The 55636-nt window shown below is 58.5% G+C and carries 59 protein-coding genes (1 of these 59 cut by a window edge); 32 read left to right on the top strand and 27 right to left on the bottom strand.

Features of this window, described 5'->3' with window-relative positions:
• The 17 genes from rplE to bfr all read left to right on the top strand — a co-directional run.
• A protein-coding gene (gene rplE, locus QMX84_RS05335; protein ID WP_003186044.1) for a 50S ribosomal protein L5 crosses the window boundary here: on the top strand, nucleotides 1-514 show its 3' portion. Its footprint begins 26 nt before the window's first position; only the last 514 of its 540 coding nucleotides appear in the window; its start codon lies beyond the left edge, outside the window; its stop codon occupies nucleotides 512-514.
• Between the two features lie 13 nt (nucleotides 515-527).
• Entirely contained in the window at nucleotides 528-833 is a 306-nt protein-coding gene (gene rpsN, locus QMX84_RS05330; protein ID WP_048373839.1) for a 30S ribosomal protein S14, read from the top strand.
• A 212-nt stretch (nucleotides 834-1045) separates the two neighbouring features.
• On the top strand, nucleotides 1046-1438 hold the full coding sequence (gene rpsH / locus QMX84_RS05325; RefSeq protein ID WP_048373837.1) for a 30S ribosomal protein S8: 393 nt from the start codon (nucleotides 1046-1048) through the stop codon (nucleotides 1436-1438).
• Between the two features lie 12 nt (nucleotides 1439-1450).
• Nucleotides 1451-1984 (top strand): 50S ribosomal protein L6, encoded by a 534-nt coding sequence (gene rplF / locus QMX84_RS05320; RefSeq protein ID WP_003176412.1) that lies wholly within the window; start codon nucleotides 1451-1453, stop codon nucleotides 1982-1984.
• A 10-nt stretch (nucleotides 1985-1994) separates the two neighbouring features.
• Nucleotides 1995-2345 (top strand): 50S ribosomal protein L18, encoded by a 351-nt coding sequence (rplR, locus tag QMX84_RS05315; RefSeq protein WP_003444364.1) that lies wholly within the window; start codon nucleotides 1995-1997, stop codon nucleotides 2343-2345.
• A 3-nt stretch (nucleotides 2346-2348) separates the two neighbouring features.
• Entirely contained in the window at nucleotides 2349-2849 is a 501-nt protein-coding gene (gene rpsE, locus QMX84_RS05310) for a 30S ribosomal protein S5 (RefSeq protein ID WP_003186035.1), read from the top strand.
• Between the two features lie 2 nt (nucleotides 2850-2851).
• Entirely contained in the window at nucleotides 2852-3028 is a 177-nt protein-coding gene (gene rpmD / locus QMX84_RS05305; protein ID WP_003186033.1) for a 50S ribosomal protein L30, read from the top strand.
• 3 nt (nucleotides 3029-3031) lie between these two features.
• Entirely contained in the window at nucleotides 3032-3469 is a 438-nt protein-coding gene (gene rplO, locus QMX84_RS05300; RefSeq protein WP_048373834.1) for a 50S ribosomal protein L15, read from the top strand.
• Nucleotides 3470-4798, top strand: coding sequence for a preprotein translocase subunit SecY (gene secY, locus QMX84_RS05295; protein WP_003444361.1), 1329 nt, complete (start codon nucleotides 3470-3472; stop codon nucleotides 4796-4798).
• A 28-nt stretch (nucleotides 4799-4826) separates the two neighbouring features.
• A complete protein-coding gene (rpmJ, locus tag QMX84_RS05290) occupies nucleotides 4827-4943 on the top strand; it encodes a 50S ribosomal protein L36 (RefSeq protein WP_002555468.1) in 117 nt (38 codons plus the stop codon).
• Between the two features lie 129 nt (nucleotides 4944-5072).
• Nucleotides 5073-5429: a 30S ribosomal protein S13 gene (gene rpsM / locus QMX84_RS05285; protein WP_048373831.1), complete on the top strand. Its 357-nt coding sequence runs from the start codon at nucleotides 5073-5075 to the stop codon at nucleotides 5427-5429.
• Between the two features lie 30 nt (nucleotides 5430-5459).
• Entirely contained in the window at nucleotides 5460-5849 is a 390-nt protein-coding gene (gene rpsK, locus QMX84_RS05280) for a 30S ribosomal protein S11 (protein ID WP_002555466.1), read from the top strand.
• Between the two features lie 18 nt (nucleotides 5850-5867).
• Entirely contained in the window at nucleotides 5868-6488 is a 621-nt protein-coding gene (gene rpsD, locus QMX84_RS05275) for a 30S ribosomal protein S4 (protein WP_003444359.1), read from the top strand.
• A gap of 22 nt (nucleotides 6489-6510) precedes the next feature.
• A complete protein-coding gene (rpoA, locus tag QMX84_RS05270; protein WP_003176403.1) occupies nucleotides 6511-7512 on the top strand; it encodes a DNA-directed RNA polymerase subunit alpha in 1002 nt (333 codons plus the stop codon).
• Between the two features lie 42 nt (nucleotides 7513-7554).
• Nucleotides 7555-7941 (top strand): 50S ribosomal protein L17, encoded by a 387-nt coding sequence (gene rplQ, locus QMX84_RS05265; RefSeq protein ID WP_016779185.1) that lies wholly within the window; start codon nucleotides 7555-7557, stop codon nucleotides 7939-7941.
• A gap of 173 nt (nucleotides 7942-8114) precedes the next feature.
• A complete protein-coding gene (locus tag QMX84_RS05260; protein WP_282363364.1) occupies nucleotides 8115-9563 on the top strand; it encodes a catalase in 1449 nt (482 codons plus the stop codon).
• Nucleotides 9564-9718: 155 nt separating this feature from the next.
• Complete coding sequence (bfr, locus tag QMX84_RS05255) at nucleotides 9719-10183, top strand: bacterioferritin (protein WP_048373825.1); 465 nt, start codon at nucleotides 9719-9721, stop codon at nucleotides 10181-10183.
• Between the two features lie 70 nt (nucleotides 10184-10253).
• On the opposite strand, the gene uvrA is transcribed toward bfr, so the two are convergent.
• Nucleotides 10254-13088 (bottom strand): excinuclease ABC subunit UvrA, encoded by a 2835-nt coding sequence (uvrA, locus tag QMX84_RS05250; RefSeq protein ID WP_282363363.1) that lies wholly within the window; start codon nucleotides 13086-13088, stop codon nucleotides 10254-10256.
• Between the two features lie 227 nt (nucleotides 13089-13315).
• Between uvrA and QMX84_RS05245 the strand changes: the two genes are divergently transcribed.
• Nucleotides 13316-14707, top strand: coding sequence for an MFS transporter (locus tag QMX84_RS05245; RefSeq protein ID WP_048373821.1), 1392 nt, complete (start codon nucleotides 13316-13318; stop codon nucleotides 14705-14707).
• A 9-nt stretch (nucleotides 14708-14716) separates the two neighbouring features.
• Entirely contained in the window at nucleotides 14717-15238 is a 522-nt protein-coding gene (locus tag QMX84_RS05240) for a single-stranded DNA-binding protein (protein WP_048373818.1), read from the top strand.
• 275 nt (nucleotides 15239-15513) lie between these two features.
• Here QMX84_RS05240 and QMX84_RS05235 read toward each other — a convergent pair whose 3' ends face one another.
• From QMX84_RS05235 to QMX84_RS05150, 18 genes are all read right to left on the bottom strand, one after another.
• Nucleotides 15514-17091 (bottom strand): aldehyde dehydrogenase (NADP(+)), encoded by a 1578-nt coding sequence (locus QMX84_RS05235; RefSeq protein WP_282363362.1) that lies wholly within the window; start codon nucleotides 17089-17091, stop codon nucleotides 15514-15516.
• A gap of 71 nt (nucleotides 17092-17162) precedes the next feature.
• The gene (locus QMX84_RS05230) at nucleotides 17163-18587 is read right to left on the bottom strand and encodes an FAD-binding oxidoreductase (RefSeq protein ID WP_282363361.1); all 1425 of its coding nucleotides are present in this window, start codon (nucleotides 18585-18587) and stop codon (nucleotides 17163-17165) included.
• Nucleotides 18584-19126 carry a permease gene (locus QMX84_RS05225; RefSeq protein ID WP_153328512.1) on the bottom strand — a complete coding sequence of 181 codons (543 nt, stop codon included), beginning with the start codon at nucleotides 19124-19126 and terminating at the stop codon, nucleotides 18584-18586. Before QMX84_RS05225 ends, QMX84_RS05230 begins: the two co-directional genes overlap by 4 nt.
• Nucleotides 19127-19172: 46 nt before the next feature.
• A complete protein-coding gene (locus QMX84_RS05220) occupies nucleotides 19173-20264 on the bottom strand; it encodes an ABC transporter permease (protein ID WP_282363360.1) in 1092 nt (363 codons plus the stop codon).
• Complete coding sequence (locus tag QMX84_RS05215; protein WP_282363359.1) at nucleotides 20257-21252, bottom strand: ABC transporter ATP-binding protein; 996 nt, start codon at nucleotides 21250-21252, stop codon at nucleotides 20257-20259. The genes QMX84_RS05220 and QMX84_RS05215 overlap by 8 nt, the downstream gene beginning before the upstream one ends.
• A gap of 2 nt (nucleotides 21253-21254) precedes the next feature.
• On the bottom strand, nucleotides 21255-22316 hold the full coding sequence (locus QMX84_RS05210; RefSeq protein ID WP_282363358.1) for a TauD/TfdA family dioxygenase: 1062 nt from the start codon (nucleotides 22314-22316) through the stop codon (nucleotides 21255-21257).
• A 25-nt stretch (nucleotides 22317-22341) separates the two neighbouring features.
• A complete protein-coding gene (locus QMX84_RS05205) occupies nucleotides 22342-23004 on the bottom strand; it encodes a methyltransferase domain-containing protein (protein WP_153335211.1) in 663 nt (220 codons plus the stop codon).
• Nucleotides 23005-23081: 77 nt separating this feature from the next.
• Nucleotides 23082-26084: a citrate/2-methylcitrate synthase gene (locus QMX84_RS05200; RefSeq protein ID WP_282363357.1), complete on the bottom strand. Its 3003-nt coding sequence runs from the start codon at nucleotides 26082-26084 to the stop codon at nucleotides 23082-23084.
• Nucleotides 26085-26119: 35 nt separating this feature from the next.
• Entirely contained in the window at nucleotides 26120-27115 is a 996-nt protein-coding gene (locus tag QMX84_RS05195) for a hypothetical protein (RefSeq protein WP_262123459.1), read from the bottom strand.
• Nucleotides 27116-27119: 4 nt separating this feature from the next.
• Nucleotides 27120-28694 (bottom strand): acyl-CoA ligase (AMP-forming), exosortase A system-associated, encoded by a 1575-nt coding sequence (locus QMX84_RS05190; RefSeq protein ID WP_153375787.1) that lies wholly within the window; start codon nucleotides 28692-28694, stop codon nucleotides 27120-27122.
• 10 nt (nucleotides 28695-28704) lie between these two features.
• Nucleotides 28705-29883 (bottom strand): alanine racemase, encoded by a 1179-nt coding sequence (locus tag QMX84_RS05185; RefSeq protein WP_282363356.1) that lies wholly within the window; start codon nucleotides 29881-29883, stop codon nucleotides 28705-28707.
• A gap of 1 nt (nucleotide 29884) precedes the next feature.
• Nucleotides 29885-30862 carry a hypothetical protein gene (locus QMX84_RS05180; protein WP_282363355.1) on the bottom strand — a complete coding sequence of 326 codons (978 nt, stop codon included), beginning with the start codon at nucleotides 30860-30862 and terminating at the stop codon, nucleotides 29885-29887.
• A 14-nt stretch (nucleotides 30863-30876) separates the two neighbouring features.
• On the bottom strand, nucleotides 30877-31866 hold the full coding sequence (locus QMX84_RS05175) for a ferritin-like domain-containing protein (RefSeq protein ID WP_048388963.1): 990 nt from the start codon (nucleotides 31864-31866) through the stop codon (nucleotides 30877-30879).
• Between the two features lie 2 nt (nucleotides 31867-31868).
• Nucleotides 31869-32441 (bottom strand): hypothetical protein, encoded by a 573-nt coding sequence (locus QMX84_RS05170; protein ID WP_262123463.1) that lies wholly within the window; start codon nucleotides 32439-32441, stop codon nucleotides 31869-31871.
• Nucleotides 32438-33316, bottom strand: coding sequence for a hypothetical protein (locus QMX84_RS05165; protein ID WP_282363354.1), 879 nt, complete (start codon nucleotides 33314-33316; stop codon nucleotides 32438-32440). Before QMX84_RS05165 ends, QMX84_RS05170 begins: the two co-directional genes overlap by 4 nt.
• A 31-nt stretch (nucleotides 33317-33347) precedes the next feature.
• The gene (locus QMX84_RS05160) at nucleotides 33348-33599 is read right to left on the bottom strand and encodes an acyl carrier protein (protein ID WP_282363353.1); all 252 of its coding nucleotides are present in this window, start codon (nucleotides 33597-33599) and stop codon (nucleotides 33348-33350) included.
• Between the two features lie 27 nt (nucleotides 33600-33626).
• Nucleotides 33627-34718 carry a hypothetical protein gene (locus QMX84_RS05155; RefSeq protein ID WP_282363352.1) on the bottom strand — a complete coding sequence of 364 codons (1092 nt, stop codon included), beginning with the start codon at nucleotides 34716-34718 and terminating at the stop codon, nucleotides 33627-33629.
• Nucleotides 34719-34785: 67 nt separating this feature from the next.
• Nucleotides 34786-36513 (bottom strand): AMP-binding protein, encoded by a 1728-nt coding sequence (locus QMX84_RS05150; protein WP_282363368.1) that lies wholly within the window; start codon nucleotides 36511-36513, stop codon nucleotides 34786-34788.
• 668 nt (nucleotides 36514-37181) lie between these two features.
• Here QMX84_RS05150 and QMX84_RS05145 point away from each other — a divergent pair.
• The 3 genes from QMX84_RS05145 to QMX84_RS05135 all read left to right on the top strand — a co-directional run bounded on the left by QMX84_RS05145 (nucleotide 37182) and on the right by QMX84_RS05135 (nucleotide 41248).
• Entirely contained in the window at nucleotides 37182-39296 is a 2115-nt protein-coding gene (locus QMX84_RS05145; RefSeq protein WP_282363351.1) for a mechanosensitive ion channel family protein, read from the top strand.
• 145 nt (nucleotides 39297-39441) lie between these two features.
• The gene (locus QMX84_RS05140; protein ID WP_123751644.1) at nucleotides 39442-40326 is read left to right on the top strand and encodes a sugar nucleotide-binding protein; all 885 of its coding nucleotides are present in this window, start codon (nucleotides 39442-39444) and stop codon (nucleotides 40324-40326) included.
• Nucleotides 40319-41248: an NAD-dependent epimerase/dehydratase family protein gene (locus tag QMX84_RS05135; protein WP_282363350.1), complete on the top strand. Its 930-nt coding sequence runs from the start codon at nucleotides 40319-40321 to the stop codon at nucleotides 41246-41248. The genes QMX84_RS05140 and QMX84_RS05135 overlap by 8 nt, the downstream gene beginning before the upstream one ends.
• A gap of 188 nt (nucleotides 41249-41436) precedes the next feature.
• Here the strand turns inward: QMX84_RS05135 and QMX84_RS05130 are convergent, their stop codons facing one another.
• The 5 genes from QMX84_RS05130 to QMX84_RS05110 all read right to left on the bottom strand — a co-directional run bounded on the left by QMX84_RS05130 (nucleotide 41437) and on the right by QMX84_RS05110 (nucleotide 45470).
• Nucleotides 41437-42135, bottom strand: coding sequence for an OmpW family outer membrane protein (locus tag QMX84_RS05130; RefSeq protein ID WP_262123469.1), 699 nt, complete (start codon nucleotides 42133-42135; stop codon nucleotides 41437-41439).
• Between the two features lie 120 nt (nucleotides 42136-42255).
• Nucleotides 42256-42765 (bottom strand): DUF3299 domain-containing protein, encoded by a 510-nt coding sequence (locus QMX84_RS05125; RefSeq protein ID WP_153336438.1) that lies wholly within the window; start codon nucleotides 42763-42765, stop codon nucleotides 42256-42258.
• A gap of 25 nt (nucleotides 42766-42790) precedes the next feature.
• Nucleotides 42791-44056: an ABC transporter permease gene (locus tag QMX84_RS05120; protein WP_262123470.1), complete on the bottom strand. Its 1266-nt coding sequence runs from the start codon at nucleotides 44054-44056 to the stop codon at nucleotides 42791-42793.
• Between the two features lies 1 nt (nucleotide 44057).
• Nucleotides 44058-44768, bottom strand: coding sequence for an ABC transporter ATP-binding protein (locus QMX84_RS05115; RefSeq protein ID WP_048373878.1), 711 nt, complete (start codon nucleotides 44766-44768; stop codon nucleotides 44058-44060).
• Nucleotides 44769-44909: 141 nt separating this feature from the next.
• Nucleotides 44910-45470: a DUF2796 domain-containing protein gene (locus tag QMX84_RS05110; RefSeq protein ID WP_282363349.1), complete on the bottom strand. Its 561-nt coding sequence runs from the start codon at nucleotides 45468-45470 to the stop codon at nucleotides 44910-44912.
• 131 nt (nucleotides 45471-45601) lie between these two features.
• Between QMX84_RS05110 and QMX84_RS05105 the strand changes: the two genes are divergently transcribed.
• Nucleotides 45602-45949 carry a hypothetical protein gene (locus tag QMX84_RS05105; protein WP_282363348.1) on the top strand — a complete coding sequence of 116 codons (348 nt, stop codon included), beginning with the start codon at nucleotides 45602-45604 and terminating at the stop codon, nucleotides 45947-45949.
• Between the two features lie 104 nt (nucleotides 45950-46053).
• On the opposite strand, the gene QMX84_RS05100 is transcribed toward QMX84_RS05105, so the two are convergent.
• Genes QMX84_RS05100 through QMX84_RS05090 form a run of 3 tightly spaced genes read right to left on the bottom strand, consistent with a single transcriptional unit; the run spans nucleotide 46054 to nucleotide 48096 of the window.
• Nucleotides 46054-46929: a co-chaperone YbbN gene (locus tag QMX84_RS05100; protein WP_153336433.1), complete on the bottom strand. Its 876-nt coding sequence runs from the start codon at nucleotides 46927-46929 to the stop codon at nucleotides 46054-46056.
• Between the two features lie 31 nt (nucleotides 46930-46960).
• Nucleotides 46961-47650 (bottom strand): 50S ribosomal protein L11 methyltransferase, encoded by a 690-nt coding sequence (locus QMX84_RS05095; protein WP_282363347.1) that lies wholly within the window; start codon nucleotides 47648-47650, stop codon nucleotides 46961-46963.
• Nucleotides 47647-48096, bottom strand: a complete 450-nt coding sequence (locus tag QMX84_RS05090; RefSeq protein ID WP_048367771.1) for a YbaY family lipoprotein — start codon at nucleotides 48094-48096, stop codon at nucleotides 47647-47649. Before QMX84_RS05090 ends, QMX84_RS05095 begins: the two co-directional genes overlap by 4 nt.
• A gap of 406 nt (nucleotides 48097-48502) precedes the next feature.
• Here QMX84_RS05090 and nrdR point away from each other — a divergent pair, with 406 nt between their 5' ends.
• The 9 genes from nrdR (at nucleotide 48503) to QMX84_RS05045 (ending at nucleotide 55574) form a co-directional block, all read left to right on the top strand.
• Nucleotides 48503-48967: a transcriptional regulator NrdR gene (gene nrdR, locus QMX84_RS05085; RefSeq protein ID WP_048367842.1), complete on the top strand. Its 465-nt coding sequence runs from the start codon at nucleotides 48503-48505 to the stop codon at nucleotides 48965-48967.
• Complete coding sequence (gene ribD, locus QMX84_RS05080; protein ID WP_173430600.1) at nucleotides 48964-50097, top strand: bifunctional diaminohydroxyphosphoribosylaminopyrimidine deaminase/5-amino-6-(5-phosphoribosylamino)uracil reductase RibD; 1134 nt, start codon at nucleotides 48964-48966, stop codon at nucleotides 50095-50097. Before nrdR ends, ribD begins: the two co-directional genes overlap by 4 nt.
• A 47-nt stretch (nucleotides 50098-50144) precedes the next feature.
• Complete coding sequence (locus tag QMX84_RS05075; protein WP_282363346.1) at nucleotides 50145-50807, top strand: riboflavin synthase; 663 nt, start codon at nucleotides 50145-50147, stop codon at nucleotides 50805-50807.
• Nucleotides 50808-50823: 16 nt separating this feature from the next.
• Nucleotides 50824-51915 (top strand): bifunctional 3,4-dihydroxy-2-butanone-4-phosphate synthase/GTP cyclohydrolase II, encoded by a 1092-nt coding sequence (ribBA, locus tag QMX84_RS05070; RefSeq protein WP_048367768.1) that lies wholly within the window; start codon nucleotides 50824-50826, stop codon nucleotides 51913-51915.
• Nucleotides 51916-52006: 91 nt separating this feature from the next.
• Nucleotides 52007-52483, top strand: a complete 477-nt coding sequence (gene ribE, locus QMX84_RS05065; protein ID WP_282363345.1) for a 6,7-dimethyl-8-ribityllumazine synthase — start codon at nucleotides 52007-52009, stop codon at nucleotides 52481-52483.
• Entirely contained in the window at nucleotides 52480-52980 is a 501-nt protein-coding gene (nusB, locus tag QMX84_RS05060) for a transcription antitermination factor NusB (RefSeq protein ID WP_262123476.1), read from the top strand. Before ribE ends, nusB begins: the two co-directional genes overlap by 4 nt.
• A gap of 15 nt (nucleotides 52981-52995) precedes the next feature.
• Nucleotides 52996-53961, top strand: a complete 966-nt coding sequence (thiL, locus tag QMX84_RS05055) for a thiamine-phosphate kinase (protein ID WP_282363344.1) — start codon at nucleotides 52996-52998, stop codon at nucleotides 53959-53961.
• A gap of 204 nt (nucleotides 53962-54165) precedes the next feature.
• On the top strand, nucleotides 54166-54783 hold the full coding sequence (ribA, locus tag QMX84_RS05050; RefSeq protein ID WP_048367839.1) for a GTP cyclohydrolase II: 618 nt from the start codon (nucleotides 54166-54168) through the stop codon (nucleotides 54781-54783).
• A complete protein-coding gene (locus QMX84_RS05045; RefSeq protein ID WP_282363342.1) occupies nucleotides 54783-55574 on the top strand; it encodes a cobalamin-binding protein in 792 nt (263 codons plus the stop codon). Before ribA ends, QMX84_RS05045 begins: the two co-directional genes overlap by 1 nt.
• Nucleotides 55575-55636: the final 62 nt, after the last annotated feature.

Here is a 55636-nt window from a genome sequence, read left to right as displayed (position 1 = left end):
GAAGGAAATCGCTCCGAAACTTAAGGAAGAACTTAAGCTTTCGAACGTGATGGAAGTTCCGCGCGTTACCAAAATCACCCTGAACATGGGCTTGGGCGAAGCGATCGGCGACAAAAAAGTCATCGAGCACGCAGTAGCTGATTTGGAAAAAATCACCGGTCAAAAAGTTGTTGTGACCTACGCTCGCAAATCCATCGCTGGCTTTAAAGTCCGTGAAGGTTGGCCGATCGGCGTCAAAGTAACTCTGCGCCGTGAGCGTATGTACGAATTCCTGGATCGTCTGCTGTCGATCTCCCTGCCTCGGGTTCGCGACTTCCGCGGCCTGAATGCCAAGTCCTTCGATGGTCGTGGCAACTACAGCATGGGCGTTAAAGAGCAGATCATTTTCCCGGAAATCGACTACGACAAAATCGATGCTCTTCGCGGTCTGGACATCACCCTGACCACTACTGCTCGGACGGATGACGAAGGTCGCGCATTGCTGCGTGCTTTCAAATTCCCGTTCCGCAACTGATTGGAGTAGGACCATGGCCAAGATGAGCATGAAAAACCGCGAGCTGAAGCGTCAGCTCACGGTTGCCAAGTTCGCCAAGAAGCGTGCTGAGCTGAAAGCTATCATCGTTGATCTGAACGCAAGTCCAGAAGCACGTTGGGAAGCTCAAATCGCTCTGCAGAAGCAGCCGCGTGACGCAAGCGCTTCGCGCATGCGTAACCGCTGCCGCCTGACTGGTCGTCCGCACGGTGTTTACCGCAAGTTCGGCCTGGGCCGTAACAAATTGCGTGAAGCAGCAATGCGCGGTGACGTACCAGGTCTGGTTAAAGCTAGCTGGTAAGGCGTACCGACAAAGTTATCGCTGTCGGGGTTGCAAGATCCTGACAGCCGGTGACCTTGTACATGAATCAAGCCCCTATTGGGGCTTGATTCATTTCTGGCGTATGTCTAGAATGACCGGCTCGCCAGAGCCTGTGTTTTTTGAGCACAGAGTCACTCGGTGACAGTTGTAGCCGCAAGGCTAATTCTTTTTGTATCAGGAGCGTCTAGCCCATGAGTATGCAGGACCCGTTAGCGGACATGCTAACTCGAATCCGTAATGCCCAGATGGCTGAAAAGTCTGTCGTAAGCATGCCATCTTCCACGTTGAAGGTAGCTGTAGCCAAAGTTCTGAAGGACGAAGGTTACATCGCGGATTTTCAGATCAGCAGCGAAATCAAACCACTGCTGTCTATCGAGCTGAAGTACTTCGAAGGCCGTCCGGTTATCGAAGAAGTTAAGCGCGTTAGCCGTCCAGGTCTGCGTCAGTACAAGTCCTCCGATGATCTGCCAAAAGTTCGTGGCGGTCTCGGTGTGTCTATCGTCTCCACCAACAAAGGTGTGATGACGGATCGTGCTGCGCGCGCTGCCGGTGTCGGCGGCGAAGTTCTTTGCACTGTGTTCTAAGGGGGGATAAGCATGTCACGCGTCGCTAAGAACCCCGTTAAGCTGCCAGCTGGTGTCGAAGTTAAATTCGCCGGCCAACAGCTTTCGGTGAAGGGTGCTAAAGGCACTCTAGAACTGAACATCCATTCGTCGGTTGAAATCGTTGAAGAAGCTGGTGAGCTGCGTTTCGCTGCTCGCAATGGCGATCAACAAACTCGCGCAATGGCTGGTACCACTCGTGCGTTGGTAAACAACATGGTCCAAGGCGTAAGCCAAGGCTTCGAGCGCAAGCTCCAGCTGGTCGGTGTTGGTTACAAAGCGCAAGCAAAAGGCACAGTGCTGAACCTGGCTCTTGGCTTCTCGCACCCAGTGGATTACGAACTGCCGGAAGGCATCACCGCTGAGACTCCTAGCCAGACCGATATCCTGATCAAGGGCATCGACAAGCAGCTGGTAGGTCAAGTGGCCGCTGAGATCCGCGACTTCCGTCCACCAGAGCCTTACAAAGGTAAAGGTGTGCGTTACGCGGACGAAGTCGTCCGCCGTAAAGAAGCCAAGAAGAAGTAGGGCCTAGCAAATGACCGACAAAAAAGTTACTCGACTGCGTCGCGCTCGCAAAGCACGTCTGAAAATGCACGAATTAGAAGTCGTGCGTCTCTGCGTGTTCCGCTCTTCGCAGCACATCTATGCCCAGGTCATCTCGGCCGACGGCAGCAAAGTCCTGGCAAGCGCCTCGACTTTGGACAAAGAACTGCGTGATGCTGCCACTGGCAACATCGACGCGGCCACAAAGGTTGGCCAGCTGGTCGCTACGCGTGCAAAAGCCGCTGGCGTCTCGCAGGTGGCTTTCGACCGCTCTGGCTTCAAGTACCACGGCCGCGTGAAAGCGCTGGCTGAGGCTGCTCGTGAAGCTGGGCTGGAGTTCTAAGTTATGTCAAATAACGACCAAAAGCGCGACGAAGGCTACATTGAGAAGCTGGTTCAAGTTAACCGCGTAGCCAAAACCGTCAAAGGCGGCCGTATCTTCACTTTCACCGCGTTGACCGTGGTTGGTGATGGTAAAGGGCGCGTTGGCTTCGGCCGTGGCAAGTCACGTGAAGTGCCTGCTGCGATCCAGAAGGCAATGGAAGCTGCTCGCCGCAACATGATTCAAGTTGACCTGAACGGCACAACTCTGCAGTACGCAATGAAGTCCGCTCACGGCGCTTCGAAGGTGTACATGCAGCCTGCTTCTGAAGGTACCGGTATCATCGCTGGCGGCGCTATGCGTGCTGTCCTCGAAGTTGCTGGCGTTCAGAACGTTCTGGCTAAGTGCTACGGCTCGACTAACCCGGTAAACGTGGTTCACGCCACTTTCAAAGGTTTGAAAGCTATGCAATCTCCTGAGTCCATCGCTGCTAAGCGTGGCAAAAGCGTCAAGGAGATCTTCTGATCATGGCTACCGTAAAAGTAACGCTGATCAAAAGCATGACCGGCCGTATCCCTAACCACAAACTGTGCGTTAAGGGTTTGGGTCTGCGTCGCATCGGTCACACTGTAGAAGTACTTGATACTCCCGAGAATCGCGGGATGATCAACAAGGCTTACTACATGCTGCGTGTCGAGGGTTAATCGATGAAACTCAATGATCTGAGTCCAGCGCCGGGTTCCCGTCGCGAAAAGCATCGTCCGGGCCGTGGTATCGGTAGTGGTTTGGGTAAGACTGGTGGCCGTGGTCACAAAGGTCAAACTTCCCGCTCCGGTGGCACAATTGCTCCAGGCTTTGAAGGCGGTCAACAGCCGCTGCATCGTCGTCTGCCTAAGTTCGGTTTCGTTTCCCTGAAAGCTATGGATCGCGCAGAAGTGCGTCTGTCCGAGCTGGCTAAAGTGGAAGGCGACATTGTTACTCTGCAGACCCTGAAAGATGCCAACGTGATCAACGTCAACGTACTGCGTGTGAAAATCATGCTGTCCGGTGAAGTTACTCGCGCTGTCACAATCGGCAAGGGAATCGGCGCCACCAAAGGTGCGCGTTCGGCTATCGAAGCAGCTGGCGGCAAGTTCGAGGAATAAATGGCTAAGCAAGGTGCTCTCTCAGCGCTCAGCAAAGGCGGGTTATCCGAGCTCTGGGCTCGTCTGCGTTTTCTATTCCTGGCGATTATCGTCTACCGGATAGGCGCACACATTCCAGTTCCAGGCATTAACCCCGACCGTCTGGCGGACCTGTTTCGACAGAATGAGGGGACCATACTTAGCTTGTTCAACATGTTTTCCGGCGGTGCGCTGGAGCGGATGAGTATTTTTGCGCTGGGGATCATGCCGTACATTTCGGCATCGATCATCATGCAGCTTATGTCCGCTGTCAGCCCGCAACTGGAGCAGTTGAAGAAGGAAGGTGAAGCTGGTCGTCGCAAGATAAGCCAGTACACCCGCTACCTCACTGTCGCTCTTGCTCTCGTCCAGGCCATTGGCATGTCCATTGGTCTGGCGGGGCAGGGCGTAGCGTTCACTGGTGACCTAGGCTTCCATTTCGTTGCAGTAACCACGTTTGTGGCGGGTGCAATGTTCATGATGTGGCTGGGTGAGCAGATTACTGAGCGTGGTGTTGGCAACGGTATCTCGATGTTGATTTTTTCGGGTATCGTCGCCGGTCTTCCGAGAGCAATTGGGCAGTCTTTTGAGTCTGCGCGTCAGGGCGATATCAACATCTTCGCCTTGGTTGCTATCGGTTTGCTGGCAGTAGCGATTATCGGTTTCGTGGTGTTCATTGAGCGTGGTCAGCGTCGTATTGCTGTTCACTACGCCAAGCGTCAGCAAGGCCGCAAGGTGTTTGCTGCGCAGACTAGCCACCTACCGCTGAAAGTGAATATGGCCGGTGTTATTCCGGCTATTTTTGCGAGCAGCATTTTGCTGTTCCCGGCTTCGCTGGGTGCCTGGTTCGGTCAGTCTGAAGGTATGGGCTGGTTGCAGGACATCTCGCAGTCGATCGCTCCTGGTCAGCCGTTGAATATTCTGCTGTTTAGTGCAGGGATTATTTTCTTCTGCTTCTTCTATACGGCGTTGATGTTCAATCCGAAAGACGTAGCGGAAAACCTGAAGAAGTCCGGTGCCTTTATTCCGGGTATCCGTCCAGGTGAGCAGTCGGCACGCTATATTGATGGCGTTTTGACTCGTTTGACTCTGTTCGGTGCTCTTTATATGACGGCCGTATGTCTGCTGCCCCAGTTCCTGGTGGTTGCGGCAAACGTTCCGTTCTACCTTGGCGGGACCTCGTTGCTGATCGTGGTCGTGGTTGTTATGGACTTTATGTCGCAAGTACAATCGCACCTCGTTTCGCACCAGTACGAATCCCTGATGAAGAAAGCCAACCTGAAGGGCTACGGCAGCGGCATGCTGCGCTGAAGTTCCCATAAGGTTAGAGGAGTTGGTGATGAAAGTTCGTGCATCGGTGAAAAAGCTGTGCCGTAACTGCAAGATTATTCGCCGCGAAGGTGTTGTTCGGGTAATTTGCAGCGCGGAACCACGTCACAAACAGCGCCAAGGCTGAGTGTGATCTGTTTGAAGCCCAGCAGCTAGTGCGCTGCTGGGTTGATTATTTGTTATTACAGCGATATTATCTCGCGCCCTATTTCTTGGCTTCCGGGGCGTAGGTAGCTGTCAATTGGAGTCCCACTGAATGGCCCGTATTGCAGGCGTTAACATTCCAGATAACAAGCACACTGTTATCTCGCTGACCTACATCTTTGGTGTTGGTCGCACTACTGCACAGAAAATCTGTGTGGATGCTGGTGTAAACCCAGCCGCTAAGATCAAGGATCTGAGCGACGAGCAGATTGAGTTGCTGCGTGGCGAAGTGGCAAAGTTCACCACTGAAGGTGACCTGCGTCGTGAAGTCAACATGAAAATCAAACGCTTGATGGACTTGGGCTGCTACCGCGGTCTGCGCCATCGTCGTGGTCTTCCAGTGCGCGGTCAGCGTACCAAGACCAACGCGCGTACTCGCAAAGGTCCGCGTAAGCCGATCCGCAAGTAATCGCACCAGCGAATCGACAGGAATTTAGTCATGGCAAAACCTGCTGCTCGTCCTCGTAAAAAAGTAAAAAAGACAGTGGTTGATGGCATCGCCCACATCCACGCGTCTTTCAACAACACAATCGTGACCATCACCGACCGTCAGGGTAACGCGCTTTCTTGGGCTACCTCCGGTGGTTCGGGTTTCCGCGGTTCTCGCAAGTCCACCCCGTTCGCTGCTCAAGTAGCTGCTGAACGTGCTGGTCAAGCTGCGCTGGAATATGGCCTGAAAAACCTTGACGTTAACGTTAAGGGCCCAGGTCCAGGTCGTGAGTCCGCTGTCCGTGCTTTGAACGGCTGTGGCTATAAGATCGCCAGCATCACCGACGTGACGCCAATCCCGCACAACGGGTGCCGTCCGCCGAAGAAGCGCCGCGTGTAATCCAGGAGACTGTAAAGAATGGCTCGTTACATTGGTCCAAAATGCAAACTGGCACGTCGTGAAGGCACTGATCTCTTCCTGAAGAGTGGTGTGCGCGCTATCGAATCGAAGTGCAATATTGAAGCTGCTCCAGGCATCCACGGCCAACGCCGCGGTCGCCAATCCGACTACGGCACCCAACTGCGTGAAAAGCAGAAGGTCCGTCGTATCTACGGCGTTCTCGAGCGTCAATTCAGCGGCTACTACAAACAAGCTGCTGGCAAGAAAGGCGCAACTGGCGAAAACCTGTTGCAACTGCTCGAATGCCGTCTGGATAACGTCGTATACCGTATGGGCTTTGGTTCTACTCGTGCCGAATCCCGTCAGTTGGTATCGCACAAGTCGATCAGCGTAAACGGTCAAACCGTTAACGTTCCGTCCTACCAGGTTCGTGCTGGTGACGTGGTCGCTATCCGCGAGAAAGCAAAGAACCAGCTTCGCATTGTCCAAGCTCTCGATCTGTGTGCCCAACGTGGCCGCGTAGAATGGGTAGAAGTAGACACTGAGAAGAAGTCGGGCGTTTTCAAGAACGTTCCAGCTCGCAGTGATCTGTCCGCCGACATCAACGAAAGCCTGATTGTCGAGCTCTACTCCAAGTAAGGGCTAGAAAATAGGTGCATCCATGCAGATTTCGGTAAATGAGTTCCTGACACCCCGCCACATTGATGTGCAGGTTGTCAGTCCAACCCGCGCTAAAATCACTCTCGAGCCTCTCGAGCGTGGTTTTGGCCACACCCTGGGCAACGCGCTGCGCCGCATCCTGTTGTCCTCAATGCCAGGCTGTGCAGTAGTCGAGGCCGAGATTGATGGTGTGCTCCACGAGTACAGCGCCATCGAAGGTGTACAGGAAGACGTAATTGAAATCCTGTTGAACCTTAAAGGTCTGGCTATCAAGCTGCACGGCCGTGACGAAGTTACGCTGACCTTGTCGAAGAAGGGTTCGGGGGTGGTTACCGCTGCCGATATTCAGCTGGATCATGATGTCGAGATCGTTAATCCCGATCACGTAATCGCCAACCTGGCGTCTAACGGCGCCTTGAACATGAAGCTCACCGTAGCTCGTGGTCGTGGTTATGAACCAGCCGACTCGCGTCAGAGCGATGAAGACGAAAGCCGCAGCATCGGTCGCTTGCAGCTCGACTCTTCGTTCAGCCCGGTTCGCCGTATCGCATACGTGGTGGAAAACGCCCGTGTCGAGCAGCGTACTAACCTGGACAAGTTGGTAATTGATCTGGAGACCAACGGTACACTGGATCCTGAAGAGGCTATCCGTCGTGCTGCAACCATCCTGCAACAGCAGTTGGCTGCATTCGTCGACCTCAAAGGTGACAGCGAGCCAGTGGTTATCGAACAGGAAGACGAGATCGATCCGATCCTGCTTCGTCCGGTTGACGATCTGGAACTGACCGTGCGTTCGGCCAACTGCCTTAAGGCGGAGAACATTTACTACATTGGTGACCTGATTCAGCGCACCGAAGTAGAACTGTTGAAGACTCCGAACCTGGGCAAGAAATCCTTGACTGAAATCAAGGACGTTCTGGCCTCCCGTGGTCTGTCCCTCGGCATGCGCCTCGACAACTGGCCGCCTGCAAGTCTTAAGAAGGACGACAAGGCGACTGCCTGATCGTCGTAATCACCGAACGTTGTGTTTGGTAAGGAATGAACCATGCGTCATCGTAAAAGTGGTCGTCACCTGAGCCGCACTAGCTCGCACCGCAAGGCTATGTTTCAAAACATGGCAGTGTCGCTGTTCGAGCACGAGCTGATCAAAACGACTCTGCCGAAAGCCAAAGAACTGCGTCGCGTTGCTGAGCCGCTGATTACTCTGGCCAAGATTGATTCTGTTGCTAACCGCCGTCTGGCTTTCGACCGTACTCGTTCGAAAGCTATGGTTGGTAAGCTGTTCAACGATCTGGGCAAGCGTTATGCAACTCGTGAGGGTGGCTACCTGCGCATCCTCAAGTGCGGTTTCCGCGCTGGCGACAACGCGCCTATGGCGTACGTCGAGTTGGTTGATCGTCCAGTTGGCGGTGAAGCTGTATCCGCTGAGTAAGACGTCAGTCTCTACAAAGAACCGGGCCTAGTGCCCGGTTTTTTGTGTCCGTTCGATAATAAAAAGCTATTGAGTTCGACAATTTAATGCATTTGCCCACACAGGTATCGTGGTCAATACTCTTCCTCAGCCGATTAGCCGGCAGCATCAAGACTGACTGAGGAAGGATTAGCATGAGCCAGACCAAAACCCTGACGACCGCCAGCGGCGCCCCTGTTGCTGACAACCAGAACTCTCGTTCGGCTGGGCCTCGAGGCCCGTTGTTGCTCGATGACTTTCACCTGATCGAAAAGCTCGCGCACTTCAACCGCGAAAATATTCCAGAGCGTCGTGTGCACGCCAAAGGTTCGGCTGCCCATGGCACGTTCACACTGACCCGTGACATCAGCCAATACAGCAGCGCCAAGCTGTTTGACACCGTTGGCAAGCAAACCCCGACCTTTTTGCGCTTCTCAACCGTGGGCGGTGAGCGTGGCTCTGCGGACACCGAGCGCGACCCGCGTGGTTTCGCCCTCAAGTTCTACACCGAAGAAGGCAACTGGGACATCGTGGGTAACAACACCCCGGTTTTCTTTATTCGTGATCCGCTGAAATTCCCTGACTTTATCCACACCCAAAAACGCTTGCCGCAAAGCAACCTGAAAAGTGCACATATGAAGTGGGACTTCTGGTCGCATTCACCAGAATCGCTGCACCAGGTCACCATCCTGTTCTCGGATCGCGGCATTCCTGATGGCTATCGCCATATGCACGGTTTCGGTAGTCACACCTACAGCCTGATCAATGCGGCTGGTGAACGTCATTGGGTCAAGTGGCATTACAAAACCAAGCAAGGCATCAAGAACTTGCCGCCAGAAGAAGCCGCACGTCTGGCAGGTACTGACCCGGACTACGCCCAGCGCGACCTGTTCGAAGCCATCGAGCGCGGTGACTATCCGAAATGGCGTGTGTGCATCCAGATCATGACCGAGGCCCAGGCTGCGACGCATCGCGACAACCCGTTCGACGTCACCAAAACCTGGTCGCAAAAAGAGTTCCCGCTGATCGAGATCGGCGAACTTGAGCTCAACCGCAACCCGCTCAACTACTTTGCAGAAGTTGAACAGGCTGCGTTTGGCCCAAGCAACATGATCCCGGGTGTCGGTCTGTCCCCTGATCGCATGCTCCAAGGCCGTGTATTCGCTTACGCGGATGCGCACCGTTATCGTGTCGGCACCAACCACCAGCACCTGCCCATCAACGCCCCGCGTGTGCCTGCGCACAACTATCAGCGCGACGGTTCGATGGCCTATGGCAACAACGGTGGGGCTGCGCCTAACTACGAACCCAACAGCTACGCTGACGCGCCCAAGCAGGCCCCGCAGTACGCTGAGCCACCCCTGGCGCTCAGTGGCGCAGCAGACCGCTACGACCACCGTGAGGACACCGACTACTACAGCTACGCCGGTGCTCTGTTCCGCTTGATGAATGATGACCAGAAAACCCTGCTCATCAACAACATCGCCGGTGCGATGGAAGGTGTGACTGACGACGTTGTTCAGCGTCAGTTGCAGCACTTCCTCAAAGCAGACCCGGCCTACGGTCAAGGCGTTGCCAAGGCCTTGGGTGTAACGGTGAAGTAAGTCTAAGTGAGAAGCAGAACCGCCCTCAAATGGGCGGTTTTTGCGTTATTTAGGCGTATTTTCTGTGCAAATTAGCGTATTTATTGCGATTGAGCCGTGACCTCTCAGTCAGCTTGGTTCAAACTACAGCCTTTCAAGCAGGGAGATGTGGGGCGATGCTAGGGCACCCGGACGTAATCGATTACCTCAACACGTTGTTAACCGGCGAGCTGGCTGCACGTGACCAATATTTTGTCCATTCCCGTATGTACGAGGACTGGGGCTTCACCAAGTTGTACGAGCGTATCAACCACGAAATGGAAGAAGAGGCACAACACGCTGATGCGTTGATGCGCCGGATTCTCATGCTCGAGGGTACGCCACGCATGCGCCCGGATGATCTGGACGTCGGCACCACCGTGCCAGAGATGCTCGCCGCCGATTTGCGCCTGGAGTACAAAGTGCGTGCGGCACTGTGCAAAGGCATCGAGTTGTGTGAACTGCACAAAGACTACGTGAGCCGCGACATCCTGCGCATCCAATTGGCAGACACCGAAGAAGACCACACCTACTGGCTGGAAAAACAGCTGGGCCTGATCAAGTCCATCGGTTTACAGAACTACCTGCAATCGCAGTTCTGATCGGCAGTCTTCACGCCCAACAAAAAGCCCCTGTCATTTCGCAATGACAGGGGCTTTTTAATACCGCGATTTAAGCGCGGTCGCGGATCAGCAATGGCTTCAGGTAGAAACCGGTGTGAGACTGGGTCATCTCAGCCACTGCTTCCGGCGTGCCGGTCGCAATGATCTGTCCACCTTTCGAGCCGCCTTCCGGGCCGAGGTCCACCAGCCAGTCTGCGGTTTTGATCACATCCAGGTTGTGCTCAATCACTACCACCGTGTTGCCGTGGTCGCGCAGCCTGTGCAGCACTTCCAGCAATTGTTTAATGTCCGCAAAGTGCAGGCCGGTAGTTGGCTCATCGAGGATGTACAGCGTTTTGCCGGTGTCGCGCTTGGACAGCTCGCGAGACAACTTGACCCGCTGCGCCTCACCGCCTGATAGCGTCGTGGCGGACTGCCCGAGCTTGATGTACGACAAACCTACGTCCATCAGCGTTTGCAGCTTACGCGCCAGTGCAGGGACTGCATCGAAGAACTCACGCGCTTCTTCGATCGTCATCTCCAGCACTTCATGGATGCTCTTGCCCTTGTACTTGATCTCAAGGGTTTCGCGGTTATAACGCTTGCTCTTGCACACGTCGCACGGCACATAGATATCCGGCAGAAAGTGCATTTCTACCTTGATCAGGCCATCGCCCTGACACGCCTCGCAGCGCCCACCCTTCACGTTGAACGAGAAACGCCCTGGGCCATAACCCCGCGAACGGGACTCAGGCACGCCCGAAAACAGTTCGCGGATCGGCGTAAACAACCCGGTATAGGTTGCCGGGTTGGAACGCGGCGTCCGGCCAATCGGGCTTTGATCAATGTCGACGACTTTATCCAGGTGCTCCAGCCCCTTGATGCTGTCATGGGCGGCAGCTTCCAGGGTGGTTGCGCCATTGAGTGCGGTGGCACTCAGCGGATACAGCGTGTTGTTGATCAGTGTCGATTTGCCCGAACCCGAAACACCGGTCACGCAGGTCAGAAGACCAATCGGGATCTCAAGGTCGACGTTGCGCAAGTTGTTGCCGCGGGCGCCCTTGAGCGACAGTGTCAGCTTTTTGTTGCGCGGTGTGCGTTTGGCAGGGACTTCTATTTTCACCCGGCCAGACAAGTACTTGCCGGTGAGCGAGTCAGGGTGCGCCATCACTTCGGCAGGCGTCCCCTCAGCCACGATATGCCCGCCATGCACCCCGGCACCCGGCCCGATGTCCACCACGTAATCCGCCAGACGAATCGCGTCTTCGTCGTGCTCCACTACAATCACCGTGTTGCCGATATCGCGCAGGTGCTTGAGCGTGCCCAGCAAACGGTCGTTATCGCGCTGGTGCAAACCAATCGAGGGTTCGTCGAGGATGTACAGAACGCCCACCAAACCGGCGCCAATCTGGCTGGCCAGACGAATCCGCTGCGCCTCGCCGCCCGACAGCGTGTCGGCACTGCGGTCCAGCGACAGGTAGTCGAGGCCCACATTCACCAAAAACTGCAGGCGCTCGCGGATTTCTTTAAGGATCTTGTTCGCGATTTCACCACGCCGCCCGGTCAGACTCAGGCTAGTGAAATACTCAGTCGCATCACCAATCGGCATATTGGTCACGGCCGGCAGGTTTTTCTCACCCACCCATACATGACGGGCCTCGCGGCGCAGGCGGGTGCCACGGCAATCCGGGCAAGACTGCGTGCTGAGGAACTTGGCCAGCTCTTCACGCACCGTAGCGGACTCGGTTTCCCGATAGCGACGCTCAAGGTTCGGCACAATCCCTTCAAACGGGTGCGAGCGCTTCACGATGTCGCCGCGATCATTCAGATAGCGGAAATCCACGTTCTGAGAGCCACTGCCGTACAGAATGACTTTCTGCTTGTCGGCAGGCAGTTCATTGAACGGCACTTCAAGGCTGAAATCGTAATGCTTGGCCAGCGCCCCGAGCATCTGGAAGTAATAGACGTTACGCCGGTCCCAGCCGCGGATGGCACCCTCGGCCAGGGTCAACTCACCGTTCACCAGGCGCTTGATATCAAAGAACTGCTTCACCCCCAGGCCGTCGCAGGTCGGGCACGCGCCAGCCGGGTTGTTAAAGGAAAACAGCTTGGGTTCAAGCTCGCTGATGGCGTGGCCACAAATCGGGCAGGCGAAGCGCGCAGAGAAGATGATCTCTTCACCCGGCTCATCGTCCATCGGCGCGACCAGCGCAATACCGTCGGCCAGCTTCAGGGCCGTTTCAAACGACTCCGCCAAGCGCTGCTGCAGGTCAGCACGCACTTTAAAGCGGTCAACCACCACATCAATGGTGTGCTTCTTCTGCTTGTCGAGTTTAGGCAGTTCATCCAGCTCACAGAGCTTGCCGTCCACACGGGCCCGCACAAAGCCCTGCGCACGCAACTCCTCAAATACCGACAGGTGCTCACCCTTGCGCTCGCGGATCACCGGCGCCAGCAGCATCAACTTGCTGCCTTCGGGCTGAGCCAACACCAGGTCAACCATCTGGCTGACCGTCTGAGCTTCCAGAGGGATATCGTGATCCGGGCAACGCGGGATACCGACGCGGGCGTACAGCAGGCGCAGGTAATCGTAAATCTCGGTGATCGTACCGACCGTAGAACGCGGGTTGTGCGAGGTCGACTTCTGCTCGATCGAAATCGCCGGTGACAACCCTTCGATGGTATCGACGTCGGGCTTTTCCATCATCGACAAGAACTGGCGGGCATAAGCCGACAAAGATTCGACGTAACGTCGTTGGCCTTCGGCATACAACGTGTCAAACGCCAGGGATGATTTGCCGGAGCCAGACAGTCCGGTGATGACGATCAGTTTGTCCCTTGGCAGGGTCAGGTCGATGTTCTTCAGGTTGTGGGTTCGTGCCCCACGTATCAGGATCTTGTCCACTGCGGCCTCGCTTGGCGGGCATAACGTAAACGACTGAGTATACGTATCTGCGGGAAAACTGTGCAGGTCCTTGATGGCTGCATGTCATCAGCGGCTGCTGACGTTGGGTGTGTGTTCTGTCAGGCGTTTCTTAACTTTTACGTGACAAAGCGTCGCGGCCCGCTCCTGTGTGTGCTGTTACTCGATGGGACTGATAGAATCGCCGCCGGTTCACATGAGGTTTTTCCATGCACGATCCCCAAAGCGAACGCATGAGTGGCAGCGAGACCCGCGCAGCCAGCGGTCTGGCACTTGTGTTTGCGTTCCGTATGCTTGGCATGTTTATGGTGTTGCCGGTTCTGGCGACCTATGGCATGGACCTGGCAGGCGCTACACCTGCACTGATTGGATTGGCGATAGGCGCTTACGGCCTGACTCAGGCTCTCTTTCAGATCCCTTTCGGGATTATTTCTGACCGCATTGGCCGACGCCCGGTCATCTACCTCGGGTTGATCGTGTTTGCCCTGGGCAGTGTACTGGCGGCTCAATCGGACTCCATTTGGGGCGTGATTGCAGGGCGCGTCCTGCAAGGCGCTGGCGCCATTTCGGCGGCCGTGATGGCGCTGCTCTCCGACCTCACCCGCGAACAGCACCGCACCAAGGCCATGGCCATGATCGGCATGACCATCGGCTTGTCCTTTGCCGTGGCCATGGTCGTCGGGCCGCTGCTGACCCGCGCCTTCGGCCTGTCCGGGTTGTTCCTGGCCACGGGGGCGATGGCGCTGCTGGGCATCGTGATCATCCGGTTTATGGTGCCGCGTTCTACCGACACCTTGCAGCACCGCGAATCCGGTGTGGCCAAGCAGGCCTTGTTGCCCACCTTGCGCCATCCCGACCTGCTGCGCCTGGATTTGGGCATCTTTGTGTTACACGCCATGTTGATGTCCAGCTTCATTGCCTTGCCGCTGGCGCTGGTCGAAAAAGCCGGCCTGCCCAAGGAGCAGCACTGGTGGGTGTACCTTACCGCGCTGCTGATTTCTTTCTTCGCCATGATCCCGTTCATCATCTACGGCGAAAAGAAACGCAAAATGAAACGAGTTTTGCTCGGCGCCGTCAGTACGTTGATGCTGACTGAGCTATTCTTCTGGCAGTTCGGTGACAGTTTACGAACGTTGGTGATCGGCACGGTGGTGTTTTTCACTGCGTTTAACCTGCTGGAGGCGTCATTGCCTTCATTGATCAGCAAGGTGTCACCGGCGGGCGGGAAAGGGACGGCGATGGGGGTGTATTCCACCAGCCAATTCCTCGGTTCGGCACTGGGCGGCATACTCGGCGGCTGGTTTTTCCAGCATGGCGGTTTGTCGGCTGTGTTCCTGGGATGCGCAGCTCTGGCTGCACTCTGGCTAGTCTTTGCTGTTACCATGCGCGAACCACCCTACGTAACAAGCCTGCGCTTGCCGTTGTCACCTCAAGCGTTGCGCGAAGCAGGTCTGGCAGAGCGTTTAAAGGCCGTTAAGGGCGTTACAGATGCAGTGGTCGTGACTGAAGAGTCTGCGATTTATATCAAATTGGACACCGAACTATTGGATCGCGCGACACTTGAGCAGCTGGTTAACCCGGCGCCGGTGCGCGAAGCCTAGGAGAACGTTATGGCCCGTGGGGTTAACAAAGTTATATTGGTCGGCACATGCGGCCAGGATCCCGAAGTTCGCTACTTGCCTAACGGTAATGCCGTGACCAACCTGAGTCTGGCAACCAGCGAACAATGGACCGACAAACAAACCGGTCAGAAAGTTGAAAAGACTGAATGGCACCGTGTATCGATGTTCGGCAAAGTGGCCGAAATCGCTGGCGAATACCTGCGTAAGGGTTCGCAGGTGTACATCGAAGGCAAGCTGCAAACCCGCGAGTGGGAAAAAGACGGTATCAAGCGTTACACCACCGAAATCGTGGTCGACATGCAAGGCACCATGCAGCTGTTGGGTGGCCGTCCACAGGGCGACCAGCAAAACCAGGGCGGCGGTAACAACTACCAGCAATCCGCTCCGCGTCAGCAGGCACAACGCCCTGCGCCGCAGCAACAGCAACAACAGTCGCGTCCAGCGCCGCAACAGCAGGCTCCACAGCCAGCCGCTGACTTCGACAGCTTCGACGACGATATTCCGTTCTAAGAATTACCTGAAACCTAAATCTAAGGTTTCTTTCTGAAAGCCCCTGTACAGGGCAATGCTGTTCACATAAGCGAAAGCGAACCCTGTAGGAGCGAGCTTGTCTCGCGATCTTTTGATCTTTTAAAAGCTCGCGAGACAAGCTCGCTCCTACAGTTACTCGTACGCATCTCATAAGTGAACAGCATTACCTGTATAGGGGCTTTTTTTATGGTTTTGCGACGTGAAGCTTTTAACCTTGAAGTGCTTTGCCATCAGGAAAATGCTCCGACGTTGACTCAGGCAAGCACACATTCACCATTAACCGTCCGCCAGAGTTCTAGCGGATTGCCATCCTGTAGCGCTGCGGGCATCAAGGCCGCAGGCAGGTCCTGATAACACACCGGTCGCAGGAACCTGTCGATGGCGCTGGCGCCGACCGCGCTGGTGCGACTGTCCGAACTGGCCGGGAACGGGCCGCCGTGCACCATGGCGTGAGAGACCTCGACGTTGTTCGGATAACCATTCGCCAAAATCCGCCCCGCTTTGCGCTCAAGGATGGGCAACAGTTTTCGTGCCAGCGCATGATCAGCGTCATCCAGTTGCAAGGTCGCAGTCAGTTGGCCTGACAGGTGCTCGGCGACCGCCAACATTTCTTCTTCATTCTTGCAGGCGACGATCAGTGAGCTGGGGCCGAATGTTTCGTCGCCCAGTCGTCCGGTCGTCACAAAGGTGGCTGCATCCGTGACGAACAATGCGGCTTGCGCTGCACATGGCTTTTGCGCGGGACCACCTTGGCCCAGCGTCGTAACACCGTTGATAGTGGCCGTTTCCTCGACACCGGCGAGGTAAGCCTGATGAATGCCCGGCGTCAGCAGGGTTGCCGCCGCCTTTGTGCGCAGGGTGTCCAGGGCTGTGTCGCAAAACTGGGTCAGAGACGGGCCTTCCAGGGCAATCACCAAGCCAGGGTTGGTGCACAGTTGCCCCGCACTCATTGTCAGTGCCTCGACGAATCCACGGCCGATTTCGCTGGCGCGCATCGACAGCGCATGCGGCAACAGGAACACGGGATTGATGCAGCTCATTTCGGCGTACACCGGAATCGGTTCGCTGCGTTGCGCCGCTGTACGCATCAGCGCCAAGCCGCCTTGTCGCGAACCTGTAAAGGCGACGGCCTTGATCGCGGGATGGCTCACCAGCGCTTGGCCGAACAGATGACCGTCGCCTATGAGCAGGGAAAACACGCCCTCTGGCAAGTGGTGGGCAGCGGCTGCCTGCTGAATCACCTGTCCAACCAGTTCAGACGTACCCAGATGAGCTTCGTGCGCCTTGACCACGATCGGGCAGCCAGCGGCCAGGGCGGCGGCGCTGTCGCCGCCGGCAACCGAAAACGCCAAGGGGAAATTGCTCGCACCAAATACAGCCACCGGCCCGAGGGCGATCTTGTGCAACCTCAGGTCGGGGCGAGAAGGGAGGCGCGTCGGCAGCGCGCTGTCCAGGGTGGCACCGAGGTAGTGGCCGTCGCGAACAACCTTGGCAAACAGCCGCAACTGGCTGACGGTGCGGCCCCGCTCGATGATCAGGCGCGCGGCAGGCAATCCCGACTCCAGAGACGCGCGCTCGATCAGCGCAGCCCCCAATGCCAAAATGCCCGTGGCAATCGCTTCCAGAAATTGAGCGCGCTGCTCTGCCGTGGTCGCGCGGTAGCGATCGAAGGCTTGCTGCGCCAGCGTGCAGGCCTGATCAATCTCAGTTATACCGCCGACGCCGAAGTCGGGGCTCAGCGTTTCATGGGTGGCAGGGTTGATTGCACACAGCGATCCGTTGTCGCCACGCACGGCCGACTGGCCGATGAGCATTTTGCCGGTAATCATCATGTTTCCTATCGCTTGCTGTGCCATCGTCAGGCCTGATTTTTCGTTGAAATGAACTGCGCAGGCGGTTCGCTCTAGGTATAGCGGTAGCGGCCCAGCACAGCTTGCGGGTCCATCAACTGCTGCATGGCCCTGCTGAGGTGCTGCACCTCAGGCGTCGTGTACTTGTTGTAATAAGCGGCATTCATTGGCCCGACACCATGCTCTGCACTGAAGCAGCCGCCGTTTTCGGACACCCGCTTATAGATGCCGCTACGCACAGCGACGATCTTGGCGATGCCGTACTGGGCGATATGCGCATGCGGGACAAGCACAATCAAATGGCAGCCGCCGTCGGCAAAATGGCCGAAATCGTAAAGCTGCAGCAGCGGATGTTCCTGCGCTAGCCACTGCGCAGCCTGATCTCTGAAAGCCACTAATTGTGAACGCGAAAACGCCACGTCGAACGAGAGCGGGATGCCTTCCTTGGCGATGGCCAACGGCAGGTTGTCTCGCAGTGGCCAAAAGCTGCTGGTGTTACCCAGGACAGCGTCGAGAACCCGGCCGCTTTCATACAGCGCTTCCAGCACCTGTTCGGTTCGTTGCGCAAAAAACGTGTGCAAGCCCGGCATGCTGCTGGCGATTTCAATCAGGGCATAACAGCTTGCCGACGATTGGCTGAACGGGTGGCGCAGGGTGGGGAAGTTGCGCAACGTAATGGCGAGCGCCGCCTCGGATATCACTTCGAACGCGCACAGCAGGTCGCCAAACTGAAGTTCGAAGGCCTGCAGCACCTCAAGCGCTGTCCCATGGTCAGGCAAGGCAACAAACATGCTCTGTGTCGACTGGTCGATGCGTTTGAGCTCAAGTGTGGCCGCCGTAATGATCCCGAAGGCGCCGCCGGTGCCGACAAACATCTGCTTGAGGTCGAGCCCGGTGTTGTTCTTGCGCAACGGCGCGAGCAGTTGCACCACGGTGCCGTCGCCGTCGGCCAGCACCACTTCAATGCCGAGCAGGTTATGGCGCACGTCGCCATGCTTGAGTAAGCGGCTGCCGCCGGCATTGGCGCCGATCAGTCCGCCTATCGCCGGGTCGCTGCCGACATCGATAGGGAAGCACAGCGAATGGGGCTCCAGTTGGCGATTCAACTCAGACAAGAGCACGCCAGCGTCGACAATGACCGTGCGGTTCAAAGGGTCAACCTCGCGCACTTGGCGTAAGCGCGAAAGGGACACGATCACTTGCGTGCCGGAGTTGTCGGTGACGGCGCCGCCCACCAACCCGCTGCGGTTACCTTGGGCGACCAGCCGTATACGGTGGCGCACCGCGATGCGCATCAGCGCGCTGACCGCATGGGTATCACGCGGGAGGACGACCGCCGCCGCCTTGCCCCGGCACTGCGCGACGTCGATTTCATAAGGTGCACAGGCCGCCCCGGTCAGCAGCGACGCCTGCCCCAGCACGTCAGCGACTTCGACCAGGAACGCGTGGAGTCCCGATGCAGGTTCCAGATCGCTCATGGCGTCGCAACCACGCGTTTGAGCAGTTGGCTGCGTGTGAGCACCAGCGCGACGATGGGCAATACGCCTCCCAGCAGCGTGTTATGGCGAAAAGCCAATGACACTGCGACGGCGATGGCAGCGGCCACCAACAGCATCACCGAGAGTTTTCTAATCAACCCATGATCGCTGCTGGCTTCGCCGATGAAACCCAGTGGCGAAAGCCGGGTAGCGCCCAAGCCAATCACCAAGACGCACGCCAGCACGGGGGCAGCCCCCAGCTCCTGCCCCCACACTTGCAGAGCAGCGGTAGAGACCCACGCCAGCAGGGCGCCAATCATCAGGTACAGGTCGACGCCCAGCGCGATCCAGTGACCTGGGCGGTACTTGAACAGCCAGAACACATGCGCAATGCTCAGAATGCCGCTGACGACATACGCGGTATCCCAGCGCACGCCTGCCTCACCTGGGCCAAAACGGCCATACAAAAGGAACACAATGACCGGAATGAATGCGCTGGCATTCGACAAATAGGCACGGCCTAGCTTGCTGATAGACATGCTGGTTTCCTTGAATAGAGATGCAATGAAATGCCCGGGGCGGGGCTTAACTTTTGTGCCAGCGGAACATGAAGGTCGCGGCAGAGAGGAACAAAGCGGTCCAGCCTGCCAGGGTCAACAAGGGCAGCCACAGCGAAGGCAGAGACGCGCCGTCGAGCATCACTTGGCGCAGTACCGAGACAAACTGGTTGATTGGAATCACCGAGAGCATGTTTTTGATCCAGGCGGGCGCATCGTTCAACGGGATGGTCAGGTTGCCGAAGAACAGGGCCGGGTAATGGATCAGATGGCACAGCAATTCGGTTTCTTTTATCGAGGCGGTACGACTGGCCAGCAGGGTGCCGAGGCACAGCAACATGACGCCGCCCAGCACAATCACCGGCAACGCGTGCAAGGTCTGCACACTCCACAACGAGAGGTCGATGCCGTATCCAAAGCGCGCCACCAGCAGCAAGGAGCCCACCGAAATCAGCATCATGACCACCCGCGACACGAGGATAGAGGCCAGAAAAACCAGCTTCGGCACGGGAAAGCAGGCGTAGATCTTGAGCGCGTTGTGTTCACGCAAGCTGGCAATCGATAAGGCGGTGGACATGATGCCGAGTGACATCAAACAGATGACCAAAATGCCGGTGGTAAAAAACTGGCCGTAGTCGAAAGGCTTGGCGCCAGAGGCCGTGTCTTCGAAATGCACCAGGTCTGCCGACACAATGCCGCGCTGGGCCGCCGAACACCTGACCGCAGCAATCTCGATCACGCGTGCGGCGGCGCGTACCGCGAGCTGGCCGTTGAAGTCGTATTGCACCTGCAACGGGCCATCGCCTGCCGGGAATACAATGCGCACCGTGTCTGCTGCGATGGCGGCAGTGTTGCTGACGGTTGCGAAGTCAGCCTTTACAGGATCACCGCCCGCAAACGCCTGCTGGATCGCAAACTGGCAACTGGTGTTTGAGCTGGCCTGGACGCCTGCCTCCACAAACTCGACCTTGACCGTACCGAGTGAGCCTCGATGACCGAAAGCCATCAGCATTACGGTCAGCAGCAGGATGGGAAAGGCCAGGGCCCAGAACAGCGCCGACTTGCTGCGAAAAAAACCCAGCAGTTCGTTGCGCGTCAATATCGCCAGTACGCTAAGCATCCAGTTCTCCTTGGGCGCAGAGGTGCAACATATCGCGGTAGTGGGTGGGGCCGAACTCACAGTGCTGGAACGCAACGTTGCCGATCAGGCGGCGTATCAACGGCTCCAGTTCCTGCGTGCCGTACACGCTGATTTCATTGGGTGATGGCCTTGACAACCGCAGCGTCGCGCTTTCACGCTCCAGCTGGTGATAGATGGCGTTGACTTGATCAACATCGTCCAACTGCAAACAGGCATGAAAGGCGCCGACGAGGCGGTTCTTCAGTGATTCTTTATCGCCTCGATACTCAACCCCGCCGTTGCACACCCACACCACGTCACTGGCGGCATCCAATTCTTCTACCGAGTGGCAAATCATGATGATCGTCAGGCCGGCCAGGTCGTAGCGCAGCAGGTGTGCGACGCGCTCGATATACGCGCGGTCAAGCCCGGTAAACGGCTCGTCAAGGACTGCAAGTTCCGGGTGGTGGGCCAGCGCCACGAACAAATCGAGCCGCTGTTTCTGGCCGCGTGACAGTGCCCGATAAGGCAGCTTGCGCAGCGCTTCGATATCCAGAGCCTGCGCTACCTGCGGGTCTTGCTTGCCGTAAAGGGCCAAATGCAAGTCGAGGATCTCCCGCACATTCGACGAGTCTTCATACTCGACCCGCTGCAATTGCACCCCCAGTCGCTGGCGGTGGCGGGTGCTTTGCAGAAAACGTGTCGCCGCCACCCCCAGAATCTGCGCCTCTTCCAGATGCGCCTGACGGAACCCGAGCAAGGCTTCGATCAGGGTGGTCTTGCCGGCGCCATTGGGGCCGATGATGGCGGTATGCCGACCGCGTCGAAAATGCAGATCGCGGACCTCGAAGCGGAAACTGCCAGCGCTGACCCGGATCAGTTTGGCTTCCATCGCATAAGTGGGCGTGGGTGCCAACTGCACTTCAGGATGCGCGGCAGGTTTGGACAGCCTGTGTTTGTCGTCTGTCAGCAGGATTGGACTGTTCATGGTCAATCGAACAACGCGACTTGGACATCGCGTTGGCCTTTGAAAGGATTGCGGCCATGGGCGACGGCAATGTTATCGATCAACAGCATGTCACCACTGCGCCAGGGAAAAGCGATCTCCTGCGCCTCCAGCGCGTCGTAGATCGGCGCGATGTCAGCCTCCGGGATCGGCGTACCGTCGCCCAGCCGCACATCGTAAGGGCGGGCCGGTTTGCCCTGATAAGCGTGCTGGATGTAGGCGTAACCCGGCTTGCCGAGGGAGCGGGCATTGTTGTGCTGGGTCGACAGTTGGTTGAACCAGATGGATTCGCCCGTCAGCGGATGTTTCAAGACCGCGTCACCGGTATGCGACACCGAGATGCTGCCATCTTCGAGCCACTGGTAATCGAGGTGAGTTTCGCGGCACAGCTGTTCCACCCGCTGCGGATCATCGGTCAGAAACGCCTCATCCCAAGGCCGGTGGTATTCGCGCATATGGGTGTTGCGCGGTTCATTCTCGGGCGTGCTGGGGGCACGGAAGTTGCGCACATACTGAATGCGCGCGGCGCTGAGGCGTTCGACCAATGGCGCTGGCAAGCGGCGGGTAACGGCACGCATGTCACACAGAATGGTTTCGCCGCCTTCTAGCGAGGGCTGTTTGCAAAAGAAGGCGAGTTTCAGTGGGTAGTGCGCCATGTAGGCCTTTTCCTGATGCAGGCCGATTTTCAGGGTGGGCGGGATACGGGTCGATTCGTAGACTCTGCCCTCGATATTTTTGCGTGGCGTGGCGCCGCCGATATAACCGAACGCGTGCTCAGGATAGTTTTGCGCAATCCCCAGGAAGTCCGCGTTTTCGCGCAAGGCAAAACCACGGAACAACAAGCAGCCGAATTCCAGCAGCAGGCTGTCAAAGACCGCCCGGTGCTGGCGATACCACGTCGCAAACGCCTCGCTGTCATCGCTTAGCGTGTTGTCCACAGGCGTTATGACCAGCGGCATCGGCCCGTGTGACAGGAACCCACACTGCACCTGCGAGCTGCCCAGCATTGCCTGAAAGTGCTCAACCCGATCTGTACGTTGATCCATAGCCTTGTCCCCGGCGAGTTGCGTATCAAACCAACAAAGGCTTTTTAATGAGGATTTCAAAACCCAATGCGCCCATCCCTGAACGGGGGCTGGTCACCACCGTGCAATGCTCCAGGCCCGCCTCGATAACCAGCTCGCGCGCTTCTTGCAGGGTGACTTTTTCTTCGACATGGGTCGGTGGATAACCCACCGACGCGCGCATTTGAGTGAATTTTTCCAGCAACTCCGGGGCGACATCGCGGCGCATGTCGTGCACCAGACCGACGCCGCCGGGCTGCAGTACGCGGTACATCTCGGTCAGGCTTTTCACCTTGTCCGGCAAGTGATGCAAGGTGGCGCGGCTGACCGCCATGGTCAGGCTGTTGTCCGCGAAGGGCAGGTCCAGGGCGTCGCCCACTTTGAGTTCGATGGTGTCGCTCAGGCCGAGCGCTTCGATGCGCGGACGGCCACCTTCGAGCATGGTTTCGTCCAGATCCAGGCCGATGAAATGCCAGCCTTTTAATACCGGGTCGGCCGCCAGCCGTACCGGCACCACGACGGTGGCCGTGCCGATATCGACCAGGGCGCCGGGCGGCAGGTCGCGGGCAATCTGGCGGATGCGCGTGACGAACATCACGTCCCAGGGTTCCAGGGCTTGCGAGGCAAAGCGGTCGTATTCGTCGGCAGGTCGCAGGTTTTTCAATAACATTTTTAAGCTCCAGCAGTAGAGGGCGTTAACAGAGGTTTCGGCGTAGGCATAGCAAGGGCAGTGTGCGTCTGGCTGTCTTACAGCCACCCCACGGGAACGGTGGCCAATAACGTGCGGGCGGCTTTGCTGCCGACCCCGAAAGCAGGGCGATCACGCCGTTCGATGGCATGCGCGACCATGGCCGTCACCCGGCCACAAAGCCCCAGGCCGACACCCCAGCGGGCTTGCGTCACGCCCAGATCGAGCAGGGCCGCGGCGGTGATGAAATCAATATTCGGACGCAGGCCTTTACGCTCCAGGACGTGGGCACAGACGACGTCGAAAACCTCCAGGTAGCGCCCCCCAAATCCCCATTCTGCAAACAGGGCTCTGAGGTGCGGTGGCCGTGGGTCCTGCACGAATAGCGGATGGCCGAAACCAAACAACAGGTTGCCGGGCTGGTCCAGCGCGTGATCGACCGCCTGGCGTATGTCCGCAGGGCTGGCTTGCGCACTGATGGTTTTGAGCCAGGTCATCGCTTCTTCGGCTGCGCCGACATGGTTAGGTCCGCTGGCCATAAACCCGGCCGCCACGGCTTGGGCAATGCTGACTCCGGTGCCGATGGCGGTACGGGGTACCAGCACCGTTGGCGTGATGTAGCCGAACCCGGCGTGCCAGGCCACCAGCAGGGCATCGATGACACGAATGGACGGGGCGTCGATGCGGGTCGCGCCCATGGCAGTCAGCACGGCCTCGGCGTGTTGGGTCGGTGCGGCGCCGTGGGCGGCATAACCGAGCGCCGCGTGGAGAAAGTGCGGCGTCGAGGCAATGCTGACCAGGCCCTGGATAAAGTCCGCATGCGTGGGCAAACCGCGCGCGCTCGCTTCAATCAGGGCGATGTTTTCCAGCGTTGCCAAATCGCCGAGCAGGCCACAGGCAGCTGCCTGAACGATGCCGGCACCGCTGGCGGCCACGGCTTCGATGCCACGCCGGTAGGCGGGCTCCTGCGACAGGTGGCTGGCAATGCGGACCAATACGGCGTCAATGGCCTGGCTCTGCGTCGTGGACGGCAGGTTGCCAAACCATGCCAGCCATAGCGCCGTGGGGAAGTCGACACTGCCGATCAGGTCATTGAGGTTGCGACCTCTAACCCACAGGCCTTCATTGGGCTCCAGTGTGGCGCCGTCGATATTGGTGCCGCGATACAAGGTGCGCGGTCCGCCAAACAGGCTCTGCGCCGGTGCGGGTGCGGGCGTGTCGGCCTGGACCAATTCATCCAGCGTAATGCTGCCGTGAGCGACCAGCAGGTTTTCTATGGCGTCGGCGTGCTGCGTCACAGTCGGCAGGATGTTGGCGAAAAAATACTGGGCGGTCTTGACCTTGCCACGGTAAAAAGCCGCTTCTTCGGCGCTCTGTGGCTGGCGCAACTGACGCTCTGCCAGGCAGGCCGACTCCAGCAAGACCCAGGCGCTGGCGGTGAGGCCGAGCATTTCCAGGAAGCGGGTATAAAACTGGCTGGTTTCGTGTGTGCGACCGGCACGCACGTGCTCATTGATCCATGCAAGCGCCTGCTCAACCGCGACCATGGCGTTTTCCAGCAGCGGGAATTGGCCTTGCAGCTCAGTACCGGCACCCAGTGTGCTGTTCAAGAAGGCATCCAGCTCTTCGCGCAGAAACTTGATCAAGCGTGAGTTCCTGCCAAAACCCAGCTTGTCGCGCACCAGGTCCTGGGACTGGATGTAGTTGGTACCTTCCCAGATCGACAGGATTTTCACGTCGCGGGCATTTTGTTCCACAGGGTAAGCATCGGTGTAGCCGATGCCGCCATGCACCTGGATCGCCAGCTCGCAGATTTTCCAGGCTTGGTCCGAGACGAAAGCCTTGCAGATCGGCGTGAACAGCAGCACCAGTTTGCGGAATTTTTCGACTTGGGCTTCGTCCAGTACCGGCTCGGCTTCCAGGGCAAACGCTTGGGTCGATGCGCCGGTCAATTTGCCGAGCAGCCCACGGCAGCCCTCTACCCGAGCCTTCATTTCCAGCAGCATGCGCTGTACGTCGGCGTGTTCGATGATGGGCACAGCAGGGGCGCTGGCATCGGACGTGCGACTGATGGCGCGCCCTTGCAGCCGTTTACCGGCGAAATCGGCTGAGTGCAGATAAGCGCTGGAAGCCAGGCCCAGGCCGATAATCGCCGTGCTCATACGCGCCTGGTTCATCAAGGGCACCAGTTGCAGCAACCCGGCATTTTTGCGATCGCCCAGCAGGACAGCGCGGGTGGTGCCGCTTCGACCAAACACCAACTGGGTGTTGGCGCAGCCCTTCAAGCCCATTTTGCGCAGCAGGGACGTGCACTCGACATGGTTGTCTTCCAGCTCTCCGGTTTCTGGGTTAGGCCAGAAACGCGGCACTAGCAGGCAGGACAGCGAGTACGAAGTCGAGGTGGTGGTATTAATGCGGCCCAAAACAAAATAAACGGTGTTTTCGGTCAGCGTATGCATGCCCGCCGAGATGTAGACCTTTTCGCCACTGACGGCGTATTCGCCGTTTTCAAGGGGTTTTGCGACGGTGGTGACAGCCGTCAGGTCGCTGCCCGCCTGCTGCTCGGTGGCGCAGAAGCACGCGTCCCAGTCGTAGTGCTGAAGCTTGCGCAGGTACGTTGCCTTTTGCGCTGCGGTACCGTGCAGCTTCAACAGTTTGATAGCCGGAAAATTGAAGCCGCCATAGGTCATGAACGCCGGATTGGCGCCCATGAACATTTCCTGGATGGCTTGCCGAATCAGCGGTGGCAACGCCGGTTGCTGCGATTCGCTGTCGTTGCCCAGTACCTGAATCCACTCATCCTTATAGCGTTGCCAAAGCCCGTGGAACTCTTTGGGGATTTCGACTGTGCCGTTTTCCAGCAAGCGGCACTCCTGCCGGTCAGACGCTTGATAGGCTTTGCCCAGCTCATAAGCGAACGCTCTGGCGCGCTCCAGCAAGGCATCGTAGTAGGCACGGTTCTTGTCGTTGAACGGCGCCCGAGCGAGAAAAGTCTGGTCGGTTTTATGCAGTTCCCACAAAAAAAAGCGAAGCTCACGCAGGCTGACTTTATAAGCAGACATAGGTTTTCCTGATTAATAAGCGGTGTGATCTGGGGTCAGGCGCCAGCCTGGATCTCGGCCACAATGGCCCCGGCGGTGCCGCACAAGGCTGCATCCCACAGCAAGACGGTGGCTGTTTTACCGGGGGGGAGGCTGGCACGCAGGCGCATGAGCGACAGCAAGGGCGCCGCGCTCGAGTGATGAGGCCGGGCACCGAATTCAAAATGCCGGTCTTGCGCAATGCCAAGTTCGCGGCTGACGCCCAGGGTGAAGCTGTCGCTGAACCCGGCCGGCAGCACCCAGTCGATGTCGCTGGCATTCAGGCCAGCCCGCTCGATCGCCGTTTGCGCGGCGCTCACCGCCAGCGGATGTAGGCGTTCGGCAAGGGCGGCGGGTGTCAGCCCCCAAGGGTTGTCGATGGCTGCGCCATAGTGCATCGCCGAGGCGCGGATCGCCCCCCAGCCTGGCCCGGCCTCACCGTCGCCATCGAGCAAGATGGCCGCTGCGCTGTCGCCATACACCACCAGATCACCCCAGGCGCGAAAGAAGGGGTAAAGCCACTTATCGGACGCCACCAACAGCACTTTGCCGCCCAGGCTGACCAGCGCCTCGATCATGCTCAGAGCGTTGAATACCCCCGCCGTCCCCGCTTGGCCGATGGCGAAAGGCAAGGCTTTGGGCAAACCCAGTGCATGCTGGATACGGCCTGCGACCGATTCATTGATGCGTTGGTTAAGGGCGGCATTGGTCACCACAATGTGGGTCACTTGTGCCAGCGTGTCTGCCGGAATCTGTTCACGCAACAGCGCGACCGCTTCCAGCGCCAGGTCGGCGCCGCTTTGCGCTGGGGGCGCTACCGGCAGTTCGATGCTCGCCGTAGGAAGCAGCCGAAGCGTTTCTTCGGCGTCGATCCTGCCCTTGCCGCGCGGCATGGAAAAGACCGCTGACTTGTACAACAGATGGCCATAGCCGATGTTTTTTTCCCGGGCCTGTACCGCCTGGAACGGGGCCGTGTCGGGAACGTGAGAAGCGATAGCGCGAATTCGAAGCATGGTGCTATTCCGTGACCGTAAGTGAGGTAGAGAAAAACTCGGAAAACTGCTGCTTCAACTGCTTTCGGTCGATCTTGCCGTTCGGGTTGCGCGGTAAAGGCGAGTCATGGAAGGACACATGCAGCGGGACCATGTAAGTGGGCAGTTTTTCCCTGCACAGCTTGATCAATGCCTGGGCGGTGGTCTGAATGTGCGGGTGGGCGAACAGGCTGATGATGATGGCTTCGCCCTGTTGCGGGTGCGGCACACCAAACGCTGCTGCCTCGGCTACGTCATCCACGGCAAAGAGGACTTCTTCGACTTCGGTGGGGCTGACGCGATAGCCGGAGGTCTTGATCATGTCGTCGCTACGCGCAACGAAATACAGAAAGCCGTCGCTGTCGCGGTAGACGATATCGCCCGACCAGACCGCTGTTTCGGTGCGTGAAATCTGCGAGTCCGGGCGTGGCCAAGGACGAAAGCGCTGAGCGGTTAGCTCGGGGTCATTCCAGTACCCGAGCGTGACAAATGCCCCGCGGTGCACCAATTCGCCATGTTCACCCGCCGCACATTCGGTGCCGTCCGGGCGCATCACACGGATATCAGCGTTGGGCACCGCCTTGCCGATGGAGTCGGGCCGCGTGGCGGCTGCTTCCGGTGCCAGGTAGGTCGAGCGGAAAGCCTCGGTCAAGCCGTACATCAGGTAGGGCAGCGCATGGGGGAATGCGCTTTTGAGTTTTTCCAGCAAAGGCGGTGGCATATGCCCGCCGGTATTGGCAAAGCAGCGAAGGCGTGCGCCGGTAGGCTGCGGCCACTGCACTGAGGCCAGTTGCATCCAGAGGGGCGGCACGCCGGTAATCACCGTGACGCCATGGGCTTCGCAGAACGTCGGCACTTCGCTCGCTTGCAGGAAGTCCAGCGGCGCGTAGCACGCTGCGCTGGCCAGCGCCGTGGTCAGTTGGCTGAGCCCGGCATCGAAGCTCAGCGGCAATATGCCCAGGATCACGTCATCGGCCCGCAAGCCCAGATAGTGAGCGACGCTATGGGCGCCAGACACCAGGTTACGCTGCGACAGCACCACACCTTTTGGCCGTCCGGTTGAGCCGGAGGTATACAAAATGGCCGCAGGGTCACTGTCAGTGACGGCGCTGTGTGCGTCAGCAAGCGCGGCATCGGTCGGCGTGTCCGGGTGATCGGGTTGCAGTCTTTCCAGCGGCCAGGCATCGATTTCGATGTCCTTGACCATCGCCTCGATGCGTCTGAGGCGTGGGCCCGTGCTGACGAGCAAGCGCGCACCGCTGTCCAGCAGGATATGGCGCACCTGTTGCTCTTTGAGCTGCGGATTGATGGGCACCAGGATCGCCCCCCGGGCATTGATCGCCAGGAACATGACCACGGTTTCGTACTGCTTGCCCGCATACACCGCGACGCGTTCGCCCGCTTGCACGCCGCTATCGGCCAGCCTCTTTGTCGTCAGGCGCACGTCTTGCAGCAGTTCGGAATAAGTCGCCATCTTTGCGCCCTGCGCGAACGCACGGCGGTCGCCATGGTGGTGGGCGCTGTCTTTCAACAGGTCGTACAAACTGATGTGGGCGGTCATGGTGACGTCCCTAGGATTGGTGGATATAGGTGTGTGCAGGGCTCTGCGAGAGAAATGCGCTGACGCTGTACGTCTGGTTGTAGGCGCCGCAGTTCTCGAAGATCACCAGATCGCCCACGCTTGGCGGCGCCGAAGCGTCATGGCTCCAGCCGATCACGTCGGCGCGGCTGCAGGTGCTGCCCACGAACTGAATCGGCAACGGGGGCGCATCTACCGGCGCCGGCTGGCGCCGCAGCAGACGCGGCTGCGCGTAGTGCTTCAACATGGATTCAGTTTTGGCCAGCAAGAAGTTATGGCTCAGTCCACCGTCGCAGACGGCAACGTAGCGATCACCCAACGCTTTGACTGAGCGCACGCGGGTCACGAAAGTGCCTGCGCCGGCGAAGACGCCGCGCCCGGACTCATGGACGACCTTGAAGTCTTTTTGCAGCGGCGCAATACGCTGGCGATACGCGTCAAACGTCTGCGCCTGGCTAGGGAAGTGCTCGGAGAAACCACCACCGACGTTAAGAAACTCAACCGGCATGCCGGTCAGGCGTGCGACCTGCGGCGCAAAGGTCGCGAGTGCGTGGGCCAGGGCGGCAGCATCGGCACCCTTGTCATCGATGTGAAAACTGTTGGAGCCCGCAAACGTATGGAGGCCGATGACGGGCACGTTGGCCTGGGTCAATGCAGCCGTCGTCAGCAAGGCGTCGTGGCGGCTCATGCCGAAATGGTCCGCCGGGTGTTTGCCCGAACTCACCAGTTGGCCCGCGTTCAAGCGTAATACCGTGTGCGGCGCGGCCTGTTTACCGATGACGTTAATCAATCGCTGCGCCTGCTCCAGGCTGTCGATAATGAACGTGCAGCGTGAAGCCAGGGCCGCGCGCATGAAATCTTCATCCATGGACGGGTTATTCACGTATTTGGGGGCGTTGATGCGGCCCGCCACAATATCGAGTTCGCCCAGGCTGGCCAGCTCCACACCGTCGATGAACGCGTGGCCGCAACGGATCAACAGATCCAGGTTGGGGTTGGCCTTGAGCGACACAATCAACCGCGTACCCAGCCGCTCGCGTAAATCCGCGTAACGGGCCATGACGACAGTAGGGTCCAGCACATAGCACGGCGTTTTAAGATTCAGCAGCCATTGATCGGTCGCTGCTGCTGCGTCGTCCCGGACCGGCGGGGAGGCGTGAGTTGTTGTCATGTCAATTCACCGGATGAAGGGTCAAGGCCGAAAATGAACCGTTGTCCGATTCCGTGATGTTCATCAGGTGTGCCCCGGCATCGACTTTGCTCAAGCCCCTGTCGGCCAGGTTGATCGCCAGGTCCGAGCCAAAGGAGTGACCTTTGTTCAGGATGTTGTCGGTAAAGAGCGTGGTGGCGGGAATCGCCATGGCACCACAGAAGGCGTTCCATCCAGAGTGGTTGGAGTTGTAAGGCAAAATGCAGGTGAAATCGCGGAGCGCCACGCCACAGTCGGCCACGGCTTCCATCATGACTTTGCGGGTGTAGTGCCACTCCAGATTGAACATGGCCTGTTTCACCGCGTTGTTGGTCACGGAGCCCAAATACCAGCTGCCATAATTGCGCACGGCCGTCGCGCCAACCCGGTTACGGCGGCTGTTACGGGTCACCAGCAAGCACCCCGCGCCATCACTTAAAATGCTCGCCTGCAACACCCGGTAACGCTCGATGAAGACGCGGTCGGACGAGACGATCAGCACCGAATGCAATTGGCTATGCACCTTCATCAACGCCTGGGCCATCTGAATGGCGACGCTGATCGAGGAGCAATTTAGCTGTGCGATTGACCCGGCCCACACAGGGTTTATGCCGAATGCCGTGGCCACTTCCAGCGGCAGGCTGCGTGGCGCTGGCGGTACGCTGAACAGCCCGGTATGCACATGGATCACCGCCCCGATGTCGCTGCCTTTAAAGCCTTGCTCGGCTTGCAGGCGAGCGACCGCGCGCTTGGCCAGCTCGACCTCGTCGATGTCCGGTGCCACATGGAAGTAACGGCAACCCGCATTGCGGATCATCTCCAGGCGCTCGGCGGGCAACTTATGCTGCTGAGCCCAGTCATTCAGGTCCTGGCGTTCGCCGGGCAGTTCGTAAGCGGCGGCGTCAATACCGATGGTGAAGGGGGCGGGGCTGTGTGTTGCCGCAGTAGTTGGGGGCATCATGACTGTCTTCCTTGTTAAGCCGGCATCGGCATGGCGGCGTAGTCCAGCACTCTGAGCTTTTCAAAGGCATCGCTCACACGGGGCGTCAGCAAGCCCATTTCGCGGATGGTCGGCACCAGCCGCCGGAAAATGGAACGGCGCATGGAGTTGGCCACTTCCGAACTCCTCACCAGGTGGCTGCACTCTCTTTTGGATAAGCCCATTGGCTCCCATATGTCGTCAGCGCACAGGTGCTCGTACAAGGTGTAAGCCCCTTCCACCACAAACTCTTCGCGTTCCTTGCGTTCAGTGCTGCTCATTTCTTTGTACACACTGCCCAGGGTGATACGGCCAATGGCGAAGTGGCGCGCTTCATCGCGCTGAATACGCGTCATCAGGTCTTTGATGAACGGGTCTTTGGTGTAAGCGACCATGCTTTGGAACAGTGACAGCGCAATGCCCTCCACCAGCACTTGCATGCCCAGGTTGGTCATGTCGAGTTTGTTGGTGGTAATGGTTTCTTCCAGCAGGCCTTTGAGCGCCTTGCTCATGGGGTAGCTGATCGGCAGCTTGCTGTTGACCAAGCGACCAAAGGCTTCGATATGACGGGCTTCATCGATGATTTGCCCGGCGGCACAGAGTCGTGCCGAGAGGCTTTCTTCGGCCACCGCCAGCTTCGATGCGCAGATCAAGGCCGCCTGTTCACCGTGCAGCACCTGTGACAGGGTCCAGCCTTGGGAGTGATGGCGAATTTCGGCACGGTTTTGTTCATTCATTTTGTTCCAGACATCGGTGCCGTAGATCAGCAACGTACCGTCCGGCATGCCCAGAGGGTTGTCCGGGTTGAGCTCGTAGCTCCAGTCGATGTCGGTATTAACATCCCACTGGTTGGCCTTGGTCTTCTGATACAGCGCATTCAAGCTGTCATCGCTGAAGTCGTAGGTCTGCGACATGAACGCATCGACCGAGAAATTCCACTTGATCGGCTGGCCATCATCGAGTGTCTGTTCGTGCTCTGTTTGCATGATCACCCCTGTACGTGCGTGCGTTTCGATTGAGATGTGGTGAACGGCTCATGCACAGGTGATGGGTGCACCTGCGCTGTTAAGTAGCCCAGTTCGGGTAAGAACCACTCGGAGATGGCTGGCGTTGGTGCGGTATTCCAGGCAGCGATGTGCAGGCGGTTATCGCCGCCGTCCCACAGGTCGCGCCGAATCTGTTCGGCGCTGATCCAGACCACCGGTGTCGGTAGCTGGCGTGCCCAGAACAAGGCTTCATTGCTTAAGTGGGCGCCCAGCGTTACGCGTGGATCGAGCAGGTTCTTTGGCAACGCAAGGTCGATGGACGGCATGCGTACCTGCGCCAGGATCAGCGTTTGTTCGCCGCAGCTGTCCCAAATGTGCCGGGCCAGCGTCGACAGAAGGGTGTAGTACTGCTGGTTGTTGACCAGCACCGGCGTGGGGTTGTCGTGTGCGTACACGCTCCGGCGTGCATAGTCGTGGGTTTCGAACAGTGGCAGGTTGCGAGCCGAACATGGGATCGCCCGGTTGTGATCCGGATTGCGCTGCAACAGCAGCGAACAGGTGTGTGCGTTCTTCACAGTTCACCTTCCAGTGCAAAGTGCAGATCGGGTGCGAGCGTTATCTGGGCAATCGAGAAATAGCCGTTCATTGCCAGCGAAGACACGATGCAGTCACTGCCGGGGTGCGCGGAGCCCGCGCCCAGCTCGGCCAGTAGCGAAAGCCAGGGGTCGCTGCCGAAGGAATGACCGAATCGCTGGTAATGGTCGGCGTGCACGCACGCCGTGTCGAAACACTTGAACAGGGCGCGGCGTGACATCTCAGGAAAGAACGGTACTGCGATACCTAAGCCAGGCCGGCTTTCGGTGAAACTGCGCAGGCTTCGCCCTAATTGCAGCAGGGCATTCGCCTGGCTTGCAGTGCCGATGAGCAGCCTGTTGTTGGGCTCTGGCATCACATCAATCACTAACGTGCAGATGCCAAAACCGGATTTGCCCCAACGGTTGTTGCCTAGCCAGTAAGTAAAGTTGTGGATGTCTGTGTCGACAATCTGCAGTAACAACCTGCGACGACCGTTGAACTGAGCCTTGCCCTGGATATACCGCAGGATGAAACCCCAGCCCGTGCATTCGTAGGCGTTGGTGACCCAGTCAGGGCGGCGCCCGTAACGGCTGGCGAGCGCCTCCTGGAAATAGCCTGCATGGGGTGAGCCGTCCGCCAAAAACTGCGACAACACGGTAGAACTCACCACGTAATCGTCGATGGGGCCTGCGTCGCTTGCATAACGGCAAGCCTCATCGCCGACCCGCTGCCCCAGCGCCAACGCTGCGTCCTCCAGGCTGACCTGGGCTGACACAAAGGGCGTTTCGGTGCGCCGGTAAGCCACCGTATGGACCCTGAAAGCCGGTACGGTGCCAAGCGACGGCGTTGATGCAAAGGGCGGCGAGTTCGACATGGTGAGCTTCTGGTATGAGGGTGGTTGGCGATCAGGCGACTTGTTGCTGATGCAACTGGCTGTCGATTTGCTCCAGGGTGGTGTACTGCGTGATGTTGAGTTGCTCCGGATCAATGGATCCGTAGAGCTGTTCGCAATAGACGATCAGCTCAACCACATTGAGTGAATCGATACCCAGCTCGCCCAAGCCGACGTGGGTGTCGACGGATTCGATGTTGAGAATCTTGGCGGCTTCCTTTTTCAGAAGTTCCAGGGTGTTGAGGGTGTCAGTCGTCGTTGTCATAGGTGCTTCTCCTGGGGGTACAGCGGGTTAAATTGACTCGGGTTCAGGCTTGGCCACGCGCATGCTTGCGCGCAATTCGTGATAACAGCGGTAAGAGCTGCCTTCCATTTTGGTAAACGCCAACAGGTCGCGCTGGTCGAGAAAACTCGCCACGGCGCCGCGGCTGACCAGATGCAAAAGCAGTTCGTTTGAGGCGAGTTTCAGTGCCAGCACGCGGTGCACGTCTTCGCTCTCGTAGCGGTCGGCGAGCGTCTTGGTACGGGCGGCAGCGGCGATGAAGTCGCGTGACGCGCGCTCATCCGGCGTGAGTTCGAGGCGCCCCTGATTTGCCAGCCATTGCAGATGGGCCATCAGTGCGCGCACCAGAAAAGGTCGTACTGTCGTCAGGTATTTATTGAGTACTGCAGGCCCGCCCACTTTCAGGCGGTCTTCCTGGGCAACCTGCACCGTGCCCTTGACGTTCCCCAGTTGCACGACATCGCCGAGAAAGGGTTCGCCGCAGAGCGTTCGCTTGAGGGTCTTGTATTGCTCGGGCCAGACCAGGAAGGCCGACGGGAAAAACGAGCCCGGCGTGCGGGCGGCAACGATCGCCATGCCATCAAGGTTGGCGTACATGCCCCAGACCTTGTCGATGTGCAGCTTGAAACCATCCCCTTCCGGCTGGGCGACCGTGCGCCAGCTCGTGAGGGTTGGGCCGCCAGCATCACTCATCAGGAAGCGCAGGGCGCTGCCGGCATCAATGCTGGCGCGTGCCCGCTCATATTGATCCGGTGTCAGAAACAGCGAAAACAAATGGGCGAAGTTCTGCATGAAGGATTGGTAGTGCAACGCCAGACCGTCTTGCTCAATGCGCTCCAGAATTGTTTCCAGGTCATGAGTCGGCTGCGACAGGGCCACCGAGGGCCGGTTCAATTGTTCGGCAGCCTCATAGTTGTGCATCGTCTGCGAAATCAACATGTCCGAATCCATCAGTCGCACTGAGGCGCGCGAAATAATCTGGATCAACTGAGCAGGAAGTTCGCCATAGAGGGATAAGCGGTGAAGAATCGGTTGCGCACACACATTCAATAATGAATGGCGTGACGAACCCGCCTCCCCACCTTGCATCAAAGTGTGCATAGTGAGTGATCCAGTAATTAAAAGGTGCAGTGCGTCAGCGTGTCGATGTCACAGCGTTGTTTGTGCGTTAACTAATAAGTTGCGCTGTCTCGGTTTTATCTATGTTGTCCAGCGCCAGTTGGAGATAAATACTGCGGCACTCCAGGCGCTTAAGTTTGTTGCTGGTGGTGCGTGGCAAACTTCCGGGAGGGACGAAGGTAATGGCGTGAGCACCAAATCCAAACTTGTCGCGTAATTGGTTTTGAAGTTGAGTGCGCAGTTCTATTTGATCCTGTTTCGCATCAAGCTCGATCAGAATCGCCAAGCTCTCGGTTCTTTGTGTTTCGTCGTAGATACCGAAAGCCGCTATTGCATTGCCACCGCTGGCCAGTAAAGGGTGTGATGCAATGACGTCTTCAATTTCATGCGGGAAATAATTACTGCCCCGAATAATGATGAGTTCTTTCTTGCGGCCAAGGACAAACAAGTGTTCATCCACTCGATAACCGATATCGCCGGTGGCAAACCAGTCACCGCTTTGGTACTGCTCGGTCTGGCCTTCGGCGGGCAAATAGCCGGACATGACTGACGTACCGCGTATAAAAATTTCGCCTACTTCACGGTCCTTGGCGTCAGAGCGGTCCAGGGCCTTCACGGCAACCTGCATACCCTCAATCGGGCGCCCCATCGACAGCACGGTTTCTACCCTGCGAGTGTTGGCGTCGGCGCGGCGAGCCTGCCAATGGTCGATCACCGAGCCGGAGTCAATACGGTCAGCAATGACGTAGGAGAGCGCCTGCTTGTCGTAATTGAAGTTCGTGTTATGCATGGTCACCGCCAGCGTCGATTCCGCCATGCCGTAACACGGTTGCAGCGCAGAACGTGAAAGACCGTGCGGTGCAAAAGTCTGTGCGAACTCCTTCAGGCAGGCTTCATCCACTCTTTCGGCGCCGACAAAGATATTGCGCAACTTGCTCAGGTCGACGTCTTTCATTGACGCTTCGCGGTAACGGCGAATGCAATACTGCAGGGCGAACGTCGGCGCAGCCGTGGTAGTTGCGCCAAAGCTGGACATACGCTTGAGCCAGCCTAGCGGGTTGCGAATAAAACTGGCCGGTTGCATCAACAGCAGGGGCGCCTGGTAATACAGGTTCGACAATAGCGTCACCAGGCCCATGTCGTGATGCAGCGGCAGCCAGGACGCAGAAGCGTCGCCGCGCTCAACACTGTAACCCACCACGCCGCCGATACCGCGCACATTGGCGATGACATTCTGATGACTGAGGATGGCGGCCTTGGGGCGACCGGTCGAGCCCGAGGTCAGTTGCACATGATGGCCGCTATCTGCCTGGCAGCGCTCCACGCGCACTGGAAACCCTGCACTGGCAGCGAGCTTCACCTCTTCGCTCGAGAACACCCGTACAGGCAGGTGGGCAAGCAAACGCTGGAGTGCGGGGGTGTTGCTCTCGGATGCGATCAGCAGGCGCGGTGCAAACAACTGACAGGCCACGTAGATCTGGTTGCGCGGGGAGTCGGCCATCAGCCTTCCGGGTAGCGCTACCGTGCAAGGCAAAGCGCCAATCAAAACGCACCCGGTCAGTAACACCAATTGATCGATGGAAGCCGGCAGGGCAAGGATAACCAAATCATTACGAACAACCCCCAGTTCAGTCAGGGCTGAAGAGACTGCCAGCGCTTGTTGTGCCAACGCCGCATAGGAAATGCTTTTTTCTTCCCCGTTCTCTTCTATAACCGTAATGTGGCGCAGTGCACTTTGCTGTGGGTTATCCAGGGCGCACAAAATAGCATCGATCATTGTTTCCAATTTCCGATCTCCGGGCAGTCAGACAAACAAGGCTATTAAATAGTGAAAGTGCAGTGTGGTACTCGAATGAGGGTTCAAGCCTGTAATGCCCTATTCGAATGACTCTAATAGATGAAATTATGTTTGTAAATATGTCAGGAAAACTTTCATTTACGTAAACATGGGTATGTGCATTGCGTTGTTGTTTTGTTTTGGAGTGGGTTTGTAGTTGTTTAATCGTCTAAACATTAGGTGTGCTATGTAGGGTGTTTTGTATTTAAACAGTCTGCGCGTTTTTTGCTTTTTGTAAGGGGTGCCTGCTTTGAATCGTGCGTGTTGCCTTGATAAAATTGTTGGGTTTATGGGGTTTAAACTTGTTTTAAAGTTGTCGTTTATTCGCTCTTGTATGAAGTTCTAATAATAGTGATGCTCTTCACATATTGAGAACTTGTATCGCTGTTTGGTGCGTATGAAGTTTCTGGTGTCTGATCTTCGGGTTACACATTTTGTCTGGCCGTGTATTTTATGGCGGTCACTTCAGGCAGCCCCCGGTCGATGATTGCTGGCGTCAGAGGTGGCATTGACTACGCTGTAGGTGATCGAAAACTCAGACGTGCCCTGTATCGAACCTGATCATTTGGTACGGTGGGTCTATCAAGGATGTGCATGGGGCCCCGGGTTTGTCCAAATTCAAAACAGTTTTTGTGTTCCTCATCCTGTTGCTGTCAGGCAACGGCATGCTTCAAGCGGCACCCACCCTGGCCTCGGTCATCAAAGCCGAAGAGACCGACGGCAAACCGCCGGTACTGGTAGACGGCGGGCTGCTCGGGGTCTTGGGTTCCAGCATTGATGATGTGCAAGACCAGTTGGGGCTGAGCAAGCACTTGCTGGATATCTGGCGCCTGCGTGCTGAGCGGGCAGCCCATGAAGCCGGGGTGCTGGCCGACAAGGTGGTCGAGCAGCCTGATAAGAATGGTGTGGGCGACTTTTTCGTGTTGCTGGTTGTCTGGTCTGGTGTTTTTGCCGGGCTGATGCTGGCAGGCAAACTACTGGTACGTTCTTTGAACAACACCCGCGTCGTGCAAGCGCGTCCGCGCCTGCAGCTGCTGTTTCGCGCCGGAGTGCCGTACTTGCTGCCTGCGGTGCTGTCGTTGGTCGTCATCGTGTTCGGCAGCCACTTGCTGCCCAGCTCAATTGGCCGTGCTCTGGCAGTGTGTTTGACCTATGCCGGCAGCAGCGGGGTGTTTTGTGCGGCGCTGGTGATGTCATTGATCGCGATGCTCGATGCCGGCCACAAACGGCCCGCCGTGCGGATTATTCGTCAGCACTGTGTGCGTCCGTTATTCGCGATGGGGTTCTTTGCTGCGTTGAGTGACGGGATGGACACCCCGCAGGTCGGGCTCACGCTGGGCGCCAATGTCGCCAGTTGTCTCTCTATATTCTCTGGGTTGGTCGCGTGCGCCGTCTTTGCTTATCTGGCGATCAAGTTGCGTCGTCCAGTGGGGCAACTGATTCGCAATCGAGCGCTGGCGCAGCGCTTGGGGCAGCCTGCATTCCAGGAGTCGCTGCGGATTTTCTCGGTGCTCTGGTATTGGCCCATTCTGCTCATGCTGCTGGTCTCGGCGCTGGACCTGGTGGGCGTTGGCGAGGGCAGCGGGCGGGCGCTGCGCAGTGCATTGCTGACTTCAGGTTTGCTGATTGCAACGGTGTTTCTGGGTTCGCTTTTGCACCACTCATTCACCACACTCCTGCGCTCCAACGGTGCCTACCGCGTGCGTTTGATGATGGTGGTGTATGTGCTGTTGCGCATTCTGCTGGCCGTGGCCTTCATCGAATTGCTGGCGCAGATCTGGGGGTTCTCTGTGTTGGCGTTTGCCTCCGATAGCCACACGGGGCAAGTGATCAGTGACTCGCTTGGGCACATCCTGCTGATTTTTCTGGTCACCTGGCTGGCCTGGGTGGTGATGGATACCGCCATCCAGCAAGTTCTGGAGCCTCCGGTCACACGGCGCGGCACTCACGCACCGAGCACCCGCATCAAAACCATCCTGCCGTTGATCCGCAATGCCATAAAAGTAGTGCTGGCGGTGATCTTCACCATCACCACCCTGGCCAACCTGGGCGTGAACGTGACCCCGTTCCTGGCGGGCGCGGGGGTGATCGGCCTGGCGATCGGCTTTGGCTCCCAGCAACTGGTGCAAGACGTTATCACCGGGCTGTTCATCCTCATCGAAGACACCATCTCGGTGGGCGACTGGGTAGAGATCGACTCCAACCACGCCGGCACGGTCGAAGGGCTGACTATCCGTACCTTGAGGCTGCGCGATTCACGCGGTTATGTGCACTCGGTGCCCTTTGGTCAGATCAAGGCGGTGATCAACCATTCCCGGCAATTTGCCTACGCGTATTTCGCCGTTCAGTTCACCTATGACAGCGATATGGATAAAGCCTCGGACTTGATCAGCGAGGCAGGGCGGCAGATCAGCGATGACCCGTTGCTCAGCCTCAGTTTGCAGGGGGCGATGAGCGTGTACGGGATCGACAGCATGAACCTCGACGGGGTCACGATTACTGCGCAGTTCAGAACCATGTCTGGTGCGCAGGGCTCTATTACGCGGGCATTCAATGAACGGCTGAAAAAGCTTGTGGATAATTCTGCCGATGTACATTTTGCACAACATTATCCACAGGGCTTTTTGATACCTGCGCGTGACACCGGGCAAACCGCACAAGCGGCAGCTGAACCGCCGCGTTCTGCGCTTTTGCTGCCTGATATGCCGCCTTCATCACAGTGATGGCAAATAACCAGCTGCGCAGTTTGTCAGTGACGACACGCACAGAAACCCGCAAAATGGTGGGGTCTTGATCATGGCCAACAGCTTCCACGGTTGGTTTTCTGGTATATATCACCGTTCTGAATAGACTGAGCCTGCACACTCTATGCGAATGCGCCTTATGTTATTGGGCGGCGGAAATGCTCTCGGGCAGGCGCTGATTCGTCTGGGTGCCGAGGAAGACATCAATTTCCTCGCCCCGCGTCCGCCGCAAGACGGCTGGGACGCCGCGAGCCTGACGCAGCTGCTGGACGAGACCCGTCCGGATGCCGTCATCAACCTTGCGTACTACTTCGACTGGTTTCAGGCGCGTAGCGTGAGCGAAACACGCCTTGCCGACCAGGAACGGGCGGTCGAGCGGCTCTCTGAGTTGTGCCAGCACCACGGCATCACCTTGCTTCAGCCTTCCAGCTATCGAGTGTTCGACGGTTCGCGGGCCACGGCCTATAGCGAAAAAGACGAACCTGTGCCGCTGGGCCTGCGCGGTCAGGCGCTGTGGCGTATTGAACAAAGCGTGCGGGCCATCTGCCCGCAACATGTTCTGCTGCGTTTCGGCTGGTTGCTCGATGACAGCCCCGAAGGCAGCCTGGGCCGGTTTTTGGCTCAGGCAGAAAAGCCCGGCGAATTGTTCAAGGCCGATGATCGACGCGGTAACCCGACGCCGGTCGATGACGCCGCCCGGGTCATCATTTCGGTGCTCAAACAACTCGATTGCGCGGCGCCGCTGTGGGGCACTTACCACTACGCCGGGCATGAGGCCACAACGCCGCTGGCGCTGGGCCAGGCCATCCTGGATGAAGCGCGTCACTTACACCCGCTGGCCGTCCAGGCGCCAACCCCGCAGGCCCACGCTGCATGCCCTGATGCCTCAGAAGAGCCTCAGCATGCGGTACTGGCCTGTAAAAAAATCCTTCACACCTTCGGGATCAAACCTCGCGCCTGGCGTGCAGGGCTCCCTTCTTTACTGGACAGGTTTTATCGTCATGGTTGATGCTCCCGTTTTAATCACCGGCGGTGCCGGCTTTATCGGTTCCAATCTGGTGGACCGCTTGCTGGGCAAAGGTTATGCCGTGCGAATCCTCGACGATCTGTCGACGGGCAAACGCAGCAACTTGCCTCTGGATAACCCCAAGGTCGAACTCATCGAAGGCAACGTCGCCGACGCGGCACTGGTCAAACGCGCCATGGCCGGTTGCAGCGCAGTCGTGCACTTGGCGGCGGTGGCCTCGGTGCAGGCCTCGGTAGACGACCCGGTGAGCACTCACCAAAGCAACTTTGTCGGCACGCTCAATGTGTGCGAGGCCATGCGCGAAGCGGGCGTCAAACGTGTGGTGTTTGCCTCCAGCGCTGCGGTGTATGGCAACAACGGTGAGGGCGAGTCGATTGTTGAAGACACGCCTAAAGCGCCGCTGACCCCTTATGCTTCGGACAAGCTGGCCAGTGAGTACTATCTGGACTTCTATCGCCGCCAGCACGCGCTGGAGCCAGTCGTTTTCCGCTTCTTCAACGTCTACGGGCCGCGCCAGGATCCATCCTCGCCGTACTCAGGCGTGATCAGCATTTTCAGCGAACGCGCTGAAAAAGGCCTGCCGATCACCATCTTTGGTGATGGCGAGCAAACCCGCGACTTCATCTACGTGGGTGATCTGGTCGGCATTCTGGTGCAGGCCGTTGAAGCGCCACAGGTTGAAGAGGGCGCCATCAACGTGGGCCTGAACAAAGCCACAACCCTCAAGCAAATGCTCGAGTCCTTGAGCGAAGTGGTCGGCGAACTGCCACCAATCAGCTACGGCCCTGCTCGCCCGGGCGACATCCGTCACTCGCGTGCAGACAACAGTCGCTTGCTGCAGCGCTTCACCCTCGGTGAAACCACACCGATGAACGTCGGTCTGGGCCACCTGTTGGGGCGTTAACAACCCGTTTAACACTTCAACACCTTGTGGGAGCGGGCTTGCTCGCGATGGAAGCGACGCGGTTTTACAGAAAACCGCATCGTCTGCATCGCTGGCAAGCCAGGCTCCCACAGGTTTTGAAGTGCACCTTAAAAGGCGCTTTTTTCTTGCCGCTTGAAGCTAGAGGCTTTTAGCCAAGCGCTGCGCGCTTAAAACTTATAACCCAGGCCGACCATGTACACGAAAGGATCAACGTCGACGTTGACCTTGGCGCGGGTACCATCGCCTACGGCGCTGTTGTTGACATAGGCGTGCGTGTCGATATCGATGTAACGCGCCTGGGCGTTGATCATGATGTTGTCGGTCAGCATGTAGTCAGCACCGATCTGCCAGGCCACGCCCCACGAGTTGGATGCGCGGAAGTTGTCGAAACCTTCAGCCGATGCGCGGCTGCCCACGTGCTCGTCGTAGATCCAGGTGTAGTTGATACCGGCACCCACGTACGGTTGGAACACCGACTTGGAGTCCAGCGGGTAGTACACAACGCTCAGGGTTGGCGGCAAGTGCTTGAGAGTCCCCAGCTTGCCGTTGGCTTGAGGCAGGCCCGTATTTTTGAGTTTCACGTCATGCTCAAACGGGGTCGCGGCCAACAGTTCGATACCCACGTGATCGGTGATCATGTAGGCAAAGTTAAGACCCAGTTGCGTGTCGCTGCTCATGGTCGCCTTGCCGCCCAGATCGGTCCCGCCCAACGAGCCGCGGTCCACTTTGACGTGGGAGCTATCGGCTTTCGGGTTTACCGTAATGGCACCGGCGCGCAGGATGATGTCACCCTCGGAATGCGCGTGGGCCAACGGTGCGACAACGGCAAGCGTCAGCGCGGCGGCGCTAAGCAGGGACTTTTGCATGGGAGCTCCATTGGGATATTTAAAATTTATATAACCAATGGTAATGAGCGGCCGGGCCCGTTCTGTTGACCCAGCTCAATGAAAAGTGAAGACGTGAAAATTTCGTGAACAGCTGCCGGGTTAGTCCGGCAGTTCGTAGACCACGATCTTTTGTGCATCCATCTGATAGCCCGCGTCAGCCAAGTCGCTGGTGCTGGGCTTGACCTGCAGGGCACCGACGATCCAGTACGGTTGATACAACTCGTCGACCTGAACCCCGACTTTGCTGGTCACGTGCACGATCTGGTTGGACGGCGGAGGCGGCACGTGGATGCACGCGCCAAAGTACGGTACCAGCAGAAACTCCGTAGTACGCCCCTCTTCATTGACTTCCAGCGGCACGATGTATCCCGGCAGGCGAATCAGTTGGCCATCGAGTTGGGTGACCACGGGGGCGTTGGGCAAGTCCTGCTTGGCCGCGGGAGCGGTCTCCATGTCGCCCATTTGCGACAGGTCATGCAGCGGTGTCATGTTCGGCACTTCGGGCGGCGCGTCTGGCGGAATCATCTCTGACCACGTCAGTTCTTTCGGCTCGGCCGCCCACAAGGGTGTGCTCACCCAGAGAAACAGCGCCAGCAGCACACCAGACATCGCAGCTTTTTTCATTAACCTGAGCTCATAAACGAATGGACAGACCATCGGCCAGCGATTGTCGGTAAGCGCGCCATGCCGGTACGCAGCCCATCAGCAGGGCGGCTGCCAGAATACCGCCGAGCAGCGTCCATTCATATTCACTTGGCCAGGCCAGCGGCAAATAGATCCCGTAATTCGACTGCACATACCCCTGAGCCAGCGCGATGCACACGTACAGCAAGCCGACGCCTGCCACCACGCCTGCCAAAGCCAGGGCCAGCGCTTCAAACACCAGCAGCGTGGCGATATGCCAGGGCCGTGCACCCACCGAGCGCAGGATCGCCATCTCGCGGCGGCGCTCATTGAGGCTGGTCAAAATGGCCGTCAGCATGCCGATCAACCCCGTCAGCACCACAAACAGCGACACTACGAACAGCGCCTTTTCAGCGGTGCTCATCAGGCTCCAGAGTTCCTGCAACGCCACGCCGGGCAGAATCGCCATCATCGGCTCGCCGCGAAACTCATTGATCTCGCGTTGCAGGGCAAAGGTCGAAATCTTGCTGTTCAGGCCGAGCATAAACGCCGTGATGGCCTGAGGTGTCAGGTCCATATTGCGCGCCTGGTCGGCAGTGACCCGGGCAGCGCCTTGGGCAGGCACGCCGTTGTGCCAGTCGATATGGATCGCCTCCATACCGCCGAGGCTGATATGCAGCGTGCGGTCCACAGGCGTGCCGGTGCGCTTGAGGATGCCGACCACGGTGAAGGGCTTGTCGTCGTGTTTAACCAGGCTGACCGCAGCCACGCCATGGGCCAGCACCAGCTTGTCACCCAGCTTGTAATGCAGCGCCTCGGCCACTTCGGCGCCTAGCACGACCTCGAACGGGTCGGTCTGGAAGGCACGACCGCTGGCTAGCTCAAGGTTTTGCCGATGGCCGTATTGATAGTGCTCAAAGTACGCCTCGCTGGTGCCCATCACCCGGTAGCCGCGGTGCGAGTCACCCAAAGACATCGGGATCGCCCATTTCACTTTTGGGTTATTGGCGAAGTGCTCAAAACTGTCCCAGCGGATATTGTTGGTGGCATTGCCAATCCGAAACACCGAATACAGCAGCAAATTGACCGACCCCGAACGCGCGCCCACGATCAGGTCGGTGCCGCTGATGGTGCTGGCAAAGCTGGCGCGGGCTTCGGTGCGCACCCGCTCCACCGCCAGCAGCAGGCACACCGACAGGGCGATGGCGAATGCGGTGAGGATCGCGGTGAAGCGTCGGTTGGCCAGGCTGGCCAGGGCTAGGCGAAACAAATACATCTCAGACCTCTGCCGGTGTAGCGGCGCGATTAAGTTCAGACAACGACAGGTTGCGGTCGAAGAGCGTGGCCAGGCTTTGGTCGTGGCTCACAAACAGCAAGCTGGCGCCGGCCTCCCGGCACTCGGCAAACAGCAACTGAATAAACGCTTCGCGGGCGTCCGCATCGAGGGCAGAGGTGGGCTCATCGGCGATCACCAACTCGGGCTGGCCGATCAGCGCGCGGGCGGCGGCAACACGTTGTTGCTGGCCGATGGACAACGAGTCGGCACGGCGCTCCAGCAGGGCCGGATCTTTGAGGCCCAAATGCGCAAGCAGGGTTTGCGCGGCCTTGGCAACGCTGCCATGGCGCTGGGCGGCGCGGCTGGCGCGCAATTTAGAAAAGTGACACGGCAGTTCAACGTTCTCGCGCACGGACAAAAACGGCAGCAGGTTGAACTGCTGAAAAATATACCCCGTGTGATCAACCCGAAACCGGTCCCGGGCGCCTGAGCCCAACTCACTCAGTTCTTGCCCCAGCAAACGTATCGTCCCCTGACTGGCTTTTTGCACGCCGCCCAGCAAACCCAGCAAGGTGGTTTTGCCGCTGCCGCTGGGGCCTTTCAGAAACAGCGTTTCGCCGGGTTCAAGACGGAACGCCGGAATATCCAGCAGCACCGGTTGCCCGGGCCAACTGAAACTCAGGTCATTGAGTTCGATAAGTGCTTGGGTCATGGGGAAGGGCTATCACCTGCCAATGAGAATGTTGACGTTGTAGTCGCTGCCGAAGGCTGCGATAAGGGCCGCAGGACCTTCAACAGCAGGGTTGCTGCGCACCCCATCGCAGCCTTCGGCAGCGACTACAAAGCGGGGAGTTTAGAACTTCAGGCTTGGCGCTTTAGGCGTCAGCTCAGAACCTTGCTGGCCGCTGCCACCAATCAATTGCACCTTGATTTTGTGGGTGCCCGGGAAGGTCTTGAAGAACTGGGTCAAATCCAGTGCTTTCAACGCCTCGGGGTTGGCGCACGTGAATGCATAGTGCGCTTCTATGTCGCTGTGGTGGTGTTCTGTTTTTGCCGCACCGGCTTCTTCAGGGGCGGCTTCGAACAACGGGCTGTCCAGGTCCTGGGCTTCAACCACACACCCAGCCGCCTTTGGCAGGCTGAACAGGGCCAGCGGGTTTTCCAGTTGAGTGCGTGCGGAATCGACCTTGGCCTTATCGGCGTCCGTGGTCGCAATGTGCTCGAAACCCACGATGTTGACGGACGGGCCGTCGAGGTCCAGCTCCAGGGTTGGGCCGTCCAGGGCCACATTCATTGTCCCGACACCATGCTCGTGGGCACCCAGGCTGCCGTGTTCATGGTCATGATCGTCGGCGGCGTGAGCCATGGTCAGTGGCAACAGAGCAAACGGCAAAGCAAGAAGCAAACGGCGCATACCATGACTCCAACAAAAAAGGTATTAAATGTTATGTAATCTTATAACAATAAATTCGAGATTTTGCCCGTGTGCTTGGCGTTCTGCAAGCCGCATGGGAGCATGCCCCATGAAATTTAAGGAGCAGGACGATGGTGCGAATTCGCGGAACGATAGGTGATTGGCCGGTTGACCTCACCGTAGAGCTGGATGAGGGCGACTGGGCGAAACTTGGCGCGCAACTGCACGTGAGCGAAACCCCAGCCCCGAACACGGCGACGCCCGCCAAGCCCGTAAGCCAGGACGATGTGCTGTGGGAAACCACCAAAGACCTGCTGCGCAACGCCGGGCAAATCACCGGCCCGGAACTGCTGAGCCAACTGGAAGCCCTGACAGGCAGCACCGGTGCGGGCAAACGCCTGTTGGTGCGCCTGCGCCACAGCAGCCAGGTCAAAGTCGTCAGCGGCGTCGATTCACCGCTCTACAGCTGGATCGAATAACCCCGCAAACACACCCCCGTAGGAGCGAGCTTGCCTCGCGATCTTTTGATCTTAAAAGATCGCAGCCATCGTGCCTCGGCAGCTCCTACCAGAGATTTTTGACCTTAGTACAACGCCGCAAACAGCTTGCGGCGGTAGGTCGTTACCAGCGGGTGGTCATTGCCCAGCAACTCAAACACTTGCAACAAGGTCTTGTGAGTAATGCCTTCGTTGTAGCTGCGGTTGCGGGTGAACAGCTTCAGCAGGCCATCCAGCGCACCCTCATATTGCTGGCGGGCCAACTGCTGAATCGCCAATTGGTACGCCGCCTCATCATCCTGCGGGTTTTGCGCCACGCGGGTTTTCAAATCGGCCACGTCTGGCAGTTCTGCCGCCTGGCGCAGAAACGTCAATTGCGCCTTGGCACCGGCCAGTTCGGCTTTGTGCTCATCGCTTTTAACCGCGTCCAGCACCGCTTGGGCTTCGGCCAGTTCATTGCGCTCGGCCAGGCAGCGACCGTACAGAATCAGCGCTTTGGCGTTGGTGTTGTCTTCAGTCAGAATGCCTTTGAGCAACGCTTCAGCATCGGCAAAACGGCTCTCGGCAAACAGCGCCTGCGCTTGCTCCAGAGGGTCTGCTTCTTCGGGCTCAGGCATTTCAACGTGCGGCTCCAGCAAGGCGCGCACGGCGGACTCAGGCAAGGCCTCCTGGAAGTGCTCGACCGGCTTGCCCTCTTTAAACAGCACCACGATGGGCAGGTTCTGAATGCCGAAGTGTTGAACCAATGCGTGTTCAACGTCGCAGTTCACCTTGGCCAGCAACAACTCGCCCTGATAACTCTCGGTGATTTTTTCAAGGATCGGCAGGATCACCTTGCACGGTGCGCACCACTCGGCCCAGAAATCCACCAGAACCGGTTGCTCGAAAGAAGCGTCGACCACCAGCTTCTGAAAATCGGCTGCTGTAACGTCGAAGCTATAAGAAGGCGTAGGCTGATTCATCAAGAGTCTCGAAACAGGTAAATGAAGGCAACTATAAAGGCTGCACCGGCAGGCTGAAAGCCGCGCGCGTGCGTTGCGCGTGATACAGGCTGACGTTGCGAAACTCATGGGGTTCGGCCAGGTCTGGCAAGGTCAGCGCCTTGAGGCTGCCCAGTTGTTGGTACAGCGGATGCTGGAAATCGCGCACCCGGGAATCAGCGACTAGCGTTTGCTGGCCGCGGGTCAAAAACTGATCCAGCAACGGCAAGTTCTCGCGGTCGTACAGTACATCCGCCACCAGGACCAGATCGAAGCGGTCAGCTTCGGCAAAGAAGTCGCTCGAATAATGCAGCTGTACGCCATTGAGTTCGGCATTCGCCCTGCAGGCCGCCAGCGCTAATGGGTCGAGGTCGCAGGCCACCACTTCCAGCGCGCCAGCCTTTGCCGCCGCTATCGCGGCAATCCCCGAACCGGCACCAAAGTCCAGCACGCGCTTGCCTTGCACCCACTGCGGCTGCTCATCCAGGTAGCGCGCCAACGCCAGGCCGCTGGCCCAGCAAAAGGCCCAATACGGAGGCTCATAGAGAATGCGCCGGGTCTCATCGGGGGTGAACTCACGGTCCATGTTCTGCGCATCAATCAGCCAGAGCTTGAGTGCCGTGCCTGGCAGCTCGGTGATCACCAGGCGCGCATCGCCGAGCAATGCGCGTAAAGACTGCTGCAGGTCGAGCGGTGTGTTCATGGTGCGCTGACAAAGGCCAGGGTGCCCACATTCTGCGTCGAGGGCTGGCTGATGATGCGTGACGGCAGGTGCAGGATCAATTGCCCGGACTGGCTGGCCCGCCCGCGCAACTCAACCCGTGCCCCGGCAGGGAAGGCTTCAGGGTTAAAGCGCAACTTGAAGGGCAATGGCTGGTTATTGCCGATGATCTTGCTGCTGGCCATCAGCCCCTGCGGGCGGCCGCGCTCGTCAACAATCAGGATCGCCAGCTCCACCTCGGCGCCTTTCGGTGCCCCGGTCAGCACACCGCTGAGTTCACGCTGATACGCCGGCAGTGGCCCCAGATCGGCCGGTGCGTCGGTTTCTGGCTGGGCCAGCACTTGAGTTTGTGGCGGTTTGGCAGGCTCGCTGCTGCAAGCGGCCAGCAAACCGACGAAACACAGCAAAACACACGTTCGTAGTGACATGAGAAGCTCCAGCGGCAGGTCAGTCGACGTCAAAAATTGTGTAAAAAGGTAGTCGGCGGACTGTATACCGTAAAGCCTATGGCTTGTCTTGCCACCGGGATGCGCCAGGGTCTGTCCCCGCTTCATTGCAAGCCGCGTCGCTGGGTAAAATTTAGCCAGGCAAGGCGCAGAGCGAAGGGAATGGTTGTTCCCTTCCCAAGCTCTGCAACGTAGCCTGGCTAAATTTGACACGCGACCCGCAGGGACGAAAGCCCACGTGGCGCAGGGCAGCGTTGCTCAAAGCTTATTGGGAACAACCAAACTACGCTTCTCGCGCCTTGCCCTGCACCACGTGGGCTTTCGTCGCGGTTGCAATGAAGCGGGGACAGACCCTAACATGGCCCTCCCATTTTTTGTTGCCGCCACCATGCACTGTCCATTCTGCGGTGCCAACGACACTAAAGTCATCGACTCGCGTCTGGTCGCCGAGGGCGATCAGGTGCGCCGCCGGCGTGAATGCCTGGCCTGTGGTGAGCGTTTCACCACCTTTGAAACAGCCGAGTTGGTGTTACCGCGACTAATCAAGCAAGACGGCAGTCGTCAGCCCTTTGACGAAGAAAAACTGCGCGCCGGCATGCAGCGAGCACTGGAAAAGCGCCCGGTCAGTGTCGAGCGCCTTGAAGCTGCCTTGGCCCATATCAAAAGCAAGCTGCGCGCCACCGGCGAACGCGAAGTCAAATCGCTGGTCGTCGGTGAGCTGGTCATGACCGAGCTGCAAAAGCTCGACGAAGTGGCCTATATCCGATTCGCCTCTGTCTATCGACGCTTCCAGGACCTCAACGAGTTCCGCGAAGAGATCGATCGACTCGCCCGTGAGCCTTCCAAAGAATGACCCTGACCGCCGAACAAGCTGTTTTAGACGCCCATTACATGGCGCGAGCCATCGAACTGGCGCGCAAAGGGCTGTACACCACTCACCCTAATCCACGGGTCGGTTGCGTGATCGTGCGCGACGGGCAGGTAGTGGGCGAAGGCTGGCACGAGCGTACGGGCGAGCCCCACGCAGAAGTCCACGCCCTGCGTGCTGCAGGCGCGTTGGCCCGTGGTGCTACCGCCTACGTCACCCTCGAGCCGTGCAGCCACCACGGGCACACGCCGCCGTGTGCCGATGGCTTGCTGCATGCGGGCATTGCCCGAGTGGTTGCAGCCATGCAAGACCCCAACCCGGAAGTCGCCGGGCGCGGGCTCAAGCGGCTTGCCGATGCGGGCGTTGACGTGCGCAGTGGCGTGCTTGAGCAAGAAGCGCGGGCACTCAACCCCGGCTTTCTTAAACGCATGGAACACGGCCTGCCGTTTGTGCGGGTCAAAATGGCCATGAGCCTGGATGGCCGCACCGCCATGGCCAACGGTGAAAGCCAATGGATCACCGGCCCGGCTGCGCGCTCGGCGGTGCAGCGCCTGCGCGCTGAAGCCAGTGTGGTGCTGACCGGCGCTGACACCGTGCTGGCCGATGGTGCGCGCCTGACCGTGCGCGGGCCTGAGCTGGGCTTGAGCCCCGAGCTGACCGCGCTGGCGCTCAGCCGTCCGCCGCTGCGGGTATTGATTGACGGGCGCTTGCGTGTGCCGCTGGATGCACCGTTTTTCAAGGCTGGCCCGGCCTTGGTCGCCACCTGCGTGCCGCCCGCCGAGCAATATCGCACCGGCCCCGAGTGCCTGGTGATCCACGGCGCCAACGGCCAGGTCGATTTGCGCAAACTGCTGGTGGCGCTGGCCGCCCGTGGCGTCAATGAGGTGCTGGTTGAAGCCGGTCCGCGTCTGGCTGGCGCCTTTGCCGAGCAAGGCCTGGTCGATGAATACCAGATATTCATCGCCGCCAAGTTTTTGGGGTCGACCGCGAGGCCGTTGCTTGAGCTGCCGCTGACCCACATGAGCGAAGCGCCGTTGCTCAAAATCACTGAAATGCGCGCGGTAGGGGATGACTGGCGAGTCACAGCCATACCTGTGTCGCCCGCGAGCGTATAATTCTCAGCCTTCGTTTAGCGCAGGTTTTGTTCTCAAGGGGAGCGCCCATGTTTACCGGCATTATCGAATCCATCGGCAACATCCGCGCACTGACCCCAAAGGGTGGCGATGTGCGGGTTTATGTAGAGACCGGCAAGCTCGATTTGAGCGACGTCAAACTCGGCGACAGCATCGCGATCAACGGCGTGTGCCTGACCGCAGTAGAGCTCCCGGGCAACGGTTTTATGGCTGACGTCAGCCGCGAAACCCTTGATTGCACCGCGTTCAACGACCTCAAAAGCGGCAGCCGGGTCAACCTGGAAAAAGCCCTGACCCCGACCACACGTCTGGGCGGCCACCTGGTCAGCGGCCACGTTGACGGCGTAGGCGAAGTGATTTCCCGCGAGGAAAACGCCCGTGCCATCGAGTTCCGCATCCGTGCACCCAAGGAACTGGCCAAGTACATCGCCCATAAAGGCTCGATCACCGTCGACGGCACTAGCCTCACGGTCAACTCGGTCAATGGCGCCGAGTTTTCTTTGACCATCATTCCGCACACCCTGAGCGAAACCATCATGGACGACTATCGTCCAGGTCGCCGGGTCAACCTTGAAGTCGACTTGCTGGCGCGCTACCTCGAACGCCTGCTGCTGGGCGAAAAATCCGCCGAGCCGACCTCGGGTGGTATCAGCGAAAGTTTTCTGGCCGCCAACGGCTACCTAAAATCCTGAAATAAGGGGGTGCCGCGTGGCGCTCAACAGCATCGAAGAACTGGTTGAAGACATCCGCCAAGGCAAGATGGTCATCCTGATGGATGACGAAGACCGCGAAAACGAAGGCGACCTGATCATGGCCGCCGAGTGCTGCCAGGCTGAGCACATCAACTTCATGGCGCGTTTCGCCCGTGGCCTGATCTGCATGCCGATGAGCCGCGAGCGCTGCGAAACGCTCAAGTTGCCGTTGATGGCGCCGCGCAATGGCTCAGGCTTTGGCACCAAGTTCACCGTGTCCATCGAAGCCGCCACCGGCGTGACCACCGGCATCTCGGCCGCCGACCGTGCACGTACGGTACAAGCCGCCGCAGCCAAAGACGCCAAGGCCGATGACATCGTCAGCCCGGGCCACATCTTCCCGCTGATGGCACAAGCGGGCGGCACCCTGGCCCGTGCTGGCCACACAGAAGCCGCCTGCGACCTGGCGCGCATGGCCGGTTTCGAGCCAAGCGGCGTGATCTGTGAAGTGATGAATGACGATGGCACCATGGCCCGTCGCCCTGAACTGGAAGCGTTTGCCGCTGAACACGGCATCAAAATCGGCACCATCGCCGACCTGATTCACTACCGGATGATCCACGAACGTACCGTTCAGCGGATTGCCGAGCAGCCACTGGACAGCGAACTGGGCCAATTCAACCTGGTGACCTATCGTGATTCTGTCGAAGGCGACGTGCACATGGCACTGACCCTGGGCAAGATCTGCGCCGAAGAGCCGACGCTGGTACGGGTGCACAACATGGACCCGCTGCGCGACCTGTTGCTGGTCAAACAGCCCGGCCGCTGGAGCCTGCGCGCCGCCATGAGCGCCGTGGCAGAGGCGGGCAGCGGTGTGGTGCTGTTGCTGGGCCACCCGTTGGACGGCGATGTATTGCTGGCGCACATTCGCGAAACAGCCGATGCGGCGCCGGTGAAAAAGCCGACCACCTACAGCATCGTCGGAGCAGGCTCACAGATCTTGCGTGACCTCGGAGTACGTAAAATGCGCCTCATGAGTTCACCAATGAAGTTCAATGCCATATCCGGTTTTGATCTGGAAGTTGTAGAATACGTGCCCGCCGAATAATGACCGGACATTTCCAGTCCCGATTCGTGGCCCAATATCCTTAAAGAACGCACGCAAGTGCGTTCTGGCTCTTTAATACGAGACATACCGAATGACCCTGAAGACCATCGAAGGTACCTTCATCGCCCCCAAAGGTCGCTACGCACTCGTCGTCGGCCGTTTCAACAGCTTCGTCGTCGAAAGCCTGGTGAGTGGTGCTGTTGATGCCCTGGTTCGCCACGGTGTAAGCGAAAGCGACATCACCATCATCCGTGCACCGGGTGCGTTCGAAATTCCGCTGGTTGCGCAAAAAGTTGCCCAGCGCAACGAATTCGCCGCCATCATCGCCCTGGGCGCTGTTATTCGTGGCGGTACTCCGCACTTCGAATACGTGGCTGGCGAGTGCACCAAAGGCTTGGCTCAGGTGTCCATGGAGTTTGGCGTACCGGTTGCATTCGGTGTGCTGACCGTTGACTCGATCGAGCAAGCTATCGAACGTTCCGGCACCAAAGCTGGCAACAAAGGCGCTGAAGCTGCAATGTCCGCTCTCGAAATGGTCAGCCTGCTGGCAGCGTTGGAGGCCAAGTGATTTCCGACGAAAGCGATCGTTTCAACCCGCGCGATCCTAAACCTGCGGATGCTGGCAAGCCCTCCAAGAGCGCCAAGCGTCGCGAAGCGCGTCAGCTCGCGACCCAAGCGCTGTATCAGTGGCACATGGCCAAGCACTCGCTGAACGAGATCGAAGCCCAGTTTCGCGTGGACAACGACTTCACTGACGTTGACGGTGCTTACTTCCGCGAAATCCTGCACGGCGTACCGGCCAATCGTACCGAGATCGATGCTGCCCTGGCGCCATGCCTGGACATCACCATCGAAGAGCTGGACCCGGTTGAACTGGCGGTTCTGCGCCTGTCCACCTGGGAACTGATCAAGCGTGTCGACGTGCCTTACCGCGTCGTGATCAACGAAGGTATCGAGCTGGCAAAAGTCTACGGCTCCACTGACGGTCACAAGTTCGTCAACGGTGTTCTGGACAAACTGGCACCTCGCCTGCGTGAAGCTGAAGTCAAGGCGTTCAAGCGCTAACTCGCGCTGTTGGCCATGGGCGAGTTTGAGCTGATCCGCAACTTCTTCGCTGCCGCGCCCTGTGCGCAAGGCGGCGTGGGCGTTGCTTTAGGCATTGGCGACGACTGCGCCCTGCTGGATGTTCCCTTCGGGGAACAGCTGGCGATCTCCACCGACACCCTGGTAGCCGGGGTGCACTTCGCAGATCCTTGCGACCCTTTCTTGCTCGGTCAGCGTGCGCTGGCCGTGGCGGCCAGTGATTTGGCGGCCATGGGCGCCACCCCTATTGCGTTTACCCTTGCCCTGACGTTGCCGACAGTTGAAGCCGCCTGGCTAGACGCGTTTGCCCGTGGTTTGAACCTGATGGCTCAGGCGTGCGACCTGCGGCTGATCGGCGGCGACACCACGCGTGGTCCACTGTGCCTTACCTTGACGGTATTTGGGCGCGTGCCCACGGGCCAAGCCTTGAGCCGCAGCGGCGCGCGCCCCGGCGACTTGCTGTGCGTGGGCGGTGAGCTGGGCAATGCAGCGGGCGCATTGCCGCTGGTCCTGGGTCAATGCAGCGCTGCCCCGGCAATTGCCGAGCCCCTGCTGGCGCATTACTGGTCACCGCAACCGCAATTTGCGCTGGGCCAAGCTCTGCGTGGCAAAGCGACCTCGGCACTGGATATTTCAGACGGTCTTTTAGCTGACTGCGGGCATATCGCACTGGCTTCGCGCGTGGGCTTGCAGATCGAAAATGACCGCGTGCCGATGTCGCTGGCCCTGCAAGAGTTTTTGGGGGATGCGGGCGCGCAAAAAGCGGCCTTGAGCGGCGGTGACGATTACGTGCTGGCCTTTACCTTGCCAGCCGTTGAACTGCCGACCTTGCTCGCTGACGGCTGGCCGATCCACGTCATCGGCCGCGTAATTGAAGGGCAGGGCGTCAGCCTTGTCGACGAGCACGGCCAGGACATCACCCCGGCAATCCGTGGTTACCAGCACTTTCATGGCCAGCCCTGACTCTTCATCGTAGGAGCTGCCGCAGGCTGCGATCTTTTGCTCTTGAACCGACCTGGTTGGGTCAGGCATCAACAGTACAGGTTGTATAGCTATCAAACTTTTTGATATTTATCTCCGATAATTCAGCCTAAGCGTCTGTAGGAACGTCCTGTTACAATGTCGACTCTGCGAATTTCCAGTCCTCAAACTGATCAGGAGCACATGGTGCCCGTCGTTTTCGTTGCTGCTTGCAAGCTCCCAACCCCCTTTGCCGAATTCACCATGCATGGCTTTTTAGAACAAGCCACGGGTCGTGAACACGTTGTGCTCAGTTTGGGCGACGTGGCAGACGGTGCTCCGGTATTAGGCCGGGTGCACTCCGAATGCCTGACCGGCGATGCCTTGTTCAGCCAGCGCTGTGATTGCGGCTCACAACTGGAAGCCGCTTTGCAGGCCATCGCCCGCGAAGGTCGTGGCGTGTTGCTGTACCTGCGTCAGGAAGGCCGTGGCATTGGTCTGTTAAACAAAGTGCGCGCTTACGCACTGCAAGATGGCGGGGCCGACACCGTTGAAGCCAACGAGCGTCTGGGCTTTGCTGCGGATCAGCGCGATTACGCTATCTGCCTGCCGATGCTTGAGCACCTGGGCGTCAATTCGCTGCGCCTGATGACCAACAACCCGCGCAAGGTCAAAGCCTTGACCGACATGGGCATCACCGTGGCGGAGCGCGTACCGCTGCACACCGGGCACAACCCGCACAACAAACTGTACCTGGCAACCAAAGCCAACAAGCTTGGGCACATGATGGGCAACCAGCACCAAGGCGAGACAGATCCGGCGTGATGCGCTACTGGCTGGCAATCCTGTTGCTGGCCGTGGGTTTACCCTGCATGGGCGCCAGCCGAGTGATCAGCCTGGCGCCATCGCTCTCTGAAATCGTCGTTGAACTGGGGGCCACCGACCTGCTGGTCGGGCGCCTCGACGCTGGCGAGTCACTTCCCGAACTGGCCGCTGTGCCCTCTGTGGGCCGCTATGGCCAATTAAACATCGAGCGTTTACTCAGCCTGCAACCCGACCTGATTCTGCTCTGGCCGGGCAGCGTTGGCGTTGCCCAGCGCGAGCAACTGCACCGCTTCAACATCCCGACCTACACCGCCGACCCTCAAACCCTTGATCAACTGATTGAGCAGATCCAAACCCTTGCCGTCGCCTTGGGGCGCCCGGAACGCGGTCAGGAACTGGCTGATCAACTGCGCGCCCGTCTGGCCGAGCTGCGCACCCGCTATCACCGCGACACGCCGCTGCGGGTGTTTTACCAAGTGTGGGATCAACCGCTCTACACCCTGGGCGGCGGGCAAATCATCAGTGATGCCTTGGCCGTGTGCGGAGCGAGTAACGTGTTTGCCGACCTCAAACTCCCCGCCCCGCAAGTCAGCGTCGAGTCGGTATTGCAGCTAAATCCACAAATAATCATTGCGAGCACCCAGGCGCAACTCGACGCCTGGAAAGCCTGGCCGCAACTGGATGCGGTCAAACACGGGCGTTTAGTGCTGTTGAGTGATAAAGGTGTTGAGCGCCCGAGCGGGCAAATGGTGCAAGCAACCGGCAGGTTGTGCGAGCAAATCGCCCCCTGATCCCTGTAGGAGCGAGCTTGCCTCGCGATCTTTTGATCTTTAAAAGATCGCGAGGCAAGCTA

Source organism: Pseudomonas sp. PS01297 (assembly GCF_029959305.1).
GTDB lineage: Bacteria > Pseudomonadota > Gammaproteobacteria > Pseudomonadales > Pseudomonadaceae > Aquipseudomonas > Aquipseudomonas helleri.
Note: the sequence above shows the minus strand (reverse complement) of the source record. Positions and strands in the feature narration are given on the sequence as shown.

Bases quoted from the DNA above. Each gene is read 5' to 3' on its own strand.
- rpsN (WP_048373839.1), top strand. From the start codon at position 528: ATGGCCAAGATGAGCATGAAAAACCGCGAGCTGAAGCGTCAGCTCACG.
- rpsH (WP_048373837.1), top strand. From the start codon at position 1,046: ATGAGTATGCAGGACCCGTTAGCGGACATGCTAACTCGAATCCGTAAT.
- rplF (WP_003176412.1), top strand. From the start codon at position 1,451: ATGTCACGCGTCGCTAAGAACCCCGTTAAGCTGCCAGCTGGTGTCGAA.
- rplR (WP_003444364.1), top strand. From the start codon at position 1,995: ATGACCGACAAAAAAGTTACTCGACTGCGTCGCGCTCGCAAAGCACGT.
- rpsE (WP_003186035.1), top strand. From the start codon at position 2,349: ATGTCAAATAACGACCAAAAGCGCGACGAAGGCTACATTGAGAAGCTG.
- rpmD (WP_003186033.1), top strand. From the start codon at position 2,852: ATGGCTACCGTAAAAGTAACGCTGATCAAAAGCATGACCGGCCGTATC.
- rplO (WP_048373834.1), top strand. From the start codon at position 3,032: ATGAAACTCAATGATCTGAGTCCAGCGCCGGGTTCCCGTCGCGAAAAG.
- secY (WP_003444361.1), top strand. From the start codon at position 3,470: ATGGCTAAGCAAGGTGCTCTCTCAGCGCTCAGCAAAGGCGGGTTATCC.
- rpmJ (WP_002555468.1), top strand. From the start codon at position 4,827: ATGAAAGTTCGTGCATCGGTGAAAAAGCTGTGCCGTAACTGCAAGATT.
- rpsM (WP_048373831.1), top strand. From the start codon at position 5,073: ATGGCCCGTATTGCAGGCGTTAACATTCCAGATAACAAGCACACTGTT.
- rpsK (WP_002555466.1), top strand. From the start codon at position 5,460: ATGGCAAAACCTGCTGCTCGTCCTCGTAAAAAAGTAAAAAAGACAGTG.
- rpsD (WP_003444359.1), top strand. From the start codon at position 5,868: ATGGCTCGTTACATTGGTCCAAAATGCAAACTGGCACGTCGTGAAGGC.
- rpoA (WP_003176403.1), top strand. From the start codon at position 6,511: ATGCAGATTTCGGTAAATGAGTTCCTGACACCCCGCCACATTGATGTG.
- rplQ (WP_016779185.1), top strand. From the start codon at position 7,555: ATGCGTCATCGTAAAAGTGGTCGTCACCTGAGCCGCACTAGCTCGCAC.
- QMX84_RS05260 (WP_282363364.1), top strand. From the start codon at position 8,115: ATGAGCCAGACCAAAACCCTGACGACCGCCAGCGGCGCCCCTGTTGCT.
- bfr (WP_048373825.1), top strand. From the start codon at position 9,719: ATGCTAGGGCACCCGGACGTAATCGATTACCTCAACACGTTGTTAACC.
- QMX84_RS05245 (WP_048373821.1), top strand. From the start codon at position 13,316: ATGCACGATCCCCAAAGCGAACGCATGAGTGGCAGCGAGACCCGCGCA.
- QMX84_RS05240 (WP_048373818.1), top strand. From the start codon at position 14,717: ATGGCCCGTGGGGTTAACAAAGTTATATTGGTCGGCACATGCGGCCAG.
- QMX84_RS05235 (WP_282363362.1), bottom strand. From the start codon at position 17,091: ATGATGATTACCGGCAAAATGCTCATCGGCCAGTCGGCCGTGCGTGGC.
- QMX84_RS05230 (WP_282363361.1), bottom strand. From the start codon at position 18,587: ATGAGCGATCTGGAACCTGCATCGGGACTCCACGCGTTCCTGGTCGAA.
- QMX84_RS05225 (WP_153328512.1), bottom strand. From the start codon at position 19,126: ATGTCTATCAGCAAGCTAGGCCGTGCCTATTTGTCGAATGCCAGCGCA.
- QMX84_RS05220 (WP_282363360.1), bottom strand. From the start codon at position 20,264: ATGCTTAGCGTACTGGCGATATTGACGCGCAACGAACTGCTGGGTTTT.
- QMX84_RS05215 (WP_282363359.1), bottom strand. From the start codon at position 21,252: ATGAACAGTCCAATCCTGCTGACAGACGACAAACACAGGCTGTCCAAA.
- QMX84_RS05210 (WP_282363358.1), bottom strand. From the start codon at position 22,316: ATGGATCAACGTACAGATCGGGTTGAGCACTTTCAGGCAATGCTGGGC.
- QMX84_RS05205 (WP_153335211.1), bottom strand. From the start codon at position 23,004: ATGTTATTGAAAAACCTGCGACCTGCCGACGAATACGACCGCTTTGCC.
- QMX84_RS05200 (WP_282363357.1), bottom strand. From the start codon at position 26,084: ATGTCTGCTTATAAAGTCAGCCTGCGTGAGCTTCGCTTTTTTTTGTGG.
- QMX84_RS05195 (WP_262123459.1), bottom strand. From the start codon at position 27,115: ATGCTTCGAATTCGCGCTATCGCTTCTCACGTTCCCGACACGGCCCCG.
- QMX84_RS05190 (WP_153375787.1), bottom strand. From the start codon at position 28,694: ATGACCGCCCACATCAGTTTGTACGACCTGTTGAAAGACAGCGCCCAC.
- QMX84_RS05185 (WP_282363356.1), bottom strand. From the start codon at position 29,883: ATGACAACAACTCACGCCTCCCCGCCGGTCCGGGACGACGCAGCAGCA.
- QMX84_RS05180 (WP_282363355.1), bottom strand. From the start codon at position 30,862: ATGATGCCCCCAACTACTGCGGCAACACACAGCCCCGCCCCCTTCACC.
- QMX84_RS05175 (WP_048388963.1), bottom strand. From the start codon at position 31,866: ATGCAAACAGAGCACGAACAGACACTCGATGATGGCCAGCCGATCAAG.
- QMX84_RS05165 (WP_282363354.1), bottom strand. From the start codon at position 33,316: ATGTCGAACTCGCCGCCCTTTGCATCAACGCCGTCGCTTGGCACCGTA.
- QMX84_RS05160 (WP_282363353.1), bottom strand. From the start codon at position 33,599: ATGACAACGACGACTGACACCCTCAACACCCTGGAACTTCTGAAAAAG.
- QMX84_RS05155 (WP_282363352.1), bottom strand. From the start codon at position 34,718: ATGCACACTTTGATGCAAGGTGGGGAGGCGGGTTCGTCACGCCATTCA.
- QMX84_RS05150 (WP_282363368.1), bottom strand. From the start codon at position 36,513: ATGATCGATGCTATTTTGTGCGCCCTGGATAACCCACAGCAAAGTGCA.
- QMX84_RS05140 (WP_123751644.1), top strand. From the start codon at position 39,442: ATGCGAATGCGCCTTATGTTATTGGGCGGCGGAAATGCTCTCGGGCAG.
- QMX84_RS05135 (WP_282363350.1), top strand. From the start codon at position 40,319: ATGGTTGATGCTCCCGTTTTAATCACCGGCGGTGCCGGCTTTATCGGT.
- QMX84_RS05130 (WP_262123469.1), bottom strand. From the start codon at position 42,135: ATGCAAAAGTCCCTGCTTAGCGCCGCCGCGCTGACGCTTGCCGTTGTC.
- QMX84_RS05125 (WP_153336438.1), bottom strand. From the start codon at position 42,765: ATGTCTGGTGTGCTGCTGGCGCTGTTTCTCTGGGTGAGCACACCCTTG.
- QMX84_RS05120 (WP_262123470.1), bottom strand. From the start codon at position 44,056: ATGTATTTGTTTCGCCTAGCCCTGGCCAGCCTGGCCAACCGACGCTTC.
- QMX84_RS05115 (WP_048373878.1), bottom strand. From the start codon at position 44,768: ATGACCCAAGCACTTATCGAACTCAATGACCTGAGTTTCAGTTGGCCC.
- QMX84_RS05110 (WP_282363349.1), bottom strand. From the start codon at position 45,470: ATGCGCCGTTTGCTTCTTGCTTTGCCGTTTGCTCTGTTGCCACTGACC.
- QMX84_RS05105 (WP_282363348.1), top strand. From the start codon at position 45,602: ATGGTGCGAATTCGCGGAACGATAGGTGATTGGCCGGTTGACCTCACC.
- QMX84_RS05100 (WP_153336433.1), bottom strand. From the start codon at position 46,929: ATGAATCAGCCTACGCCTTCTTATAGCTTCGACGTTACAGCAGCCGAT.
- QMX84_RS05095 (WP_282363347.1), bottom strand. From the start codon at position 47,650: ATGAACACACCGCTCGACCTGCAGCAGTCTTTACGCGCATTGCTCGGC.
- QMX84_RS05090 (WP_048367771.1), bottom strand. From the start codon at position 48,096: ATGTCACTACGAACGTGTGTTTTGCTGTGTTTCGTCGGTTTGCTGGCC.
- nrdR (WP_048367842.1), top strand. From the start codon at position 48,503: ATGCACTGTCCATTCTGCGGTGCCAACGACACTAAAGTCATCGACTCG.
- ribD (WP_173430600.1), top strand. From the start codon at position 48,964: ATGACCCTGACCGCCGAACAAGCTGTTTTAGACGCCCATTACATGGCG.
- QMX84_RS05075 (WP_282363346.1), top strand. From the start codon at position 50,145: ATGTTTACCGGCATTATCGAATCCATCGGCAACATCCGCGCACTGACC.
- ribE (WP_282363345.1), top strand. From the start codon at position 52,007: ATGACCCTGAAGACCATCGAAGGTACCTTCATCGCCCCCAAAGGTCGC.
- thiL (WP_282363344.1), top strand. From the start codon at position 52,996: ATGGGCGAGTTTGAGCTGATCCGCAACTTCTTCGCTGCCGCGCCCTGT.
- QMX84_RS05045 (WP_282363342.1), top strand. From the start codon at position 54,783: ATGCGCTACTGGCTGGCAATCCTGTTGCTGGCCGTGGGTTTACCCTGC.